Consider the following 57,671-nt stretch of genomic DNA (forward strand, 5'->3'; position numbering starts at 1 on the left):
TCGACCTGATCGACGACCGACAATTTAAAGGTCAGCGTGTAATCACGCTGACTGCGCCTTTCTCCCGTATTCATTACTCCCTCCTGAGAATGGGTCAGAAGGTGTAAACCTTATTCAGGACGGGACATAACAAACAAAAAAGGGCAACCCGAGGGTTGCCCTTCTTATAGGGGTGAAACCTACGCCGCACTAAACAACTTGTGCGGATCAATCACAAACTTCTTCGGCACACCCGCATCGAACTCGCCGTACCCTTCCGGCGCCTGATCAAGGCTGATGACCTGCACGCCCACTACTTCGGCGATGTTGATGCGATCCCACATGATCGCCTGCATCAGCTGGCGGTTGTACTTCATCACTGGCGTTTGCCCAGTGTGGAAGCTGTGGGATTTGGCCCAGCCCAGACCGAAGCGGATGCTCAGGCTGCCCATTTTCGCGGCGGCGTCGACGGCGCCCGGGTCTTCGGTGACGTACAGGCCCGGAATACCGATCTTGCCGGCGACCCGCACCACGCCCATCAGCGAGTTGAGTACGGTGGCCGGCGCTTCGGATTTCACCCCGTCATGGCCGTGGCCACGGGCTTCGAAGCCCACGCAGTCCACCGCGCAATCGACTTCCGGCTCGCCCAGCAGTGCGGCGATCTGTTCGTGCAGCGGGGTGTCTTTGGACAGGTCGACAATTTCGAAACCCTGCGCCTTGGCGTGGGCCAGGCGGATGGTGTTGACGTCGCCGACGATCACCACCGCAGCGCCCAACAGACGCGCCGAAGCGGCGGCGGCCAGACCGACCGGACCGGCGCCGGCAATGTAAACGGTGCTGCCCGGGCCAACGCCCGCAGTCACCGCGCCGTGGTAACCGGTCGGCAGGATGTCGGAGAGGCAAGTCAGGTCGCGAATTTTCTCCATGGCCTTGTCGCGGTCCGGCAGTTTCAGCAGGTTGAAATCGGCGTACGGCACCAGCACGTATTCGGCCTGGCCACCGGTCCAGTCGCCCATGTCGACGTAACCGTAAGCGCCACCGGCGCGGGCCGGGTTGACGGTCAGGCAGACGCCGGTGTGTTGCTCCTTGCAGGAACGGCAGCGCCCGCAAGCCACGTTGAACGGTACGGAGACCAGATCGCCGATTTTCAGGTTTTCGACGTCGGAGCCTTTTTCGATCACCTCGCCGGTGATCTCGTGACCCAGTACCAGACCGGTCTGCGCCGTGGTACGGCCGCGCACCATGTGTTGGTCGGAGCCGCAGATGTTGGTGGAAACCACTTTGAGAATGACCCCGTGCTCGATCTTGCGACCGCGCGGGTCCTGCATTTTCGGATAGTCGATTTTCTGTACTTCGACCTTGCCAGCGCCGAGATACACCACACCACGATTGCCAGACATGCTTTCACCTCGCTGTTGTTTTTATGGAACCGCGTTGCCCAGGCAGCGCGTTAAGTGCTCGGTAAATCAAAAGATCGCAGCCTTCGGCAGCTCCTACATGAATCGCATCCCCCTGTAGGAGCTGCCGAAGGCTGCGATCTTTTAGCTATCTAAAGAACGACGGTGCGATTGGCGTTGAGAAACACCCTGCGCTCAATGTGATAGCCAACGGCGCGGGCCAAGGTCAGACCTTCGATATCCCGCCCCTTGGCAATCAAATCTTCCGGGTAATGACTGTGATCCACCGCCTCGACACCTTGGGCAATGATCGGCCCTTCATCGAGGTCGTTGTTGATGTAATGCGCGGTCGCGCCGACCAGTTTCACGCCCTTGTTATAGGCCTGGTGATACGGCTTGGCACCCTTGAAGCCCGGCAACAGAGAGTGATGAATGTTGATCGCCTTGCCATCGAGCTTGCGGCACAGCTCCGGCGACAGCACCTGCATGTAGCGAGCGAGAATCACCAGTTCGGCGCCAGACTCTTCGATCACCTGCAAGACCCGACGCTCCTGCGACGGTTTGTCGTTGGGATCGAGGGGGAAATGGTAGTAGGGAATCTGGTGCCAGTCGGCCAACGGCTTGAGATCCGGGTGATTGGAGACCACCGCCGCCACGTCCATCGACAACTGGCCGATGCGCTGGCGGTAGAGCAAGTCGTTGAGGCAGTGATCGGCCTTGGAGACCATGATCACCACTTTTGGCCGGTAGTTCGGCGCGGTCAGCTCGAAGATCATGCCGAAGGCCTGGCCACGTTCGGCGAGGCCGGCACGGAAGGATTGTTCGTCGAAACCGTCGGGCTGGCGGAATTCCACACGAATGAAAAAACGCCCGGAGAGGCGATCATCGAAGGAATGGTGCTCGGTGACGTAGCAACCCTGCTCGAACAGAAAACGCGTCACCGCGTCCACGGTGCCGAGAACGCTGGGGCAGTCGGCGGTCAGAATCCATGTGTCTGGGGCGCGGCTCATGGTGCGGTGACTCCTGTTCTTTGTGCGGGGTGTCAGGTTTTTCCCTCACCCTGGCCCTCTCCCAGAGGGAGAGGGGACTGACCGAAGTGTTCTTTCGAGCTACGCCGACCTGAAATTCCGAATGTGAATGCAGATCGTAAACACACCCGAGATCGGCTCCCTTTCCCCCTCTCCCCCCTGGGGGAGAGGGCTGGGGTGAGGGGGTAGCGATCTCAAGCCTGAACACTAAGCCCGTATTCAGCCGAAGCATCCTGCAACCACAACCACCAGTAATCCGAGAAGCTGCGACGGATCAGCAGTTCCCAGGTGTCTTCAGCGGTGTGACGAATCATCAGCTGCGACTTGGCGAACACCGTGCCCACGGCTTTACCAACCGGGAAGTTGTTCGGGTGCACGTCGTAGCTGGTGGACTTCATCAATACCTGACGCACATTCGGTCCGCTCAGTTCGAGCACTTGCTGGCCGCCGCTGACGTTGACGATTGCAATGTGCAGATCACCCAGCGCTTCACGCAGCTTCTGCTCGGCGGCAAGTTCTTCGCCGCTCGGCACGATCAGCAGCCACTCATCCGGGCCCATCCATTGCAGGCTGGTTTCGCCTTTGACGATGACGCTCAGGGCGCCCGGCAGTTCAATGCCCAGGGCCTTGTGTACGCCAGCAGCGAACGCTGCATCGTGACCATCGCCACGGATGGTCAGGTGACCCAGTATTTTTTTCTCACGCACGATCACGCCGGCATTCTTGCGGCCCTTGCCGACCAGACTGGCGAGGTCGGCATGGTGCAGCGACGACTCGGCACGGGCACCGGTGGTCGGGCGTTGTTGGTACACGTTGGCTGTGGTCATAAAGCACCTTTGCTGAATTCTTGATCGTTCCCACGCTCTGCGTGGGAACGATTAGTGTCAGATGTTCTGGCGATCACCCTTCGGATCGAAGAACACCGAAGAAACAATCTCTGCCTCGATCACGCTGCCATCGGCCAGCGGTGCAAACACCCGCTCACCGAGGCGTTTCAGACCGCCCTTGACCACGCCCATGGCAAACGAATAGCCAAGGGAGTTGTGCGCATAACTGGAGGTCACGTGGCCGACCATCGTCATCGGGATCGCCTGTTTGGTGTTGAACACCAACTGCGCACCTTCCGGTAGCCATTTAGTCGGATCGATCGGCTTCAGGCCTACCAACTGTTTGCGCTGATCACGCACACAATCTTCACGGTTCATGCCGCGCTGGCCGATCCACGAGAACGGTTTGGTGCGACCGACGCACCAGCCCATGTTCAGGTCGTCCGGGGTCATTGAGCCGTCAGTGTCCTGGCCGACGATGATGAAACCTTTCTCGGCGCGCAGAACGTGCATGGTTTCAGTGCCGTACGGGGTCAGGTTGTACTGCTTGCCGGCCTCGACGATTTTCTCCAGCACGCCCATCGCATAGTCGGCCTGCACGTTGACTTCGTACGACAGCTCACCGGTAAACGAGATACGGAACACCCGCGCCGGCACACCGCCAACCAGACCTTCTTTCCAGGTCATGAACGGGAAGGCTTCGTTGCTCAGGTCGATGTCGGTCACGGCGCTGAGCAGCTTGCGGCTGTTCGGGCCGGACAGGGTCATGGTCGCCCAGTGGTCGGTCACGGAAGTGAAGTACACCTTCATGTCCGGCCATTCGGTCTGGTGGTACAGCTCCAGCCATTGCAGGACGCGCGCGGCGCCGCCGGTGGTGGTGGTCATGACGAAATGGTTGTCCGCCAGGCAAGCCGTCACACCGTCGTCGAAGACCATGCCGTCTTCTTTGCACATCAAACCGTAACGGGCCTTGCCCACGTCGAGCTTGGTCCAGGCGTTGGTGTACACGCGGTTGAGAAACTCGCGGGCATCCGGGCCTTGAATGTCGATCTTGCCCAGGGTCGAGGCGTCGAGCAGGCCGACGCTGTCGCGCACGGCTTTGCATTCGCGCTTCACGGCAGCGTGCAGGTCTTCACCGTTTTTCGGGAAGTACCATGGACGTTTCCACTGGCCGACGTCTTCAAATTCGGCGCCGTTTTTCAGGTGCCATTGATGCAGCGCGGTGTAACGAACCGGCTCAAAGATGTGTCCACAGTGACGGCCGGCCACGGCGCCGAACGTCACCGGCGTGTAGTTCGGACGGAACATCGTGGTGCCCATCTGCGGGATGGTCACGTTCAGCGAACGGGCAGCGATGGCCAGACCGTTAACGTTGCCGAGCTTGCCCTGATCGGTGCCGAAGCCCAGCGCGGTGTATCGTTTGACGTGCTCGACCGACTCGAAACCTTCGCGGGTCGCCAGTTCGATGGCGGCGGCGGTGACGTCGTTTTGCAGGTCGACGAATTGCTTCGGCGCGCGGGCAGTGCCCTTCTCGTGCGGCACCTGGAACAGCGCCAGCGTCGGCTCTTCGAGACGGCTCAGGGCTTTCGGCAGCGTGCCTTCGACCGCCGCGAAACCGGCTTCACTGGCAGCGCGCACGCCACCTTCAAAACCATCGGCCAGCGAATCGCCGAGACCGTAAACGCCGTTGATGCCACCGACGCACACGCGTTTCTGCGGAGCTTCGCCCGGGATGAAACCGAGGATGTCTTCGCGCCAGGTCGGCTTGCCGCCCAAGTGCGAGGCCAGGTGAACCACCGGGCTGTAACCGCCGGAAGTCGCGACCACATCGCAGTCGAGCCATTCGCCCGGGCTGGTCACGGCGTGCGCCTTCACATCAATCGCGGCGACGCGGGCAGCGGTAACGCGCTTGCTGCCACGGGCCTCGATCACGGCACTGCCGGTGAGGATGCGAATGCCTTTGGCGCGGGCTTCTTCGACCAATGCACCGCGCGGATTGCTGCGCGCATCGGCGATGGCCACCACTTGCAGACTGGCGTCGAGCCAATCCAGAGCCACGCGATAGGCGTGATCGTTGTTGGTCGACAGCACCAGTTTTTTACCCGGTGCCACGCCGTAACGGCGCACGTAAGTCGAGACCGCACCGGCGAGCATGTTGCCCGGCACGTCGTTGTTGCCGTAGACCAGCGGACGCTCGCAAGCGCCGGTGGCCAGCACCACACGCTTGGCGCGGACACGGTGAATGCGCTGACGTACCTGACCGATCGGTGCGCGGTCGCCGAGGTGATCGGTGAGGCGTTCGTGAATGGTCAGGAAGTTGTGGTCGTGGTAGCCGTTGACCGTGGCGCGCGGCAACAGCAGCACGTCCGGCGTGTCCTTCAATTCAGCGATGACACTGGCAACCCAATCCATCGCCGGTTTGCCGTCGAGGCTTTCGCGGGAATCAAGCAGGCTGCCGCCGAACTCTTCCTGTTCATCAGCCAGAATCACCCGGGCACCGCTGCGCGCGGCCGCCAGTGCAGCCGCCAGACCGGCAGGGCCGGCGCCGACGATCAGCACGTCGCAGTGCTGGTTCATGTAGTCGTAGGTGTCCGGATCGACTTCGGTCGGCGAACGGCCCAAACCGGCAGCCTTACGAATGTATTTCTCGTAAGTCATCCAGAACGATTGCGGGTACATGAAGGTTTTGTAGTAGAAACCCGGCGGCATCAGCTTGCCGCCGACCTTGCCGAGAATCCCCATCATGTCGTTGTTGACGTTCGGCCAGCCGTTGGTGCTGGTGGCGACCAGGCCTTGGTACAGCGCCTGTTGCGTGGCGCGCACGTTAGGGATCTGCGTGGCTTCAGTCGCACCGATCTGCAGCACGGCGTTCGGCTCTTCGGCGCCAGCGGCGAAGATGCCGCGTGGACGCGAATACTTGAAGCTGCGGCCGATGATGTCGACGCCGTTGGCGATCAGCGCAGCGGCCAGCGAGTCACCCTCGAAGCCTTTGTAGGTCTGACCGTTGAAGGTGAAGCTCAGCACTTTGTTGCGGTCGATCCGTCCACCGTTGGACAGGCGATTGGTCTGGCTCATACCTTCTCTCCCAGCGCCGTCGTGGCTGTTTTCGCAGCATCAGCCTTGTCGGTGAATTGCGGCTTGGTGCCGATCTTGTAGGTTTCGAGAATCTCGTAGGTCACGGTGTCGCGGGTGACGTTGAAATACTGGCGGCAACCGGCGACGTGATCCCACAGCTCGTGGTGCAGACCGCGCGGGTTGTCACGGAAGAACATGTAGTCGCCCCACTCCTCGTCGGAACAGCTTGCAGGGTCCAGTGGGCGCGGAATGTGCGCCTGACCGGATGCGTGGAATTCCTCTTCGGAGCGCAACTCGCCGCAGTGAGGACAGAAGATATGCAACATGGGGATTTCTCCTGTTAGTGGGCAACCGCAGCAGCGCCGTGTTCATCGATCAACGCACCGTTGTGGAAACGGTCGATGGAGAAAGGTGCAGCCAATGGGTGCATTTCACCCTTGGCCAGACTCGCGGCAAACACGTTGCCCGAGCCAGGAGTTGCCTTGAAGCCGCCGGTGCCCCAACCGCAGTTGAAGAACATGTTCGGTACCGGCGTTTTCGAAATGATCGGGCAGGCGTCCGGCGTGGTGTCGACGATGCCGCCCCACTGACGGTTCATGCGTACTCGCGACAGCACCGGGAACATCTCGACGATGGCCTGGATGGTGTGCTCGATCACCGGGTACGAACCGCGCTGGCCGTAGCCGTTGTAGCCGTCGATACCGGCGCCGATCACCAGGTCGCCCTTGTCGGACTGGCTGATGTAACCGTGCACGGCGTTGGACATGATCACGCTGTCGATAATCGGTTTGATCGGCTCGGACACCAGCGCTTGCAGCGGGTGGGATTCGATCGGCAGACGGAAACCGGCGAGTTTGGCCATGTGCCCGGAATTGCCGGCCGTGACCACACCGACGCGTTTGGCGCCGATGAAGCCCTTGTTGGTTTCAACGCCAATGCACACGCCGTTTTCCTTGCGGAAACCGATCACTTCGGTCTGCTGGATCAAGTCCACACCGAGGGCATCAGCGGCACGGGCAAAGCCCCACGCCACGGCATCGTGACGGGCCACGCCGCCACGACGCTGGACGGTTGCGCCCAGCACCGGGTAACGGGTGTTTTTCGAGCAGTCGAGGTACGGGATCTCGTCAGCGACTTGCTGGGCGTTGAGCAGTTCGCCATCGACGCCGTTGAGGCGGTTGGCGCTGACCCGACGCTCGGAATCACGGATGTCCTGCAGGGTGTGGCAGAGGTTGTAGACGCCACGCTGGGAGAACATCACGTTGTAGTTCAGATCCTGCGACAGGCCTTCCCACAATTTCATCGCGTGTTCGTACAGGTGCGCCGACTCGTCCCACAGGTAGTTGGAGCGGACGATGGTGGTGTTGCGCGCGGTGTTACCGCCGCCCAGCCAGCCTTTCTCGACCACGGCGACATTGGTGATGCCGTGCTCTTTCGCCAGATAGTAGGCCGTCGCCAGACCGTGCCCGCCACCGCCGACGATGACCACGTCGTAGACTTTCTTCGGCGTCGGCGTGCGCCACATGCGCTGCCAGTTTTCGTGGTGGCTGAGGGAGTGTTTGAAGAGGCCGAAGCCCGAATAGCGTTGCATAGTCATTTACTCCAGAACGCTCAGCGATAAACCGGGAAGTCTGCGCACAGGGCCGAAACCTGCTGGGCAACATTGGCCTCGACATCGGCATCGCCGAGGTTATCGAGGATGTCGCAGATCCAGCCGGCCAACGTCACGCACTGGGTCACTTTGAAACCGCGCGTAGTCACCGCCGGGGTGCCGATGCGCAGGCCGGACGTCACGAACGGCGACTGCGGATCGTTCGGCACGGCGTTCTTGTTGACGGTGATGTGCGCGCGGCCGAGGGCGGCGTCGGCGTCTTTGCCGGTCAGGCCCTGACGGATCAGGCTGACCAGGAACAGGTGATTGTCGGTACCGCCGGACACTACATCGTAGCCACGTTTGATAAATACGCTCGCCATGGCCTGGGCGTTGTCGATCACTTGCTGCTGATAAGCCTTGAAGCCCGGCTCCAGCGCTTCCTTGAAGCACACGGCTTTACCGGCGATGACGTGCATCAGCGGGCCGCCCTGAGCGCCGGGGAATACGGCAGAGTTGAGTTTCTTCTCGATCTCTTCGTTGGACTTGGCCAGGATCAACCCGCCACGTGGGCCGCGCAGGGTTTTGTGCGTGGTGGTGGTGACTACGTCAGCGTAAGGCAGCGGGTTCGGATAGAGACCGGCAGCAACCAGACCCGCGACGTGGGCCATGTCGACGAACAACAGCGCACCGACCTTGTCGGCGATCTGGCGGAAGCGTGGGAAATCCAGGGTTTTCGAGTAAGCCGAGAAACCGGCGACGATCATTTTCGGTTTGCACTCGACGGCCAGACGCTCGACTTCGTCGTAATCGATCAGCCCGGTCTTGGTGTCGATGCCGTACTGCACGGCGTTGTAGAGCTTGCCCGAGGACGACACTTTGGCGCCGTGGGTCAAGTGACCGCCGTGGGCCAGGCTCATGCCAAGGATGGTGTCGCCCGGCTGGATCAGCGCCAGATACACGGCACTGTTGGCCGAAGAACCGGAGTGCGGCTGGACGTTGGCGTAATCGGCGCCGAACAGTTGCTTGGCGCGTTCGATGGCCAGCGCTTCGACTTTATCCACATGCTCGCAGCCACCGTAGTAGCGCTTGCCCGGATAACCTTCGGCGTATTTGTTGGTGAGGCCGCTGCCCTGCGCTTGCATCACGCGTTTGCTGGTGTAGTTCTCCGACGCGATCAGCTCGATGTGATCTTCCTGACGTTGCTCCTCGGCATTCATCGCCGCCAGCAGTGCATCGTCGTAACCCTGGATCTGGTCTTGCTTGCTGAACATCGCGTCTCTCCCAGCGGCGGCGGTGCGCCATTCGTCTCGGTCAGGCACCTGCGTGCCCTTTGATGCGATGGTATGACCGGTGCAGACAGCTCAAATGCCTACGGACGCCACGCAAAGGTGCGTTTACGACATGGCGGGAAATGGCTTGGAGAATGCAGTCCACTGTAGGAGCTGCCGCAGGCTGCGATCTTTTGATCTTGCTTTTGATTCTAAAAAGCCAAAGTCAAAAGATCGCAGCCTGCGGCAGGGCGTACAGGGGTTATGCAATTACCTGGCGGAGGGCGAGCAGTACGAGGAAATGCGCGGGATAGAGGGCGTAGGCCCAGCGCCTCATCGGTGTCGGCTGGAAGGTTTGGGCATGTCGCAACAGGAGCATCCCAAGCAATGGCGCAATCAGGCAAATGATGAGGCCGAAGATCGCCAACTCATTGCCGAACCGCGCCGATTTGAGCAACACCCGCCATTGATTCGCCGCCAGGCACACCAGCCCCGGCAACACAGCGAAATACCACGGACGACGAATCACCAACAACGTCGCCAGCGGCAGTAAAACACCAAAGAAACCGAACATCAGCCGTTCCGAGAACAACGCAGAAAGCAGCAACGCGCCAGCGCCGAGCAGTCGCGAAACCAGCGCTCCATCCTGCCAGCCCCGCGCCACCAGCAAACCCAGCGCCAGCGTCGGCATCACGTTCAACGTATCGGGATCAGGAATGTACATCCGATAGGGAATTTCGCTGACGGCGCTGAAAACCACCAACCACCCCAAATAGCGCCACTCAGTCTGGCGCGCTCCATCACGGGCAAGATTCGCCGCCATCGCCAGACAGAACCACGGAAACGCCAACCGCCCCGGCACATACAACCAATCGGCGGAGTAGCCGACATATCGCAGGTGATCGAGCAACATGCTCAGCAGCGCCAGCCACTTGAGCAGATCCAGCGCGCCGTCGCGTTTTCTCAGGTGCATAATCGGCCCGTGTCCTTGTAGAGTTCTGCCAGCGACATCCCGTGTGCTCCCCGGATGATCTTCGGTAAAGTGCGCACCATCATTGACCAACGAGTCGCCACAAGCGCCTCGACCACGGAAGCCGGCCATGACCGACAAGAGCCAACAATTCGCCAGCGACAACTACTCCGGTATCTGCCCTGAAGCCTGGGCCGCCATGGAACAGGCCAATCACGGGCACCAACGCGCTTACGGCGACGATGAATGGACAGCGCGCGCCGCTGATCATTTCCGCAACCTGTTCGAAACCGACTGTGAAGTGTTCTTCGCCTTCAACGGCACCGCCGCCAACTCGCTGGCGCTGTCGTCGCTGTGCCAGAGTTACCACAGCGTGATCTGCTCGGAAACCGCCCACGTCGAAACCGACGAATGCGGCGCGCCGGAATTCTTCTCCAACGGCTCGAAACTGCTGATCGCCCGTACCGAAAACGGCAAGATCACACCGGAATCGATCCGCGAAGTCGCGCTCAAGCGCCAGGACATTCACTACCCTAAACCGCGCGTGGTCACCCTGACCCAAGCCACCGAAGTCGGCAGCGTTTATACCCCGGAAGAAGTCCGCGCCATCAGCGCCACCTGCAAGGAGCTGGGCCTGCACCTGCACATGGACGGCGCGCGTTTCTCCAATGCCTGCGCGTTCCTCGGCTGCTCGCCGGCCGACCTGACCTGGAAGGCCGGCGTCGACGTGCTGTGCTTCGGCGGTACAAAAAACGGCATGGCGGTGGGTGAAGCGATCCTGTTCTTCAACCACAAACTGGCCGAAGACTTCGACTACCGCTGCAAACAGGCCGGGCAACTGGCGTCGAAAATGCGCTTTCTGTCGGCGCCGTGGGTCGGCATCCTCGAAAACGACGCCTGGCTCAAATACGCCCGCCACGCCAACCACTGCGCGCAGTTGCTGGCGGAACTGGTCAGCGACATTCCCGGCGTTGAGCTGATGTTCCCGGTGCAGGCCAACGGCGTGTTCCTGCAACTCTCGGAACCGGCCATCGCGGCCCTGACCGCGAAAAACTGGCGTTTCTACACCTTCATCGGCAAGGGCGGCGCACGCTTCATGTGCTCGTGGGACACCGAAGAAGAACGCGTACGCGAACTGGCGCGCGATATCCGCGAAGTCATGTTGGCCTGACCTCTGCCGCACGATCGTTCCCACGCAGAGCGTGGGAACGATCTTTGATCGGGAATGACTTTTCCCACCGTAATACCAGACTCCTCTTCTAGCGCGATCTCTTCGCCCGCCTCACCCTGATCGTTCCCACGCTCCGCGTGGTAACGCATCCCGGGACGCTCCGCGTTCCATTCCCATCGCACCGCAAGATTCAAGGAAGAATCCCATGGGCCGCAGCCGCTACACCATTATCGAAACCGACAAACCGCATTTTCTGACCTGCACGGTCATGGAATGGTTACCCCTGTTCATCCGCCCTTACATCGTCGACCACCTGCTTAATTGCTGGCGCTATCAGCAGGCCAATCAGGATTTGAAGCTCTACGGCTACGTGATCCTGGAAAACCATCTTCACTTCGTCGCCCAAGCACCCGACCTGAGCAAATGCCTGAGTCAGTTCAAGTCATTCACAGCTCGAAAGATTATTGATGATCTGCAAAGCAAAGGCGCCGACAAAGCCCTGCAACGTCTGCGCTTTAGCAAACGCGCGCACAAGCAGGATCGGGTGTACCAGTTGTGGCAGGAAGGGTCTCACGCAGAAATGGTTTATAGCGAATCGGTGATGCGCCAGAAGCTTGAATACATCCACAACAATCCAGTGAAACGCGGATATGTGGACTTGCCGGAGCATTGGCGTTATTCGAGTGCCAGGAACTACGCGGGAATGCCGGAGCTGATTGAGGTTCAGTGCTGGTATTAAAATGGGACGCGGAGCGTCCCGAGCTGCATTCCCACGCGGAGCGTGGGAACGATCAACGGTGTTACCTGATCTGCTTGGTCTACATTGGTTGTCGAGCCTCCGCTCACATAACAACAAGCAGGAGCATCGGCATGTCGTTACAAGGAAAAACCCTGTTCATCACTGGCGCCAGCCGTGGCATCGGCCGTGAGATTGCGCTGCGCGCCGCCAGGGATGGGGCCAACATCGTGATTGCGGCGAAGAGCGCCGAACCTCACGCCAAATTACCCGGGACCATTCACAGCGTCGCGGCGGAAGTCGAGGCGGCGGGCGGAAAGGCTCTGGCCCTGCAAGTGGATGTGCGTGATGAAGACGCCGTACGCCAGGCGCTGGCTCAGGCCAACGAGCACTTCGGCGGTATCGATGCCTTGGTGAACAACGCCGGGGCGATCAAACTTACCGGCGTGCAACACATCGAACTCAAGCGTTTCGACCTGATGCACCAGATCAACACCCGCGCCGTGCTGCTGTGCAGTCAGGCTGCCCTGCCCTATCTGAAGAAATCCGCCGGGCACATTCTCAACCTGTCACCGCCACTGAATCTGGCGACCAAGTGGTTCGCCCAGTACAGCCCTTACACCGTGACCAAGTACGGCATGAGCATGCTGACGCTGGGGATGAGTGAGGAATTTGCCAATTTCGGCATCAGCGTCAATTCGCTGTGGCCGCAGACGATGATTGCCACGGCAGCCATCGAGTTTCAGCTGGGTAATCGCGAGTCGTTCAAGCATGCGCGTACGCCTTCGATCATGGCGGATGCGGCGCATGTGATTTTGAGCAGTAGCGGACGGCAGATTACTGGGCGGTTACTGATTGATGAGGAGATTTTGCGTGAACAGGGCGTGACTGAATTCGATCATTACCGCTACGAGCCGGACAGCGACGCAACCCTGATGCCCGACCTGTTTGTAGATTGAAATACACAACCTCTGTGGGAGCGAGCCTGCTCGCGAATAGGCCGTGTCAGACAACGCAGATGCTGAATGACACACCGCATTCGCGAGCAGGCTCGCTCCCACATTGGAGTTGCGCCAATCTTTAGAACTCGATGCGCACGTCGCCTTTGGGCACGCTGCAGCACGACAGGATGAAACCCTCCGCCTCGTCGTCCTCGGTAATCCCGCCGTTGTGGTCCATCTCCACTTCGCCCCCCAGCTTGAGCACCTTGCACGTTCCGCAAATCCCCATGCCGCAGGCTTTCGGGATCATCAACCCAAGCTTGGCCGCCGCCGCATGCACGGTCTCGCCCGGTGCCACACGAATGCTCTTGCCGGACGAGGTGAATTCCACCTGATGCAGGTCTGCCGCATCGATTTCCGGTGCGTCGGCGGCCTGTTCGGCTTGCTCGACTGCATCAGCCCGCGCTTCGGGTGGCGTCGCACCGAACGACTCTTCGTGATAACGCGACATGTCGTAGCCAGCGTTTTCCAGCAAGCGCTTGACCGCCGTCATGTACGGCGTCGGCCCGCAGCAGAACACTTCGCGCTCCAGAAAATCCGGAACCATCAGTTCCAGCATCTTGTGGTTCAGATAGCCGCGATACCCGGCCCACGGCTCGCCCAGACCATGCTTCTCGCAGATCAGGTGCAGGCTGAAGTTATCGATCCGCGACGCCATGTGTTCCAGCTCGCGGTGGTAAATGATGTCTTTCGGCGAACGGGCGCTGTGGATAAACGTCATGTCGACGTTAGCGTTGGTGTCGTAGAACCAGCGCGCCATCGACATGCACGGGGTGATGCCTACGCCGCCGCTGAGGTAGAGGACTTTCGGGCTCGGAAAGTCGATACCGTTAAACAGCCCGACCGGCCCGTGCACGGCCAATTCCTGGCCTTCATGCAGCGTGTCGTGCAACCAGTTGGACACCTTGCCGCCCGGCACCCGCTTGATCGTCACCGAAAAGCTGTACGGCACCGACGGCGAACTGGAGATCGTGTAGGAGCGCATGATCGGCTGGCCTTCGATCTCCAGCTCCAGTGTCACGAATTGCCCGGGCTTGAAGAAGAACAGGATCGGCTGGTCGGCCATAAAGCAGAAGGTGCGCACGTCCCAGGTTTCCTGGATGACTTTGACGCAACGGACGATGTGTCGGCCATTGGCCCAGGTCTGGGTGGTGACCGGATTCAGGAAGCTGTTGGACATGCTGTTCTCCACGGCCGACTGTCGGCCTCATGTCGGCGATTCTGCGTATAGCGCGAACCGCCCGTTTACCTATCCGCGACATTGACATACTTATCGCGACCAGCCCCCAACCGCCGGGGGTTGCGCGTCGGGAACAGATTGCATCATGTCGCCCATGGATAAGGTTCCCGCCTGCGCCGGCCCCACACTCGCCTCACACCAAGACGAATTCTTTACACCTTGCGTAGCAACCGTTTACAGCACACCTGATTAGCCACTTTCGCCGGCCACGCAGATGGCCATGAGGATCACATCGATGGACGTCACCGCAAAAATCAGCCTGGGCGATCCGCTGGAACCCGCACGCAAGGCCACCGCACAGATGCTGCAGGAGCGTGAGCGCACTTTCTCGCTGCCGCAACCGTTCTACAGCGACGAGCGGCTGTTCGATATCGACATGCAGGAGATCTTCCAGAAAGAGTGGTTGATCGCCGGCATGACCTGCGAGATCCCGGCCAAGGGCAACTACATCACCCTGCAGATCGGCAAGAACCCGATCATCGTCATTCGTGGCGCTGACGGCGTCGTCCATGCCTTCCACAACGTCTGCCGCCACCGTGGCTCGCGCCTGTGCACCAGCGACAAGGGCAAGGTCGCCAAACTGGTCTGCCACTACCACCAGTGGACGTATGAGCTGGACGGTCGCCTGTTGTTCGCCGGCACCGAAATGGGCGCCGACTTCGACATGAAGGAGTACGGCCTCAAACCGGTGAACGTGAAAACCGCCGGCGGCTACATCTTTATCAGCCTGGCGGAGAACCCGCCGGCCATTGATGACTTCCTGTCGACGCTGAACCACTACATGGAACCGTACGACATGGAGAACACCAAGGTGGCGATCACCACCACCTTGATGGAAAAGGCCAACTGGAAACTGGTGCTGGAAAACAACCGCGAGTGCTACCACTGCAACGCCTCGCACCCGGAACTGCTGAAAACCCTGCTGGAATGGGACGACGTTACCGACCCGCGCGCCGATCAGGCGTTCAAGGATCACGTCGCCGCCTCCGCCGCTGCCTGGGAAGCCGAGAAGATTCCTTACGCCCACGCCAGTTTCGGCCTGCGTAACCGCATCGTGCGCATGCCATTGCTCAAGGGCACCGTGTCGATGACCCTCGACGGCAAACAGGGCTGCGCCAAACTGATGGGCCGGATCAAGAACCCGGACCTGGGTTCGATGCGCATCCTGCACCTGCCGCACTCATGGAACCACTGCATGGGCGACCACATCATCGTCTTCACCGTGTGGCCGATCAGCGCGCAGGAAACCATGGTCACCACCAAGTGGCTGGTGCACAAGGATGCAGTGGAAGGCGTGGATTACGACGTCGAGCGTATGCGCCAGGTGTGGGACGCGACCAACGATCAGGATCGTCGTCTGGCCGAAGAGAACCAGCGTGGGATCAACTCCACGGCATACCAGCCTGGGCCGTACTCGAAGACTTATGAGTTCGGTGTGGTGAACTTTGTGGATTGGTACAGCGAGCGCCTGCTGAACAACCTCGGCGCCGAGCCTGCGCCTTACCTCAAGGGTGTTCCTGTCCAAGGTTGAGAACCGACGGGAAGGTGAATAAAAAACCGCGAGCATGCTCGCGGTTTTTTTTGCTATAGCGCAACGGTTACCAGTTCCAGTTTTTGATAATGCTTTGCGCCGCCTCAAAGATACTATTTATATCGGAGGCACTCGGTGGCCGTTTATAGTCCGGATCGACTTTTCGCTGCAGCTCATCGTACAAACTATCAATCTTCTCCTCGGTTCGTTTCTTATCGCGCTGACGAAGAACTTCGAGCTTTGCTTTATTATCGTCAAGCGCTCTATTTTCTTCGATATTGAAAGCACGACACCACTCACCTTCGATTGGATCAATAAACGGTGGAGGTCCGATCGGTTTGACAGGCTTGATCATTAGTCACCTCACATCCCTCAAACAGATCAGGAAAACCAACCACTGATCCAGTTGATGACCGAGTTGAATGTACTGGTGATCTTCTCCCAGACATTTTTTAACCAGCTCAGGATTTTCTGGCCAATTTCGGTAAAAAACGCACCGATCTTATCGAGCACGCTATTGAACAGACCGCCGAAAAGATCCATAAACCCAACAACCGCGTCCGCGCTGCCAGGGAACTTGTCGATCTCACCAATGGCAGCGTCGTACATCTTATCGATGCGTTCCGCCGCTGACTTAAGATCGCGGTTACGCAACTCCTCAAGTTTGTCCTTATAGGATTTGGTATCGGTCGAGCCTGAGTTCTGGAACGTCTCAGTCGCTTTGGTCAGCTCCTGCTCCGACTGGTTCGACTGCCCATCACCAGCCTCCTTGGCCAGCGGCTCCAGCCTTTTTACGGCTGGATCATTGGAACTGGTGTTCAGATATAGACTGCGCAGGTGAAGATGCTGCAGGTGAGGTGAAGCCATCAATACACCTCGGGCCGCCCCCGTGGAGAGTTGCTTCGCATGCACGCGCATTTCGTTCAGCAGTTCGACATAAGCCTCTTTCGACGGAGCAACAGCGGCGTCGGCGACTGATTTGATTTTGGACTTGGCAGCTTCAGACATTTTAGAACTCCTTGTAGTGTCGTATGAATTGCACTTCTATCGTGCTCAGGCTGACAAGTGCCGCCTCACACGCCGGCAACACTTATCAAAAACGTGAATAAAGTCCACCCGCGCACTTGCTCCATTCGAACACGTCGAAAGTGCGCAGAGAAAAATTTATTTAAAACGAAGCGAACATATAAGCGCGAACGCCTTCCATAGCCAAACTCCTGTACTGGGACAAGAATAAAACAATGAACAACCTTGTTCATTTACTCGCGTGAGGCCAATTAAAGCTGCGGCAATCAACCCTGTCAAACCGCCCGATAGAACTATCGGAACCAGAGCATCGTTAAATTAAATATATGCAAAAACTTATTAAAAACGCTCGCGCATAGCAGCGCCTGCACTTGATCGACAAGCGCAAGCATTCGCGGATCGGCGAGTTACGGAATCACTTGGATGACCACCTCACACTGCCTCTCTCAGAACCTGATGTGGATAAGTGACGGCTGTCCTTGCGCCATTGCAGTGAAGTCAGCTGCGTATTCGACTCCAAGGCAACGCTCTAGAAATGTATGAAATCTGATCAATCGCCGTTAGGACTATGCGTGGCGGGGCTTGCAGGGTTTGGCGAACAAGTTATCCACATAGCCACCCACAGCAATTGGGGACAACTGTGGATGAGTTGGAAAAACATCGGTGAATAAGTGAAGAAAAAACGTGACTTATCCAGAAGCATGGTTTGGGATAAGCACTGGATGTTTTTTGATCAATTATCTACAAGCCACGTATTAATTGGCCTGTAGCGGATAGCGAACACGTTATCCACAGAAGCGCCAACAGAGTTCGGGGGTAACTTTGCGGGTGCTGTGGAAAAGCATCCAAGACTGTGAAAAACCGGGCGCTATAGAGAGGCGATCGGGTGAGAATCCGCGATTTGATCAGTTTTTGACCAATCTCTTGAAAGCCACGTTCTATAAGGCGCTCAGCAGATAGCGAACATCTTATCCACAGAAGCGCCAACAGAGATTGAGGGCAACTTGCGCAGTTTTCCAGCGAAAAAAGCGTGGAAAAACCGTTAGTTAGGCTGGTTGTTTTTTGATCTGAGCCTTGCAGGGCTTGATTGGCGTGGGGTGCAGGGATGGGCGAACACGTTATCCACAGATTGGCCAACAGGGATTGTGGGTAAACAGCACGATCTCGCGATACGCTCGGTTTATAGGTAGGAGCTGCGGCACGCTGCGATCTTTTGACCTTGATTTTGAAGATCAAAAGATCGCAGCCTCGTTTCAATCGACAGCTCCTACAGGGGCTTTGCAGGGTGTCAGCGGACGACGCCTTCTTCGATCAGCAACTTGAGAATCGCCTCAGCCCCGGCCTGGGCAGTCACCCCTTTCAACACCTGCCCACCGCCGCCACTGGCCTTGGCCGTAGCAGCCTTCATCCGATCAGCGCCACTCTTGGCCTTGATCACTTTCAAGCGTTTCGGCCGAGGCTTGGCCGGTTGCAGTGTCGCTACCACGAGCAATTCGTCGTCCAGCACTTCCACGTCTTCGGCATTCAACTCACCGCGACGTGCCGGCCCATATGCACTCTGCCGAGGCTTCGGTGCGGCGTTATCCACAGTCGCCAGAAACGGCAGCCGCACCTTCAACCGCCGCCGCTGCCCGCGCGGCAACGCTTGCAGCACCAGCGCCGAACCGTCATTGATCGACTCAACCTGCGCCAACCCCACCACCAGCGGCCAGCCCAGGCCTTCGGCCAGCAGAAAAGGCAGCATCCCCGAGCCTTCACCGGTTTCAGCCTGGCTACCGGTCAGCACGACCTGCGCACCGGCATCACGTAGATACGCGGTCAGTGCCGGCAATGCATCGGCGCCTGCCGGTTGTTCCAGCACATGCATCTGCTCAAGGCCCATGCCCAGATAGGCGCGCAATGCGGGTTCCGCAACATCGCCGGCATGCAGCACTTGCAGGTTATCCCCAGCCAGTTGCAGGCCCAGCTCCACGGCACGGGCATCCTGTTCGGCGCGGCGTGGCCGGCCGGAGGTCGGGTGGGCGCCGATTGAAACCAAACTGATGATTTTTGTGTTCATAGCCGTTCCTTAAGCCGCATCGCGCTTGGCATCGTTGCGGTAAGCCTCAACCGCCGCAATCAAGGCCTGAAGAATCTCCGCGCTCTCGCCAATCACCGACAGGTCCGCGCGTTTGATCATGTCGCAACCCGGATCGAGGTTGATCGCCACGACTTTGTCGCAGGCACCGATGCCTTGCAGGTGCTGGATCGCCCCGGAAATCCCCACGGCGACATACACCCGCGCCGTAACCCAGGTGCCGGACGCGCCGACCTGCCGGTCGCGCGCCATGAAGCCGTCGTCCACCGCCACCCGCGAGGCGCCTTCAGTAGCGCCCAGTGCAGCGGCGGTCTGGTGGAATAGCGCCCAGTCCTTGACCCCGTTACCGCCGGAGAAAATGAACTCGGCTTCGGCCATTGGAATCGCCGCCGGATCGACTGCCACCGCGCCTAGATCTTCAATGCGCGACAGACTGCGCGCGACGCTTGTGGATAACTCCACGGGCAGCGCTTCGTGACGGGTTTCGCTGACAGGTTCGGCACATTCGGCCGAGGCCAGAATCAACCGCGCAACGGGACGCGCCAAATCCTGCAGGCCAGCGCCAGCGCGGCCGATGCATTCCTGATCCTTGACCTGCCACACACGTGTCGCCGGGCGTTCGCCCAATGCCGCAGCAAAGCGTCGACCGAGTTCACCGCCACCGCTGCGGCTGTCCGGCAGCAGCCAGTGACGCGGGTTGAACTGGTTATCCACAGCGCGCAAACCTTGCACACGCTGCTCCGGTGCGTAACCGCTGAATTCCTCGCCCTCCAGCACCAGCAAGCGATCGACGCCTGCGGTGGCGAAAGCGTTTTCCTTGTGCTCGCCGAAGACCACGGCCAACACCGCGCCGTCGTTGCCTGCCAGTTGATGGGCGAGGCCGAGCAAATCGCGATCATGGCTGCTCAAGCGGCCGCCGACCATGTCCGGCACCACGCTGATGTAGAACGCCGGGGCCGGCACTTGATGCAGCGGCAGTTGCACCTCAACCGTGGCCGAGCGTTTGACCGCCCCGCCCTGCTGCGCGCCGCTGCGGTCGATGCGTTTGAGGCCGTTCGGGCCGATAAAACCAATGCCATGCAGATTCTTACGGATGACGCCATTGGGGCCCATCCAGCTGTGCTGCGCCGGTTGCATGGCCGCGTGCAATGGATGCAGACGGTTACGGGCAATCCATTCGGCGCGCGGGTCGCGGCGGATAATGTCGCTCATCAGTGGGCCTCCGCGGGTTCACGTTTGGCCGGCGCAGTCGGCTTGCCTGGCGCGGCGTCTTCAAGCAGGGCGTCGGCCACCAGTTCAGCGATGTCCTTGATCAGCGGACGCGGTTCAACCACGCCTTCGAGCATCGCCGTGCACTGTGGACAACCCACGGCCACCAGCTCGGCGCCGGTCTCGCGGATGTCGTCCATGCGCATGTCGGGGATGCGTTGCTTGCCCGGAATGTCGGTGATCGGCGCACCGCCACCGCCGCCGCAGCAGCGCGAACGGAAGCCGGAACGTTGCATCTCTTTCACTTCGATACCCAGCGCGCGCAGCACTTCACGCGGCGCTTCGTACTCGCCGTTGTAGCGGCCGAGGTAGCACGGATCGTGATAGGTCACGCTGTTGCCTTTGTGCTGACCGAGGTTAAGCGCGCCGGCCTCAATGATCTCCGCCATGTACGTGCTGTGATGCTGCACCAGGTAGTTGCCATCAAAGGCGCCGTATTCGTTTTTCAGCACATGGAAACTGTGCGGATCGCAGGTAACGATGCGGTTGAAGCTGTATTTGGCCAAGGTCTGAATGTTGCGTTTGGCCAACAACTGGAAGGTTGCTTCGTCGCCCAGACGGCGGGCGACGTCGCCACTGTCTCGCTCTTCGAGCCCCAGTACTGCGAAGTCGACCTTGGCCGCTTTCAGCACTTTGACGAAAGCACGCAGGGTGCGCTGGTTGCGCATGTCGAAAGCGCCGTCGCCAACCCAGAACAGCACGTCGGTGGATTTCTTTTCGCTCAGCAAATTGAGGTTCAGATCCGCCGCCCAGTTCATCCGCCCGCCCGGAGCGAAACCGCCCGGGTTGTCGGTGGCGATCAGGTTTTCCAGGACTTCGGCGCCCTTGTTCGGCGTCGCGCCTTTTTCCAGCGTGAGGTGACGACGCATGTCGACGATGGCGTCGACGTGCTCGATCATCATCGGGCATTCCTCGACGCAAGCGCGGCACGTGGTGCACGACCACAGGGTTTCGGCATCGACCAGACCGTTAACGATTGGTTGATGTGGATTACCTGAATGCTCGCCAATCGGTTTGCCCGGATACGGACTGCCAGCGAAGTTGGCGTCAGTGCCGCCAGCGAGGCCGACGACCATGTCCTGAATCAGCTTTTTCGGGTTCAGCGGCTGGCCGGCAGCGAAGGCCGGGCACGCCGCTTCGCACTTGCCGCACTGCACGCAGGCGTCGAAGCCGAGCAACTGGTTCCAGGTGAAATCCTTGGGTTTTTCCACGCCCAGCGGCGCGGAGGGATCGTTGAGGTCCAGCGGCTTCAAACCGGTCGACCGGCCGCCGCCAAAACGCTCGGCGCGACGGTGCCACGCCAGGTGCAGGGCACCGGCGAAGGCGTGTTTCATCGGCCCGCCCCAGGTCATGCCGAAGAACAATTCCGACACGCCCCACAGCACACCGACGCCGAGAATTACCGCCAATATCCAGCCGCCGAAGTTTTCCGGGAGGATCCCGGCCACCGGCAAGGTCACCAGAAAGAACGACGCCGAGAACGCCAGCAGGCTTTTCGGCAAGCGCATCCACGGGCCTTTCGACAACCGTGCCGGCGGGTTACGTCGACGCAGGTAAACGAAGATCGCGCCGACGAACATCACCGCCGTCATCAGCAGCAACGCGTAGCCGAGGATGCGGTTATGCAGGCCGAAACCGTGCACCAGAATCGCCAGCACAATCGACGCCACCGCGCCGCCGGCCGTGGCCACGTGGGTGTTGGCGATGTATTTGTCCCGCGCCACCACATGGTGCAAGTCGACCATGTAACGCTTGGGCATGGCGAACAGGCCACCGATCAGGTCGACCTTCGAGGCTCGGCCCCGACGCCACATGGCCACCCGCCGCAACGCGCCGAGGACACCAAGGCCCAGGGCTGCGAACAACAGGATTGGAAGAAGGGTGTTCAACATAGGTGAAGCTCCCACCAGTACAGCCTGGAGAAACACGGGCGTTCGATGATCGTTCCCACGCTCTGCGTGGGAATGCATCCCGGGACGCTTCGCGTCCCAAAGCGGACGCGGAGCGTCCATTGCGGCATTCCCACGCAGAGCGTGGGAACGATCAGTTCAGCGGCTTAGAAATCCTTGCAGAGGCGCAGTGCGTCGTAGATCGCAGCGTGGGTATTACGCTGCGCCACGCAATCGCCGATGCGGAACAACAAGTAGCCGTCACCCGTGGTACTCAGCGATGGCTGCGGCTTGATTGCGAACAGTGCGTCGATGTCGATCTGGCCCTTGTTGCGCGAACCGTCCTTGAGCCCGTAATACAGCTCTTCGTCCGGACGCACGCCGTTTTCCACCACCACCTGATCGACCACCCGCTCCTCTTTGGCGCCGGTGTATTCGTTCTCCAGCACGGCGACCAGTTTGTCGCCTTCGCGGTAGACCTTCTCCAGCATCATGTCGCCGGTCATGATCACTTCTTTCGGGTACATGCTGCGGTAGTAGGTCGGGAACGACGTACCGCCAATGGCCACGCCCGGTTTGATGTCGTCGGTGACGATCTCGACCTGGCTGCCCTTGTCAGCGAGGAAGTCGGCAACCGACATCCCGGTGAACTCGCAAATGGTGTCGTAGACCAGCACGTTCTTGCCCGGCGCGACCTTGCCGTCGAGCACGTCCCAACTGCTGACCACCAGCCCTTCGGCGGCGCCCCAGTGTTCGTTCTGCTCAAGGAACGGATGCCCGCCGACCGCCAGCACCACCACGTCCGGACGCAGATCGAGGATGGTCGCCGCGTCGGCAGCCGTCCCCAGACGCAGATCGACTTTCAAGCGCGCCAATTCCAGCTGGAACCAGCGGGTGATGCCGGCAATCTGGTCGCGCTGTGGTGCTTTCGAAGCCGTGGTGATCTGCCCGCCGATGAATTCCTTCTTCTCGAACAGGGTCACGTCGTGGCCTCGTTCGGCAGACACGCGCGCCGCTTCCATTCCGGCAGGACCGGCACCGACCACCACCACTTTGCGTTTGACGCCCGTGGACTTCTCGATGATGTGCGGCACGCCCATATATTCACGGGAGGTCGCGGCGTTCTGGATGCACAGCACATCCAGCCCTTGGTACTGGCGGTCGATGCAATAGTTGGCGCCGACGCACTGTTTGATCTGGTCGATCTGGCCCATCTTGATCTTGGCGATCAGGTGCGGGTCGGCAATATGCGCGCGGGTCATGCCGACCATGTCGACGTAACCGCCTTCCAGAATGCGCGTAGCCTGGTTCGGGTCCTTGATGTTCTGCGCGTGCAGCACCGGCGCTTTCACCACTTCCTTGATCCCGGCGGCCAGATGCAGGAACGGCTCCGGTGGATAACTCATGTTGGGGATTACGTTGGCCAGGGTGTTGTGGGTGTCGCAACCCGAACCGACCACGCCGATGAAGTCGATCATGCCGGTGTCGTCGTAATACTTGGCGATCTGCTTCATGTCTTCGTGGGACAAGCCGTCCGGGTGGAACTCGTCACCGCACAGACGGATGCCGACACAGAAATCGTCGCCGACTTCCTTACGCACAGCCTTGAGCACTTCCAGACCAAAACGCATGCGGTTCTCGAAGCTGCCGCCCCATTCGTCGGTGCGTTTGTTGACGCGCGGGCTCCAGAACTGGTCGATCATGTGCTGGTGCACAGCCGACAGTTCAACGCCGTCCAGCCCGCCAGCCTTGGCCCGCGCGGCAGCGGTGGCGTAGTTGCCGATCACCCGCCAGATTTCTTCCGGCTCGATGGTTTTGCAGGTCGCGCGGTGTACCGGTTCACGGATGCCCGACGGCGACAGCAGGGTCGGCCAGTGCTCGCCGTCCCAACGCGAGCGGCGGCCCATGTGGGTAATCTGGATCATGATCTTGGCGCCATGCTTGTGCATGGCATCGGCCAGATTCTGGAAGTGCGGGATGATCCGGTCGTCTGCCAGGTTGACCGATTTCCACCAGCCTTGCGGGCTGTCGATGGCCACGCTGGAGGAGCCACCGCAAATCGCCAGGCCGATGCCGCCCTTGGCTTTCTCTTCGTAGTATTTGACGTAGCGATCGGTGGTCATGCCGCCGTCGGTCGCGTAGACCTCGGCGTGCGCGGTACTGAGCACGCGGTTGCGGATTGTCAGTTTGCCGATCGGGATCGGCTGGAACATTGCTTCGAAAGCCATGGCGGGTTCCTCGACTTACAACGGCTTGACGGTGAACAGGCCGTCGTCGTGGCCTTCTTCGGAGCCACCGTAGACTTGCTCGGCAACGGTGCGAATCTTGCTGCCGCGAGCCTCAAGAATCTGATCCATGGCACCGGCAAACCAACCGGTGAACATGTAGTCGACCTTGCGCCCGACCTTGCCGTACACGTAGACGAACGCCGAGTGTTCGAGCTTGACGCTGGCGGTGCCTTTGTCGAGGTCGATGTCCTGGATCTTGAACAGGCCCCAGCCGCGTTGCGACAGGCGCTTCATGTAATGCTCGAACACCGCAACGCCTTCCAGGCCGTGGCATTCGGCTTCTTTTTCACACCAGTGCCAGGCGGACTTGTAGCCGGCCTTGTAGAGAATTTCGGCGTAGGCGTCGGCGCCCAGCACTTCTTCGATGCCCATGTGGTTGTTGACGAAAAAGTGGCGCGGCACGTACAGCATCGGCAGGGCGTCGGAGGTCCAGACACCGGTTTCGCTGTCGACTTCGATTGGCAATTGCGGGGCGATCTTGGCCATGGAAACTTAACTCCAGAAAATTTGGTTTGTTGCCCCTGGCGCGGACGGCCGGAGGAAAGGATTCAGAAGTGCAGCGGCTTATTCGCCCCAGACGTCCTTTAGGACGTTCACCCAGTTCTCGCCCATGATCTTGCGCACCACGTGCTCGGAGTGGCCACGCTTGAGCAGGGTTTCAGTCAGGTTCGGGAACTCGCCGACGGTGCGGATGCCCAGCGGGTTGATGATCTTGCCGAAGCTGGTCAGACGGCGGGCGTAGCCCTTGTCGTGGGTCAGGTATTCGAAGAAGTCCTGGCCATGGCCCTGGGTGAAGTCGGTGCCGATGCCAATGGAATCTTCGCCAACGATGTTCATCACGTATTCGATGGCTTCGGCGTAGTCGTCGATGGTCGAATCGATGCCCTTGGCGAGGAACGGCGCGAACATGGTCACGCCGACAAAACCGCCGTGGTCGGCAATGAACTTGAGCTCTTCATCGGACTTGTTGCGCGGGTGCTCTTTAAGACCCGACGGCAGGCAGTGGGAATAGCAGACCGGTTTTTTCGATTCGAGGATGACTTCCTCGGAGGTCTTGGAGCCGACGTGGGACAGGTCGCACATCACGCCAACGCAGTTCATCTCGGCAACGATCTCGCGACCGAAGCCCGACAGGCCGCCGTCACGCTCGTAGCAACCGGTGCCGACCAGGTTCTGGGTGTTGTAGCACATCTGCACGATGCCGACGCCGAGCTGCTTGAACACCTCGACATAGCCGATCTGGTCTTCAAACGCGTGGGCATTCTGGAAGCCGAACAGGATGCCGGTCTTGCCTTGCTCTTTGGCACGACGAATGTCGGCGGTGGTGCGTACCGGCATCACCAGGTCGCTGTTTTCGCGGATCAGCTTCTGGCTGGCAGCGATGTTGTTCACGGTCGCCTGAAAGCCTTCCCACACTGACACGGTGCAGTTGGCCGCCGTCAGACCGCCCTTGCGCATGTCTTCGAACAGCTCACGGTTCCATTTGGCAATGATCAGACCGTCGATAACGATGCTGTCGGCGTGTAATTCGGCTGGGCTCATCAGGCGTCCCCTTATTGGCGATTCATGCGCCGAATCGTCTGCCGGCGCTTTGGGGCCAGCATATGCCTCGGTGCCGGGGCGACCGGGTGCAAAAACGACAGGGGAATTGCCGAAAGCGTCAATCCGCGACAAAGGGTCACCAAGCGGCCCGACCAGCCACCTGTTCAAGCCTGCAAGCTTGAGCCAGAATCTCCCGCATCTTGGAAACACCACTGGATTAGAGCGGCGACATCAATGAAATCGATCTTCCTGGCTTTGGCTTTGATTGCGACCGGCGTACACGCCGCTGAAGAGTCCGACAACAACCCGTGCGACGCAGTCGAAAGCGACGTCCAGACCCTGGAATGCTCGACCTACAGCCGCACCACCGCCGAAGACCTGCTCAAAGACAACTACGCCAGCCTCGCCGAACGCATGCAAACCGCGTACGGCAAGAACCCGGCGCAGCTGGCCGACATCACCACCAAACTCAAAACCGCCCAGCAGCAGTGGCTGAAGACGCGGGATGCAGATTGCGCGGTGGAAGCCTTCCCGGCCACCGAAGGCAGCAAGGCGTTCAAGATTGCGCAAAATGACTGTGTGGCGCGGATGAGCGATGAGCGGTCGGAGTTTTTGGAGTCGATTGGGCAGGAGTAATCCTGAAAGCTGGAACTGCCTCCGGCTTTCAACCCCACACTCCTCTCTTCCTACAAATTACTCCGACATCGCCTACACAAATTGCTTGAATGCCTAAAACGAAGGGCCTTCCACGCAACATGCGGTCAACGATTGTTGATTGGCCACCGGAAAAATATAAGTAAAGATTCGCGAATCTTATAAAAGACTTATATTCTTCCATGAACAGCATCCACTGGACTCGAAAGGCCGTTAAGCAACTCCTGAAATTGCACACCGCACATCAGGCGCAGGTTCGGGATGCCGTTACGGCGCTTGCCGACATGCCTGATGTTGGCAATGTCAAAGCACTGATAGGCCATGACTACGCCTACCGCCTGCGCGTCGGCAATTATCGAGTCATGTTCGATTGGGATGGCGCAATCAAAGTGGTCAGTATTCAAGAGGTCAAAAAACGCGATGAACGCACCTACTGACATCCAAATCATCAACGATGCCGAGGGTAACCCCGCCTTCGTAGTCATTCCCTACGCTCAATACGTCGCACAGAAGACGCAGCCCGATCTGATCCCGCATGAGGTGGTCAGTCGAATGGTCGACGGGGCGACACCGATCCGCGCCTGGCGCGAACACCTGAACCTAACTCAGGAAGAAGTGGCGAAACGTCTGGGAATTTCCCAGCCGGCGTTCGCTCAACAGGAAACGGTAGCGAAGCCACGCAGGACGACCCGCGAGAAAATTGCAGCAGCATTCGGCATCACGGCCAATCAACTTGAGTTGTAGGCTGCCCTCTTCATTCAAAGGAATTCCCATGAACATCTGCGGCATTGAAATCAAAGGCAGCGAAGCGATCATCGCCGTGGCCGCTCTCGACGGTTCGACCCTGAGTCACGTCGCCCTCAGCACCAAGAAAATCGCCCTCGACGATGACGACGAGGCGGCCAACGTCAAGCGCTTCGCCGCGCAGGTGGCGTCGTTTGTGCGGGAGAATTCGATTGACCGGATCGCGATCAAGAAGCGCAGCAAGAAGGGCGAGTTTGCCGGCGGGCCGACCACGTTCAAGATAGAGGGTGTGTTTCAGTTGCTTGATAGCTGCGAGGTGACGTTGTTGTCACCGCAGACGATCAATGCCCAGGCCAAGAAGCACAATTTTGAACTGCCGGGGACGCTGAACAAGTATCAGCATGAGGCTTACAAGGCGGCGTGTTCGGCGTTGGTGAAGAAGTAATCCGATTCCCGACATTACATTGGAACCTGTGGGAGCGGGCTTGCCCGCGATGGCGGTGTGTCAGGCAATAACAATGTTGGATGTGCTGGCCTCATCGCGGGCTAGCCCGCTCCCACAGGGTTCTATGGCGTTGCTGAAACCCCTCAGGCTTGGGCGGTACGTCGGTCTTCGCGGGGGCAGCGGGCGAATTTTGCTCGGTAACTTCTTGTGAAATACGACGGTGATTCAAAGCCGCAAGCGATGCTGACTTCCAGCACGCTCATGTCGGTCTGGCGCAACAACTGCCGTGCCTTTTCCAGCCTTAAGCGCAGATAAAAATTACTCGGCGTGTCGTTCAGATGCAGCCGAAACAAGCGCTCAAGTTGGCGCCGGGTCACTTTGATCGATTCCGCCAACGCCAACGTGGTCAGCGGCGGTTCGCTGTGTTGTTCCATCTCGCCAATCACCTGAACCAGCTTCTTGTTGCTGATGCCGTAGCGCGTGGCGACTTCCATGCGTTGATGGTCTTTGCGTGGACGAATTCGCCCCAACACAAACTGTTCGCTGACCTGAATCGCAAGTTGCGGGCCGTGGGCCTGGGCGATCAGGTCGAGCATCAAGTCGATGGAGGCGGTGCCGCCGGCCGAGGTGATCCGTCGACGGTCGATTTCGAACAGCTCCTGGGTCACGCTGAGCTGTGGATAAGATTCCTTGAAGGCGTCGATGGCTTCCCAGTGCAGGGTCAGGCGATGACCATCGAGCAGGCCAGCCTCGGCGAGGACGAAACTGCCGGTGTCGATGGCGCCGAGGGTCACGCCTTCGTTGTCCAGCCGTCGCAGCCAATGCTCCAGCGTCGGCGTGGCGAACTTCAGCGGTTCGAAGCCGGCCACCACCAACAACGTCGCGCCTTTCTTCAGCGGCTCCAACGCCGCGTCGGCGTTGACCGACATGCCGTTACTCGCCAGCACCGCCCCGCCGTCAGCGCTCAGCACATGCCAGCGGTACAACTCGCCACGAAAGCGGTTGGCCACGCGCAGCGGTTCGATCGCGGAAATAAAGCCAATGGCGGAGAACCCCGGCATCAGCAAAAAGTAGAAATCCTGGGACATGTGCGCACTCGGTCGGCGGGTAGCGTGGATCGTTGATACGCCGATTGTCGTCAGCGTTCAAGCGCACAGGTCGCTACAGTGCAAATGCCAGTCGCCGCAGTGCGCTTTCAAGGGCGTATAGCTGCGTAACTTTGCATCACCGGCACGCCAGATGCCGGAACTCACAATAAACGACCTGCCGAGGAACCCGACATGAAACGACTGATCAGCAGCTGTGTTCTTGCACTCAGCGGTACCGCTTTCTTGAGCGCCAGCGTCATGGCGGCCGAACCCGCGTCTTGCCAGAACGTGCGCATGGGCGTGGTCAACTGGACCGACGTGATCGCCACGAGTGCCATGACCCAGGTGCTGCTCGACGGCCTCGGCTACAGCACCAAACAAACCAGCGCGTCCCAGCAAATCATCTTCGCCGGGATCCGCGACCAGCGTCTGGACTTGTTCCTCGGCTACTGGAACCCGTTGATGACCCAGACCATCACCCCGTTCGTCGATGCCAATCAGGTCAAAGTCCTCGACGCACCGAGCCTCAAAGACGCCCGCGCCACCCTCGCTGTGCCGACTTATATGGCCGACAAGGGCCTGAAGACGTTCGCCGACATCGCCAAGTTCGAGAAAGAACTGGGCGGCAAGATCTACGGCATCGAGCCGGGTTCGGGCGCCAATACCCAAATCAAGGCAATGATCACCAAAAACCAGTTCGGCCTCGGCAAGTTCCAGTTGGTCGAGTCCAGCGAGGCCGGCATGCTTGCCGCCGTCGATCGCGCCGTGCGCCGCAAAGAGGCCGTGGTGTTCTTCGGCTGGGCGCCGCACCCGATGAACGTCAACGTCAAGATGACCTACCTCACCGGCAGCGACGACGCCCTCGGCCCGAACGAAGGCATGGCCACGGTGTGGACGGTCACCGCACCGAAATACGCCGAGCAATGTCCGAACATCGGTCGCCTGCTGAGCAACCTGACGTTCACCGCCGAAGACGAGAGCCGGATGATGCAGCCGCTGCTTGATCACAAGGACGCCTTTGAGTCGGCCAAGCAATGGCTCAAGGATCACCCGCAAGACAAACAGCGCTGGCTCGAAGGTGTGACCACTTTCGACGGCAAACCAGCCGCTGAAAACCTGCAACTGACCAGCCAATAACCCACCACTGAATCATCGCTTCGCAGCCCGGCAAGGGCTGCGAACAGACCCATCACGCCTGAAGGAAACTGCCTCATGAACCACGACGTCATCATCACCTGCGCACTTACCGGTGCTGGCGACACGACCGCCAAGAGCCCCCACGTGCCGGTCACCCCGAAACAGATCGCCGCAGCCGCCGTGGAAGCGGCCAAGGCCGGCGCCACCGTCGTGCACTGCCATGTACGCGATCCACAGACCGGCAAGTTCAGCCGTGACGTGGCGCTGTACCGCGAAGTGATGGAGCGCATCCGCGAGGCGGACGTCGACATCATCGTCAACCTCACCGCCGGCATGGGCGGCGACCTGGAGATCGGCGCTGGCGAGAATCCGATGGAGTTCGGCCCGAACACCGATCTGGTCGGCCCGCTGACTCGCCTGGCTCACGTCGAAGCGTTGCTGCCGGAAATCTGCACCCTCGATTGCGGCACCCTCAACTTCGGCGATGGCGACACCATTTACGTTTCGACCCCGGCGCAGCTGCGGGCAGGCGCCAAGCGCATCACCGAGATGGGCGTGAAAGCCGAACTGGAAATTTTCGACACCGGTCACCTGTGGTTCGCCAAGCAGATGATCAAGGAAGGCTTGCTCGACAACCCCTTGTTCCAGCTGTGCCTGGGCATCCCGTGGGGCGCGCCGGCCGATACCACCACCATGAAAGCCATGGTCGACAACCTGCCGGCGGATGCGGTGTGGGCCGGGTTCGGTATCGGCCGGATGCAGATGCCGATGGCCGCGCAAGCGGTGTTGCTCGGCGGCAACGTGCGGGTCGGTCTGGAAGACAACCTGTGGCTGGACAAAGGCGTGCTGGCGACCAACGGCCAATTGGTCGAACGCGCCACCGAGATCCTCAGCCGCCTCGGCGCCCGCGTGCTAACGCCAGCGGAAGGCCGCAAGAAGATGGGCCTGACCCAGCGCGGCTGACGGCCCACATGGGCTTTTAGAACTCTTAAGGACATGACCATGAGCTTTATCACCGAAATCAAAACCTTCGCCGCCCTCGGCAGCGGTGTCATCGGCAGCGGCTGGGTTGCCCGCGCCCTCGCCCACGGCCTCGATGTGGTGGCCTGGGACCCGGCGCCCGGGGCTGAAGCGGCACTGCGCAAACGCGTGGCCAATGCTTGGGGCGCACTGGAGAAAAGCGGCCTGGCGCCGGGCGCATCCCAAGATCGCCTGCGTTTTGTCGCGACCATCGAAGAATGCGTGCGCGATGCCGATTTCATTCAGGAAAGCGCCCCGGAACGCCTGGAGCTGAAACTGGAACTGCACAGCAAAATCAGCGCAGCGGCCAAGCCCAATGCTTTGATTGGATCGAGTACTTCGGGCCTGTTACCGAGTGAGTTTTACGAGAGTTCGACGCACCCGGAACGCTGTGTGGTCGGTCATCCGTTCAACCCGGTTTACCTCCTGCCGCTAGTCGAAGTGGTCGGCGGCAAAAACACCGCGCCCGAAGCCGTGCAAGCGGCGATGAAAGTCTACGAATCCCTCGGCATGCGTCCGCTGCATGTGCGCAAGGAAGTCCCGGGCTTCATCGCCGACCGCTTGCTCGAAGCGTTGTGGCGCGAGGCGCTACACCTGGTCAACGACGGTGTGGCGACTACCGGCGAGATCGACGATGCGATCCGTTTTGGCGCCGGTTTGCGCTGGTCGTTCATGGGCACTTTCCTGACTTACACGCTGGCGGGTGGCGATGCGGGCATGCGCCACTTCATGTCGCAATTCGGCCCGGCGTTGCAGTTGCCGTGGACGTATCTGCCGGCGCCGGAGTTGACCGACAAGTTGATCGATGACGTGGTGGATGGCACCAGTGAACAGCTTGGGGAGCGCAGCATTTCGGCGCTGGAGCGCTATCGTGATGATTGTTTGCTGGCGGTGCTTGAGGCGGTGAAAGCTACCAAGGAGAAGCATGGGATGAGTTTCAGCGAGTGATGCGTCCGCTTCAAACCGCGGCCCTCACCCTAGCCCTCTCCCGGGGGGAGAGGGGACTGACCGAGGTGAATGTTCGAGCTACGCCGACCTGAAAATACCGAGCCGAACTCAAGGTCTGAACAGCCCCCGATCAGCTCCCTTTCCCCCTCGCCCCCTTGGGGGCGGTCCGACGTTTCGGGAGGGCTGGGGTGAGGGGGTTGCTCTTGATCCTAACGACCCGCCAACTGCCGGAATCCAAACCATGCCCCACCTCACCACCTACCAAACCCGCATCATCCCCGACTGGGTCGACTACAACGGCCACCTGCGCGATGCCTTCTACCTGCTGATCTTCAGCTACGCCACCGACGCCCTGATGGACCGTCTCGGCATGGACAGCAACAACCGCGAAGCCAGCGGCAACTCGCTGTTCACCCTCGAACTGCACCTCAATTACCTGCATGAAGTGAAGCTCGACACCGACGTCGAAGTGCGCACGCAAATCATCGGCCACGACAGCAAGCGCCTGCACCTTTATCACAGCCTGCATAAGGTCGGAGAAGACCAGGAACTGGCCGGCAACGAACAAATGCTGCTCCACGTCGACCTTGCCGGCCCGCGTTCGGCGCCGTTCAGTGCCGACACCCTGAGCCGCCTGCAAGCCATCGTCGCCGAGCAGACCGACCTGCCCGCCCCCGCTTACATCGGCCGCGTCATCGCCCTGCCACCCGCCCGGTAAATCCCAATCGCAAGGAGCCGCCATGAACACCGCTGCCGCTGTTGCCGACTTCCGTACTTATCCGTTGATCAGCGCGCTGAGCGGCGTGCAGACCCTGGCGGATCGCGTTTCGATTGCCTGGGCCGATGGCCGCATCAGCCCGTTTCATCATGTCTGGTTGCGGGATAACTGCCCGTGTGAACAGTGCGTCTACAACGTCACTCGCGAACAGCTTTTCGAGATTGTCGATGCGGCACAGGATCTGGCCCCCGTTGCTGCGTATATCGATACCGGAGGCTGCCTGCGCATCGACTGGCAGGACGGCCATCTCAGCCGTTTCGATCCGGGCTGGCTGCGGGCGCATGCCTATGACGACGAATCCCGCGCCGAACGCCTGGCCGCCAAACCCAAGCCTTACCTCTGGCACAACGACTTGCAGTTGCCGGTCTTCGATTACTCGGCGCTGATGAACGACAACGCAGCTTTGCTGCAATGGCTGCTCGCCGTGCGTGATATTGGTCTGACTCAGGTGCGCGGCGTACCCACCGAAACCGGTTCGCTGAAACCCATTGCGCAACGCATTTCCTTCATCCGCGAAAGCAATTTCGGCGTGCTGTTCAACGTGCAATCCAAGGCCAACGCCGACAGCAACGCCTACACCGCTTTCAACCTGCCATTGCACACGGATCTGCCAACCCGAGAGCTGCAACCGGGGCTGCAATTTCTGCATTGTCTGGTGAATGACGCCGAGGGTGGCGAGAGCATTTTTGTTGACGGGTTTGCGATTGCCGATGCCTTGCGCCAGGAAGACTCTGCGTCATTTCAGGCGCTGTGCGAGATCCCGGTAGAGTTTCGCAACAAGGATCGTCATAGCGACTATCGCTATCTGGCGCCGATCATTGCACTGGATACGCTGGGCCGGGTCGCGGAGATTCGCATGGCAAATTTTCTGCGCGGCGCGTTCGAGACGTCGGTGGAGCAGATGCCGGTGTTGTATCGGGCTTATCGGCGGTTTATCGCGATGACGCGGGAGCCGCGTTTTCGCTTGATGCAGCGGCTCAACCCAGGTGAGTTGTGGTGCTTTGATAATCGCCGCACGTTGCACGCGCGCAATGCGTTTGACCCAAGCACCGGGGCGCGGCACTTTCAGGGCGGTTACATCGACCGGGATGAGTTGTTGTCGCGCATCCTGGTGTTGCAACGCTAGATCGCAAAAAAAGCCCCGATACCAGCCGTGACAGGATCGGGGCAGAGGGTACTGTTGAGGAGCTGCCGTGCGAGGGTGACCAAACCTTCGTGTTGCAAGCTGAGCTCAGTGTGCCCACTCCCCTTTACGACGAGTTAGCCGAAAACGACCTGTTCATAGCAGTCGCGGCCACTGCGACAAATCGCCCTTGCCGTCCCTCCCCTTGCCTACCAGAATCGAGCCACGACCTCCGTTGCCGAAGAAGGATTCGCCTCATGATGTATGCCGATTTGATCGATCAGGAAGACCTGTTGGGCCAGCTCAAGGCATTGGGATTTCAAGTGCCGAGCGGCTCCACGGCGGAGCAGGCTTGCGAGTGTGCGGTGCGTGGGCTGGATAACGTTCGCGCGTTTGAATTGCGCAAGATGGTCAAGGAAATGTACACCAGCGGCGCGAGCATTCAGCCGGCGGTGCGTCAGGCCATCGACAAGCAGTTGTTGCCGGCATTGGCGGATTACCAACAAAGCCATAGCGCCTGACACTGATCGCTTGATCGTTCCCATGCTCCGCGTGGGAATGCCTCAACGGACGCTCCGCGTTCGGCCTTTTGGGACGCGGAGCGTCCCGGGCTGCGTTCCCACGCAGAGCGTGGGAACGATCCTGATCAGAGCCTTACGCTGGCAAACGTCGACTCGTTCCGCGCCTGGCTCAACGCCGACATCGGCCCCGACAACGGCGACATCACGATCGCCTGCGGCAGCGGCAGCATCGCCACTTGCTGTGTCGTATTGGAACCCACGCGCTCGTCACGCGGCGGAATGCCGAAGTATTCGCGGTAGCACTTGGAGAAGTGCGGCGTCGACACGAAACCACACACCGAAGCCACTTCGATGATCGACATCGGCGTCTGCTTGAGCAGTTGCCGGGCGCGGATCAGACGCAGCTTGAGGTAGTAGCGTGACGGCGAGCAGTGCAGGTACTTCTGGAACAGGCGCTCAAGCTGTCGACGCGACACGGCGACGTACACCGCCAGTTCGTCCAGATCGATCGGCTCTTCCAGATTCGCTTCCATCAACGCGACGATTTCCTGCAACTTCGGCTGGTTGGTGCCGAGCATGTGCTTGAGCGGCACGCGCTGGTGATCCTGCTCGTTGCGGATGCGCTCGTAGACGAACATCTCCGAGATTGCGGCGGACAGTTCACGGCCGTGATCGCGGCTGATCAGGTGCAGCATCATGTCCAGCGGCGCGGTGCCGCCGGAGCTGGTGAACCGGTTACGGTCGAGGGTGAACAGGCGAGTGCTCATCGCCACGCGCGGGAAAGCTTCCTGCATCGCCGCCAGACATTCCCAGTGCACGCTGCAATCGAAACCGTCGAGCAGGCCGGCGCAGGCCAGCGCCCAACTGCCGGTGCACACGGCGCCGAGACGCTTCGACTGCCGCGCCTGGCTTTGCAGCCATGAGACGTGTTCACGGGTAACAGTGCGTTGAATGCCGATGCCGCCGCAGACGATCACGGTGTCCAGCGGCGGGGCTTTGTGCATGGAGGCGTCGGGGGTGATTTGCAGACCGTCACTGGCCCACACCTGGCCGCCATCGACGGTGAGGGTGCTCCAGCGATACAGCTCACGTCCGGACAATTGATTGGCCATGCGTAGCGGTTCTACCGCAGAGGCCAGGGAAATCAGCGTGAAATTGTCCAGCAGCAGAAAGCCGATGGATTGAGGCGCACGGTTCTGGGGTTGGGCCCCTGAGTTGAACGACGTCATCGCGGTATCTCCTCACACAAAGCGGGTGATGGCCTCAGGCGGAGGCTCTTGTTATCGCCGCGTACTCATGCGGGAGACGGGCTTTGTTATGACAGAGCAATTGCCATGCCTAAAATTGAATGAGCGTTCAATAACTCCTGAAAACGACGTCGCGACGTGTCTATTCGAGAGGTCCGACGAAAGGTATTTCGAAGTGCCATCAGCGATGGCGAAAGCCCTGCCCCGTAGCCTGTGAGCAAATCGGTAGCACTTGTGGGAACTGGCCTGCGCGCAGTTGGCGGGGAGTGTCACCCAAGGCACGGGTGACGGACGGTAGGAGGGGCGAATCAGGTGATGGAACTGGGAAATACTCTTATCTGATTGCGACGCGCTAAAAGGTGGCGTGTTTTGAATCGGGTGTTCAGTTAGCGAGCAGTTTTGACTGGTCTGGCCTCATCGCTGGCAAGCCAGCTCCCACAGGTTATGCGGTGTGGCAAATATCTTGATCACACCATAAATCTTTGTGGGAGCTGGCTTGCCAGCGATTGGGGCAACTCGGTCTCAGCACTCAACCGCGCTCACCGCCAACCCACCCCGCGACGTCTCTTTATATTTGTCATGCATGTCGGCGCCGGTATCACGCATGGTGCGGATGACTCTATCGAGCGAAATGAAATGCTGACCATCCCCGCGCAAGGCCATCTGCGCCGCGTTGATCGCTTTCACCGCCGCAATCGCGTTGCGCTCGATGCACGGCACTTGCACCAGCCCGCCCACCGGATCGCAGGTCAGGCCAAGGTTATGTTCCAGGCCGATTTCCGCTGCGTTGCATAATTGCTCGGGCGTGGCGCCAAGAATCTCCGCCAGCCCCGCCGCCGCCATCGCGCAGGCTGAGCCGACCTCGCCCTGACAACCGACTTCGGCGCCGGAGATCGAGGCGTTCTTCTTGCACAGAATCCCCACCGCCGCCGCGCCCAGCAAGTAATCGACCACGTTGGCGTCAGTCACCGCTTCGCTGAACTTCATAAAGTAGTGCAACACCGCCGGGATGATCCCCGCCGCACCATTGGTCGGTGCCGTGACCATGCGCCCACCGGCGGCGTTCTCTTCGTTGACGGCGAGGGCAAACAGGTTGACCCACTCCATCGCACTCAGGGTCGAGCCGATCACATTGGGCTTGTTCAACTCTTGCAGACTGCGATGCAACTTCGCTGCGCGCCGCCGCACATTCAAACCACCGGGCAGAATGCCCTCGTGTTTCAGGCCCTGCTCGACGCAATCCTGCATCGCCCGCCACAGCGTCATCAGTCCGGCGCGAATTTCTTCTTCACTGCGCCAGACCTTCTCGTTGGCCATCATCAATTCGGCAACGCGCAGGTTGTTCTTTTTGCACAGCTCCAGCAGCTCGACGGCGCTGGAAAAGTCATAAGGCAACTCGGTGCGATCCAGATCGACCACACCGCTGGACGCCTGCGCCTCATCCACCACGAAGCCGCCGCCGACTGAATAGTAGGTGTCGCGATGCAACTCACCATGATCACCCTCGGCAACCAGCGTCATGGCGTTGGGGTGGAACGGCAGGTTTTCGTCGATCAGGCGCATGTCGCGAGCCCAGACAAACGGCACTGACAGGCGACCATCCAAGAGAAGGGTGTGGGTTTCACGCAAAGCCTGGATGCGCGGGCCGATCTGCGACGGGTCGATTGCGTCCGGCCATTCGCCCATCAGGCCCATGATCACCGCGTTGTCGCTGCCGTGACCGATGCCGGTGGCCGACAGTGAACCGAACAACTGCACTTCTACCCGGCGCACCTGTTCCAACTGATGCTTGCTGCGCAGAGTCTCGACAAACAATGCCGCGGCGCGCATCGGCCCGACGGTGTGAGAACTGGAAGGGCCGATGCCGATTTTGAACAGGTCGAAAACGCTGATAGCCATTGCTGCAGAGCTCCTGAGGATGCCGGTCCGGGGCGTGAAGCGCCCACTGGCGGAGCTGCTACGCTCAAGCTGCGATCCGCCGGAATGCCGGCATCATCAGGCTTTTGTCGGGTCGCACGGCGTCTGACACCGACGCACTCATGCCCACTAACGCCGTAGCGCTTTCGTCCCCGGTTTTCGCCGTTTTTATGCGGTTCAGATGGCCAAACGGGGCTGAAAAAAGCTGTAAACGACGTCACTGACACTGGATGCGACCATCCCTGTACTGGATACGACGCCCCCTGTAGGCGTCAGATTTTCACTGGTACATGATCGTTATGACTCGATTGCAAGGCGCCGTGGTAGAGCTGTCTCCAGAACGCCATCCAACCGCAACCTATAAGTGCGGTGGTCCACAGTCGGAACACTGCCAAAAAAAACACCAAGGAGTCCATCCATGAAAGGTTCCCCGTCGTTGTTGTTGGCCGCCATGCTGAGTCTGCCGTTACTGGCTCAAGCCGCAGAACCGGCGCAGTGCAGTACCGTTAACTTCTCCGATGTCGGCTGGACCGACATCACCGCCACCACCGCAACCACCTCCGTTGTTCTCAACGCCCTCGGCTACAAGACCAAGACCACCATGATCTCCGTGCCGGTGACCTACAAGTCGCTGGCCGACGGCAAGAACATGGACGTGTTCCTCGGCAACTGGATGCCGACCATGGAAAACGACATCAAGGCCTACCGCGAAGCCGGCACCGTGGAAACCGTGCGCACCAACCTCACGGGCGCCAAGTACACGCTCGCCGTGCCGCAAGCCCTGTACGACAAAGGTCTGCATGACTTCGCCGACATCGCCAAATTCAAGAAAGAGCTCGACGGCAAGATCTACGGCATCGAGCCTGGCAACGACGGCAACCGTCTGATCCAGAGCATGATCGACAAGGACGCCTTCGGCCTGAAAACCGCCGGTTTCAAAGTCGTCGAATCCTCCGAAGCGGGCATGCTCTCGCAGGTTGACCGTGCTTCTCGGCGTGGCACCGAAGTGGTGTTCCTCGGCTGGGCGCCGCACCCGATGAACAAGCGCTTCAAGATCCAGTACCTGACCGGTGGTGACGAATTCTTCGGCCCGGATTTCGGTGCCGCAACTGTGGCGACCAACACCCGCAAGGGCTACGCCACCGAGTGCAGCAACGTCGGCCAGTTGCTGAAGAACCTGGAGTTCACCGTCGACATGGAAAGTGAACTGATGGGCAACATCCTCGACGACAAGATGAAGCCTGACGCGGCCGCCAAGGCCTGGCTGAAAAAGAATCCACAAGTGCTCGATACCTGGCTCGCTGGCGTGACCACCATTGACGGTAAACCTGGCCTGGAGGCCGTGAAAGCCAAGATTGCTCAGTAATCGCTTATGCCGGACGGCTCCGGCCGTCCGGGCTGTTTATTTCCTTGCATGCGGACGTTCACTACCATGCTGATTGATCAGAAAATACCTTTAGGCCAGTACATCGCGGGCTTCGTTGAATGGTTGACGCAACACGGCGCCAACACCTTCGACGCCATCGCCGTGACGCTGGAAACGATGATCCACGGCGTGACGTTTGCGCTCACCTGGTTCAACCCTTTCGTCTTGATCGGCCTCATTGCCCTCCTCGCCCATTTCATCCAGCGCAAATGGGGGCTGACTGTTTTTGTGATTGCGTCCTTTCTGCTGATCCTCAATCTGGGCTACTGGCAGGAAACCATGGAAACCCTCGCCCAGGTCATGTTCGCGACCCTGGTCTGCGTGGTCATCGGCGTGCCGTTGGGCATCGTCGCCGCGCACAAACCGATGTTCTACACAGTGATGCGTCCGGTACTCGATCTGATGCAGACCGTACCGACCTTCGTTTACCTCATTCCTACCCTGACCCTCTTCGGGCTGGGTGTGGTGCCAGGCCTGATCTCCACGGTGGTGTTCGCCATCGCTGCGCCGATCCGCCTGACCTACCTGGGCATCCGCGATGTCCCACAAGAACTGATGGACGCCGGCAAGGCCTTCGGCTGCTCGCGTCGCCAATTGCTCTCACGGATCGAACTGCCTCACGCCATGCCGAGCATCGCGGCCGGCATCACCCAGTGCATCATGCTGTCGCTGTCGATGGTGGTGATCGCGGCACTGGTGGGCGCCGACGGACTCGGCAAACCGGTGGTCAACGCACTGAACACTGCTGATATCGCCCTGGGCTTCGAAGCAGGCCTGGCGATCGTACTGCTGGCGATCATGCTCGACCGTATCTGCAAACAACCCGACGCTAAAGTAGGGGGTGACGCATGAGCATAATTCGCTTCGAAGACGTCGACGTAATCTTCTCCAAGGATCCACGCGAGGCACTCAAGCTGCTGGATCAGGGCATGACCCGTAACGAGATTCTGAAAAAGACAGGGCAAATTGTCGGCGTGGAAAAAGCCACGCTGGACATCAACAAAGGCGAAATCTGCGTATTGATGGGCTTGTCCGGTTCCGGCAAGTCGAGCCTGTTGCGCTGCATCAACGGCCTCAACACCGTGAGTCGCGGCAAGCTGTTCGTCGAGCATGAAAACCGTCAGATCGACATCGCCTCCTGCACCCCGGCCGAACTGAAAATGATGCGTACCAAACGCATCGCCATGGTGTTCCAGAAGTTCGCCCTGATGCCGTGGCTGACCGTGCGCGAGAACATCAGCTTCGGTCTGGAAATGCAGGGTCGACCGGAGAAGGAACGCAAGAAACTGGTCGATGAAAAACTCGAACTGGTGGGCCTGACCCAATGGCGTAACAAGAAGCCTGACGAACTCTCTGGCGGCATGCAGCAGCGCGTGGGCCTGGCCCGTGCGCTGGCGATGGATGCCGACATTCTGCTGATGGACGAACCGTTCTCGGCACTTGACCCGCTGATCCGTCAGGGTCTGCAGGATGAACTGCTGGAACTGCAACGCAAGCTGAGCAAGACCATCGTGTTTGTGAGCCACGACCTCGACGAGGCACTGAAACTCGGCAGCCGTATCGCGATCATGAAAGACGGCCGGATCATCCAGTACAGCGTGCCGGAAGAGATCGTGCTGAACCCGGCGGATGACTATGTGCGTACATTCGTGGCGCACACCAATCCGCTCAACGTGCTCTGCGGTCGCAGCCTGATGCGCACGCTGGACAAGTGCAAACGCATCAACGGTTCGGTATGCCTCGATCCGGGCGGCGACTCGTGGCTGGATCTGGCGGAAGGCAACACCATCAAGGGTGCACGGCAGAACGGTTCGGTGCTGAACCTGCAGAACTGGGCACCGGGGCAAGCGGTAGAAGGGCTGGAGCGCAAGCCGACGCTGGTGGATTCGAATATCGGCATGCGTGATGCATTGCAGATTCGTTATCAGACCGGCAACAAACTGGTGCTGCACGATAACAATCATGTGGTGGGGATTCTGGGCGACAGCGAGTTGTATCACGCGTTGCTGGGCAAGAACCTGGGCTAAACACCCCGCACACAAAAACGCCGCGAGAGGATCGCGGCGTGATCGTTCCCACGCTCTGCGTGGGAATGCAGCCCGGGACGCTCCGCGTCCCACAACAGCGGACGCGGAGCGTCCATTGATGCATTCCCACGCGGAGCGTGGGAACGATCATGCAAAAGGGGCTCAATAGAGCCCCTTTTGATTTAGCTGTTTAGCTGTACACCCGGCCAAGGAGTTGCCGATGGCTTTCAAACTGATCGAGCACATCCCGCGTGATTTGATCCTGCGTGAAGCCCATCAGGTCGTAATCCTGACTGCCGTTGTGCAGATACACCTCGGCGCGATAGAAACGCTGACGCGCCTCTTCAGACTCGATAGATTCAGTCGGGGTCGCCAGATAGCCATCCAGGCTCACTTCGTATACGAAAGGGTTGCCCTCTTCCATCTCGATGCGCACGCCCATGCAACGTTTGGATTTACCCAACAACGTTTGCACTTCCAGACCCTGCGCACGCATTTGCGCAGCCGCATCTTCCAGCGCCGGGCTGACCTGTTTGTCCATGAAACGCTGCACCACCGATTGGCTCGGTTGCAGATCCAGTTGCGTCAGACGCTCGCTGAAACCGCGACGACCGCGCTCAGCCAGTTGCGCTTGCTCCTGTTCGATCTGCACGTCCTGACGCATCGCCTTGTGCAGGCCAAACATGAAGAACACCAACACCACCGAGAACGGCAGACCGGCCAGCACCACCATGGTTTGCATGGCTTCGAAGTTACCGGCGAACAGCAGACCGATGGTCACCAGGGTGATCACCGCCGACCAGAAGATCCGCAGCCAGTGCGGCGCATCTTCGTCGACGTTGCCGCCCTTGCAAGAGAGGTTGGCCATCATCACCGCGCCAGAGTCAGCCGGTGTCAGGAACAGCACGAAACCCACGAAGATCGACACACCGATGACGATTTTCGACGCCGGGTAGTGCTCAAGCAACTGGTAGATCGCCATCGACGGCTGTTCCAGCGCCGTCTTGCCAAGCTCAACCGCCCCCTGGTTCATCACCAGATCCAGTGCCGAGTTACCGAAGATCGACAGCCACGCCAGAGTGAAGCCCAGCGGAATGAGCAGTACGCCGGCCACCAGTTCACGCACGGTACGACCACGGGAAATCCGCGCGATGAACATGCCTACGAATGGTGCCCAGGAAATCCACCACGCCCAGTAGAACAGAGTCCACAGGCCCATCCAGCGCTCGGATTTCTCGCCATTGCCTTCGTACACATAAAGGTCGAACGTTTTCAGGACGATGCCGTTGAGGTAATCGCCGATGTTCTGTACGAAGCCGTTGAGCAGGTGCAGCGTCGGGCCAAACAGCAGAACGAAAATCAGCAGACCGCTGAACAGCACGATGTTCAGGTTGGACAGACGACGGATGCCGTTTTCCACACCGGACACGGCAGCGATGGTCGCTACGGTGCTCATCACGATGATCACGATCAGCAAATTGGTGTTGCTGTGTTCCATGCCGAAGAGGTTTTCCAGGCCCGAGGACACTTGCAGCGAGCCGATCCCCAGGTTGGTCACCAGACCCAGCAGGGTCACGAACATGCCGAAGCCGTCTACAGCGTGACCGGCCGCGCCTTTGACCCAACGCTCACCAACCAGCGGATACAGCGCCGAACGCAGGGCCAGCGGCTGGTTATGACGATAGGCAAAGTAAGCAACAGCCAGACCGACCAGTGCGTAGATCGCCCAGCCGTGCAGGCCCCAGTGCAGGAAAGTCAGCTGCACCGCCTGACGCGCAGCCATGTTCGTGGCCGATGCGCCTTCCGGCGGATTGAAGTAGTGATCCAGTGGCTCGGATGCGCCGAAGTACAGCAGCGAAATACCGATACCCGACGAGAACAGCATCCCCGCCCAGGCGCCGTAACTGAAATCCGGGGTGTCGTCCTTGCTGCCCAGTTTGAGTTTGCCGTAGGAGGAAAACGCCAGGCCCACCACAAACACCAGGTAAGCGGCGATCACCACCATGTAGTACCAGCCGAAGCTGCGCGACAACCAGGCCTGAGCGATACCCAACAATCTGCCGGCCTCTTGCGGGGCGATGATCAGAATGGCGGTCAACAACAGAATCAGCGCGGTAGAGGTGTAAAACACCCAACCGTTGACCGTCACCTTCTCGGGCGGGGTCTTTATAAGCGAGGCAGAACTCATGGCACAAATGCTCCAGGCAGTGCGAGAGAAGAACACAAGGCAACACGGAACCCGACCAATCGGTTAGTTGGCAGCCGACCGGCGGGTGATATAAAGACACCCCGAAAAAAGCCCGAACCTGCCGAAATGGCGCTGCGAATCGCTTTCGTGGCCAAAGCAGTGCGGACGTTCATCCGAAACCTGGCCCTGAGCGTCTTGCCCATTCAACACGTCCATCGAACAGCGAACCGCGCCATGCCCCACGCAGGTTTCAAGCATTTTCGGATGTCGGTTTATCGCCATTTACAAGCAGAAAAAATCTGTAGGCAGCGACGATTTGTCGCAGATCTTATTCTTTGTTGATTGAACGTTCAATCAAAACAAAATAGACTGGCCCTCAATCCGATAAGCGTTATTCGCCCGTCGGAAGGCCTAAGGAGATGTGCAAGATGCCCAAGGTCGGTATGCAACCCATCCGCCGCCAACAACTGATCGAAGCCACGTTGCAAGCGGTCGATCAGGTCGGAATGGGGGACGCCAGCATTGCGCTGATCGCCCGTTTGGCCGGTGTCTCGAATGGCATCATCAGTCATTACTTTCAGGACAAGAACGGCCTGATTGCCGCCACGATGCGGTATCTGATGAATGTCCTTAGCGAGAACGTCACCGCGCGCCGTCAGGCGCTGGCAGACAGCAGCCCACGGGCGCATCTGCAGGTGATCATCGAAGGCAACTTCGACGCCAGCCAGGTCAATGGCCCGGCAATGAAAACCTGGCTGGCCTTCTGGGCCACCAGCATGCACCAGTCGTCTTTGCACAGGTTGCAGCGGATCAACGATCACCGTCTGTATTCCAACCTGTGCTGCGAGTTCCGCCGTGTGTTGCCGCTCGAAGATGCGCGCAGCGCCGCCCGAGGTCTCGCAGCCCTCATCGACGGTTTGTGGTTGCGCGGTGCACTGTCGGGAGACGCTTTCGACACGGCGCAGGCGCAACAGATCGCTTACGAATACATGGATTTCCAATTGGCCAAGCAGGTGAGCTAGAGCACAGAGAAAACGCTCGGCCCCTGAACCGCCACCGCAGCGTCATCGCGATGGTCAACGCCAACCACTAATGCACTTGCGAGGACACTATGGCCCGTTTCGAACTGCAAAAACTCTACATCGATGGCGCGTACTCCGACGCTGGCAGCGATGCCACCTTCGAAGCCATCAACCCGGCGAACGGTGAAGTCCTCGCCAAAGTGCAACGTGCGACCAAGGAAGACGTCGAGCGTGCTGTAGTCAGCGCCGAAAAGGGCCAGAAAATCTGGGCCGCGATGACCGCCATGGAGCGTTCGCGCATCCTGCGTCGCGCCGTCGACATCCTGCGCGAGCGCAACGATGAACTGGCTGCTCTGGAAACTCTGGACACCGGTAAAGCCTTCTCCGAAACCAAGTACGTCGACATCGTCACCGGCGCTGACGTGCTGGAATACTACGCAGGCCTGGTACCCGCCATCGAAGGCGAGCAGATCCCGCTGCGTGACACCGCTTTCGTCTACACCCGTCGCGAGCCGTTGGGCGTGGTTGCCGGTATCGGCGCGTGGAACTACCCGATCCAGATCGCGCTGTGGAAATCCGCTCCAGCCCTGGCGGCCGGTAACGCGATGATCTTCAAGCCAAGCGAAGTCACCTCGCTGACCACCCTGAAACTGGCCGAGATCTACACCGAAGCCGGCGTACCGAATGGCGTGTTCAACGTTCTGACCGGCAGCGGCCGTGAAGTCGGCACCTGGCTGACCGAGCACCCGCGCATCGAGAAGATCTCGTTCACTGGCGGCACCGACACCGGCAAGAAAGTAATGGCCAGCGCTTCGGCTTCGTCGCTCAAAGACGTGACCATGGAACTGGGCGGCAAATCCCCGCTGATCATCTTCGACGACGCCGACCTCGATCGCGCTGCCGACACCGCGATGATGGCCAACTTCTACAGCTCCGGTCAGGTCTGCACCAACGGCACTCGCGTATTCGTGCCTAGCCACCTGAAAGCTGCTTTCGAAGCCAAGATCGTTGAGCGCGTTGCACGCATCCGCGTCGGCAACCCGGAAGACGAAAACACCAACTTCGGCCCACTGGTCAGCTTCCCGCACATGGAAAGCGTGCTGGGTTACATCGCCAAGGGTAAAGAAGAAGGTGCCCGCGTCCTGTGTGGCGGCGAGCGTCTGACCGACGGCGAGTTCGCCAAAGGCGCATTCGTTGCTCCGACCGTGTTCACCGATTGCACCGACGACATGACCATCGTCCGTGAAGAAATCTTTGGCCCGGTCATGGCGATCCTCTCCTACGAAACCGAAGAAGAAGTGATCCGCCGCGCCAACGACACCGACTTCGGCCTGGCCGCCGGTATCGTCACCAAAGACCTGAACCGCGCTCACCGCGTGATTCATCAACTGGAAGCCGGCATCTGCTGGATCAACGCCTGGGGCGAGTCCGACGCAAAAATGCCGGTGGGCGGTTACAAGCAGTCGGGCGTTGGTCGTGAGAACGGCATCAGCTCGCTGAACAACTTCACTCGCATCAAATCGGTACAGGTCGAGCTGGGCGATTACGTCTCGGTGTTCTAAGACCCGAGCCCTGTATTGCCTGCGAGGGCCTCTTCGCGGGCAAGCCCGCTCCCACAGGAAACCCCATTCCAATGTGGGGGCGAGCCTGCTCGCGATTCGAGTGCGCAGCACTCGCCGAGGCCCGACCTGACCAACTTCAAAGAGGGTGCATTCAATGTCCCAAGAATTCGATTACATCATCATCGGTGCCGGCTCGGCCGGTAACACCCTGGCGACCCGTCTGACTGAAGACGAAGGCGTCACCGTTCTGCTGCTCGAAGCAGGCGGCCCGGACTACCGTTTAGACTTCCGCACGCAAATGCCGGCTGCCCTGGCGTTCCCGCTGCAAGGCCGTCGCTACAACTGGGCCTACGAAACCGATCCAGAGCCACACATGGATGGTCGCCGGATGGAATGCGGTCGCGGCAAAGGCCTCGGCGGTTCCTCGCTGATCAACGGCATGTGCTACATCCGCGGCAACGCGATGGACTACGACGGTTGGGCGAAACTGCCAGGCTTGGAAAACTGGTCGTACCTCGACTGCCTGCCGTACTTCCGCAAAGCCGAAACCCGCGACATCGGCCCGAACGACTACCACGGTGGCGAAGGCCCGGTCAGCGTGACCACGCCGAAGGCGGGTAACAACCCGCTGTTCCACGCCATGGTTGAAGCTGGCGTACAAGCCGGCTACCCGCGCACCGAAGACCTGAACGGTTACCAGCAGGAAGGTTTCGGCCCGATGGACCGCACCGTGACGCCGAATGGCCGTCGTGCTTCCACCGCCCGTGGTTACCTCGACACCGCTAAAAAGCGTTCGACTCTGACCATCGTCACCCACGCCCTGACCGACAAGATCCTGTTCGAAGGCAAGCGTGCGGTCGGCGTGCGCTACCTGGTCGGCGACGCTGAAGAGCGCGTTGAAGTCAAAGCGCGCAAAGAAGTGTTGCTGTGCTCCGGCGCCATCGCTTCGCCGCAGGTTCTGCAGCGTTCCGGCGTAGGCCCGGCGAAACTGCTGGAAAGCCTCGACATTCCGGTCGTCCACGATCTGCCGGGCGTCGGTGAAAACCTGCAGGATCACCTTGAGCTGTACCTGCAATACGCTTGCACCCAACCGGTTTCGCTGTACCCGTCGCTGCTCTGGTACAACCAGCCAGCCATCGGTGCCGAATGGCTGTTCAACGGCACCGGCATCGGCGCCAGCAACCAGTTCGAGGCCGGCGGTTTCATCCGTTCGCGTCCGGAATTCGAATGGCCGAACATCCAGTACCACTTCCTGCCGGTGGCGATTAACTACAACGGCAGCAACGGGGTGAAAGAGCACGGCTTCCAGGCGCACATGGGTTCCATGCGTTCGCCAAGCCGTGGTCGCATCCAGGTCAAATCCAAGGATCCGCGTCAGCATCCGAGCATCCTGTTCAACTACATGGCCACCGAGCAGGACTGGCAGGAATTCCGCGACGGCATCCGCCTGACCCGTGAAATCATGCAACAGCCTGCACTGGACGCCTTCCGTGGCCGCGAAATCAGCCCGGGCATCGACGTGCAAACTGATGAACAGCTGGACAAGTTCATTCGTGAGCACGCCGAAACCGCGTTTCACCCGTCCTGCTCGTGCAAGATGGGCACCGACGAGATGGCTGTGGTCGATGGCGAAGGTCGTGTGCACGGCATGCAAGGCCTGCGTGTGGTCGATGCGTCGATCATGCCGATCATCACCACCGGCAACCTGAACGCGCCGACGATCATGATGGCGGAGAAAATCGCCGACAAGATCCGTGGCCGCCAGCCGCTGCCGCGTAGCACCGCTGCTTACTACGTTGCGGGCGATGCGCCAGTGAAGGGCAAACCGATGCGTGATATCACGCCTGTTGCTCAGTAAGACGTAATACCGAGGCGCGGCCTTCGCGAGCAGGCTCGCTCCCACATTGGAATGCATTTCAAATGTGGGAGCGAGCCTGCTCGCGAAGGGGCCCTCACATTCAGCACAAATCCCTCTGCTTCAAGTAAATCCTCCTACACCCCCTCTTCACTTGATCCTACCCCCACGCAGGCCTACTCTAGACCTCGCGCGACCGCTTCACCCCTCCCCGCCGAATCGCAATGCCCCGCTACTCCATAACAAGGAGGTTCCCGAATGTTCGATTTCCACCCCCAGCTCAAGCAGCGCTTCGCTGCCTTGCGCACGGGCGCTGAATTCTTTTCCCTGCGGTATGTACGCGAGTCCGGCCAGTACCTGTCGGTGCGCAAGAACGTTGCCGAACCGCCGAGCCTGAGCCGCGACGAAGGGGCGATGCTCACGGTGCGGGTCAACGGTGTCGAGGCCTACGCGGCCACCAACGACCTCTCGCAACAAGGCCTGCAAGCCGCCCTCGAGCGCGCCGAACAGCAGGCCCGGGCGCTCAAGCCCCACGCCTTGCTCGACCTGCGCGATCAGCCGGTTTCGAGCGACCGCGCCGATTACTTTTCACCCAATCTTGACCAACCCTTCCCGTCCCTGAGCGAATGCTTTGAGCTGCTCGGCGCCGAATCCGCCTCGGTGCCAAAGGATGAGCGCCTGGTGAATTGGGAAGTGAGCATCGGCATCACCCACGTCGAGCAGATCTACCTGAGCAGCGCCGGCGCCGAACTGCGCCAGGCCCAGCGCTTCGTCTACCCGGGCCTCGACGTCACCGCCTACGACGGCAACGACAGCCAGACCCGCAGCCTCGGCCGTGAGAACTTCGGCCAGCAGGGCGGCGCGGATGTGATCAGCCGCTGCGGCCTGATCGGCGCCGGCCCGCAAGTCGCCGATCAGGCCTTGCAACTGCTGCTCGCACCGAACACCCCGCAAGGCCCGCGCGACCTGCTGCTGATGCCCGACCAGATGATGCTGCAGATCCACGAGTCCATCGGCCACCCGCTGGAACTCGACCGCATCCTCGGCGATGAACGTAATTACGCAGGCACCAGTTTCGTCAAAGCCAGCGACTTCGGCAGCCTGCAATACGGCTCGAAGCTGCTCAACGTGACGTTCGATCCGGGTATTCCCGAAGAACTCGCCAGCTACGGCCATGACGACGACGGCACCAAGGCCAGCAAACAATTCCTGATTCGCGAAGGCCTGTTACTCCGGCCACTGGGCGGTGCACTGTCGCAGTTCCGTGCAGGGCTCGACGGCGTCGCCAACAGCCGCGCCTGCGGCTGGAACCGCCCGCCGATCGACCGCATGGCCAACCTCAACATCGAGCCGGGCGACCAGCCACTTGAGCAGATGATCAAGGGCATCGAGCACGGCATTTTGATGAGCACCAACCGATCGTGGTCGATTGACGATGCGCGCAACAAATTCCAGTTCGGCTGCGAATGGGGTCAGTTGATCGAAAACGGCGAACTCAAAGGCGTGGTGAAAAACCCCAACTACCGGGCGATTTCCGCGCACTTCTGGAAGAGCCTGCGCGCTGTCGGCGATGCCAACACCGTCAAGGTGCTGGGCACGCCAAACTGCGGCAAAGGCGAACCGAACCAGGTAATCCGCGTCGGCCACGCTTCACCGGCCTGCGTATTCAGCAACGTTGATGTATTTGGGGGAGACGCCTGATGAGTATTTCGAAGAGTCAGTCCGACGCCTTCAAGGTCATGGTCAATTGGCTGCGCGACAGCGTGCGCGAGCCCGAGCAGTTCACCCTCAGCTACGCCGCCGAATCCTCGGCATTCGTGCGTTTCAACCACGCCAAGGTGCGGCAGGCCGGGCAAGTGCAGCAAGCCGAGGTTGGCCTGAAACTGATCAACGACGGCCGCCACGCCGACCTGCACATCACCCTGTCCGGTGATCAGGAAGCCGACCTGCAACGCCTTGCCGAAGGCCTGCATCAACTGCGCGAAACCCTGCCGCTGCTGCCGCAGGATCCGTATCTGTTGCTCAACCACAACGGCTGGCAGAGCAAGAACATCCAGGAACATCCGCTGCCTGACACCGAGCAGGTCGTGGCAGAAATCTGCGCTGCTGCTGAAGGTCTGGATCTGGTCGGTTTCTATGCGGCCGGCCCGATCAGCCGTGGCTTCGCCAGCTCTGCGGGTGCATTTGGCTGGCATCAGGCCAACAGCTTCAATTTCGACTTCAGCCTGTTCCATGAAAATGGCGAAGCGGTGAAGGCGAGCTACGCCGGGCACGAATGGAGCAGCGAAGGCTTCGCCAAGCGTTTCCAGCAGGCCCGCGAGCAGCTTGAGTTTCTCGGTCGCCCGCTGCGCACACTGGCACCGGGGCAGTACCGCGCTTACCTGGCACCCGCTGCACTGGAAGAAATCATGGGCATGTTGTGCTGGGGTGGTTTCTCGGCACAGTCGATTGCCAGCAAAAGCAGCCCGCTGCAAAAGCTGTATGCCGGCGATCAGACATTCAGCCCACTGGTGTCGCTGGATGAGAAAGTCAGCGGTTCACTGAGCCCGGCGTTTTCCGGGGAGGGTTATCCGCGCAGCGATCTGCGGCTGATCATCGAAGGCAAGGCCGGCGAGCAACTGGTCGGGTCGCGCAGTGCCGCCGAATACGGCTTGACCGCCAACGGCGCCAGCGGCGGTGAAGCACCGAGTGCGTTGAACATGGCGGCCGGTGATCTGTCGCAAGCGGAGATACTCAAGCAATTGGGCACCGGGCTGTACATCAGCAATTTGTGGTACCTGAACTTCTCGGATCAACCGGCGGCGCGCCTCACCGGCATGACTCGCTTCGCAACCTTCTGGGTCGAGAACGGCGAGATTCAGGCGCCGGTCAGCACCATGCGTTTTGATGACAGCGCTTACAACCTGCTCGGTTCGCAGCTGGAAGCGCTGACCGCCGAGCGCGAGATGTTGCTGTCGGCGAGCACGTATAGCCAGCGCAATACTTCGTCGGCGCTATTGCCGGGCGCGCTGGTGAGCCGATTGACCTTGACCCTCTGACGGCGATCGTTCCCACGCTACGCGTGGGAATGCAGCCCGGGACGCTCCGCGTCCCCGCCAAAGCGGACGCAGAGCGTCCGTTGCGGCATTCCCACGCAGAGCGTGGGAACGATCATCAAACAGACCACAAGAGGTTCCATGCCCAACCGCCCGCCTCTCGACGCCATCACCGCACGCTGGTTGCCGTGGGTCGTCGCCATCGCGTTCTTCATGCAGTCCCTCGACGGGACCATCCTCAACACCGCCCTGCCGGCCATGGCCCGGGATCTGGCCGAAGACCCGTTACGCATGCAAGGCGTGATCATCGCCTACATGCTCACCGTGGCGTTGCTGATTCCCGCTTCCGGCTGGATCGCCGACCGCTTCGGCACCAAGAAAATCTTCTTCGGCGCGATCCTGCTGTTCAGCCTCGGCTCGCTGCTCTGCGCGCTGTCGAGCAGCTTGAGCATGCTGGTAGGGGCCCGGGTGATTCAGGGCCTTGGCGGTGCGCTGATGCTGCCGGTCGGGCGACTGGTGGTGCTGCGTGCCTATCCGCGATCCGAACTGGTGCGGATCATGGGCTTCATCACCATTCCCGGCCTGCTCGGCCCACTGATCGGCCCGACCATGGGCGGCTGGATGGTGGAGTACCTGACGTGGCACTGGATCTTCCTGATCAACCTGCCGGTCGGCGTCATCGGTTGTTACGCGGTATGGAAATTCATTCCCGATCTGCGCGGCACTGAGCGCACGCGTTTCGACAGTCTCGGCTTCCTGCTGTTTGGTGCGGCGATGATCCTCATCACCATCGCCATGGAAGGCCTCGGCGAACTGCACCTGCCGCACTTGCGGGTGATGTTGCTGCTGTTCGGCGGCATGGCGTGTCTCGCGGCGTACTGGCTGCGCGCCGGGCATATCGAAAATCCATTGTTCGCGCCATCGCTGTTCAAGACCCGCACCTTTGCCGTCGGCATTCTCGGCAACCTGTTCGCCCGTCTGGGCAGCGGCGCCCTGCCGTTTCTGGTGCCGTTGCTGCTGCAAGTGGCGCTGGGTTATTCACCGTCGCAAGCCGGGATGAGCATGCTGCCGCTGGCCGCTGCGGCGATGGTCGCCAAGTGGGTGGCGCGGCCGCTGATTGAACGCCTCGGTTATCGCATCGTTCTCACCGGCAACACGCTGGCGCTGGGGATCATGCTGGCGAGCATGGGCCTGGTCAGCGAGCAGACGCCGTACTGGTTGCTCTTGTGCCTGCTGGCGGTGCTCGGCGCGATCAACTCGCTGCAATTCACCGCGATGAACACCGTGACCCTGATCGACCTCGATGACGCCAGCGCCAGTAGCGGCAACAGTCTGCTGTCGGTGGTCGCGCAGTTGTCGTTGAGTCTCGGTGTGGCGTGCGCCGGTGCATTGCTCGGCGGTTTTACGGCGGAGATCGGCAACGATGGCGTGGAAACCGTGCTGGGTGCCTTCCAGTTGACCTTTGTGACGGTCGGAATCATGGCGATGCTCGCCGCGACGATCTTCTCGCAACTGTCGAAAGAAGATGGCCGGCGCGCCAAACGTCCGGAAGAACACATCGAACATTAATCACTGTTCGTCCAGAACTTTCGAGAAAAGTGGCACGGGGCTGCTACACTGCGCGACATTTTGTTTTGCAGGCCAGTCCCGTGACCACCATCGCCACCGCTTTTAATACTCTGCCGCTGTCCGCCGCCATGCTGGCTAACCTCGAATCCCTCGGTTATGCCCAAATGACGCCGATCCAGGCGCAGAGCTTGCCGGTGATCCTCAAGGGGATGGACCTGATCGCCCAGGCCAAAACCGGTAGCGGCAAAACCGCTGCATTCGGCATCGGCCTGCTCAACCCGATCAACCCGCGCTACTTCGGTTGCCAGGCGCTGGTGATCTGCCCGACCCGTGAGCTGGCCGACCAGGTCGCCAAGGAAGTCCGTCGTCTGGCCCGTGCCGAAGACAACATCAAAGTCCTGACCCTGTGCGGCGGCGTGTCGTTCGGCCCGCAGATCGCTTCGCTGGAACACGGCGCACACATCATCGTCGGCACCCCGGGACGCATTCAGCAGCATCTGCGCAAGGGTTCGCTGGTACTTGATGGCCTGAACACGCTGATCCTCGACGAAGCCGACCGCATGCTCGACATGGGTTTCTACGACGCTATCGAAGACATCATCGTCAAAACCCCAGAGCGTCGTCAGACCCTGCTGTTCTCCGCGACGTATCCTGTGGGCATCAAGCAACTGGCCTCGAAATTCATGCGTGATCCGCAAACGGTCAAGGCCGAAGCGTTCCACGATGACACCCAGATTGAGCAGCGCTTCTACGAGATTTCCCCGGAAGACCGTATGAGCGTGGTGACCAAAGTCCTGCACCACTTCCGTCCGGCTTCCTGCGTGGCGTTCTGTTTCACCAAGCAGCAGGTGCAGGAAACCGTCGACCACCTGACCGCCAAGGGCATTTCCGCCGTCGGCTTGCACGGCGATCTGGAACAGCGTGACCGCGATCAGGTGCTGGCAATGTTCGCCAACCGCAGCACTTCAGTGCTGGTCGCCACCGACGTTGCCGCCCGTGGTCTGGACATCGATGCACTGGACATGGTGATCAACGTCGAACTGGCCCGCGACTCGGAAATCCACATTCACCGCGTTGGCCGTACCGGTCGTGCCGGCGAGAAAGGCATTGCGATCAGCCTCGTTGCACCGGGCGAAGCGCACCGCGCGCAGGCCATCGAGCAACTGCAGAAATCCCCGCTGAACTGGGATCAGGTCGACAACCTCAAGTCCCAGGGCCTCGCCCCGTTGCAGCCGCCGATGACCACCCTGTGCATCGGCGCTGGCCGTAAAGACAAAGTGCGTCCGGGCGACATCCTCGGTGCTCTGACTGGCGACGCCGGCATTCCCGGCGCTCAGGTCGGCAAGATCGCGATCTTCGACTTCCAGGCCTACGTGGCCGTTGAACGCACCGTGGCCATGCAAGCCTTGCAGCGTTTGAACGACGGCAAGATCAAGGGCCGTTCGTTGCGCGTGCGTATCCTCTGACCCGGTCGTTCCCACGCTCTGCGTGGGAACGCATCCTGTGACGCTCCGCGTCACGATTCAACAGCGGGCGCAGAGCGTCCATGGCGGCATTCCCACGCAGAGCGTGGGAACGATCATTGTGTGAGGACACCGTTTTGCGCTCTACCGAAGTCGTGATCATTGGCGCTGGCGCCGCTGGATTGATGTGTGCACTGACCGCCGCCGGGCGTGGCCGTCAGGTACTGCTGCTCGACCATGCGAACAAGGCCGGCAAGAAAATCCTGATGTCGGGCGGTGGTCGCTGCAATTTCACCAACATGTACACCGAACCAAGCAATTTCCTTTCGCAAAACCCGCACTTCTGCAAATCCGCACTGGCGCGCTACACCCAGTGGGATTTCATCGGCATGGTCGGCAAGCACGCCGTGCCGTATCACGAGAAAAAACTCGGCCAGTTGTTTTGCGATAACAAGTCCAGCGACATCCTCGGCATGCTGCTGGACGAGTGCGATCAGGTCGGCGTCGAGTTGCACCTCGATACCTCGATCCAGACCATCGAAAAAATCGAGAGCGGTTACCTGCTCGACACCACTCTCGGCCAGATCCAGTGCCAGTCGCTGGTAATCGCCACCGGCGGTCTGTCGATCCCCACGCTAGGCGCCACCGGTTTCGGTTATCAGGTGGCCAAACAGTTCGGCCACGAACTGCTGCCGACCCGCGCCGGCCTGGTGCCGTTCACCATCACCGATCAGCTCAAGGACTTGTGCACGGAGCTGTCCGGCACTTCCGTGGATTGTCTGGTGAGCTGCAACGACCAGAGTTTTCGCGAGAACATCCTGTTCACCCATCGCGGGCTCAGCGGTCCGGCGATTCTGCAGATCTCTTCGTTCTGGGAATCCGGCGACACGGTGGAGATCAATCTGCTGCCGGATCACGACGCGGCTACATGGCTGCAACAGCAAGTCGCCGAACGCCCGAACAGCGAACTGAAAACCCTGCTCGGTGAAATCTTCACCAAGAAGATGGCCAATCTGCTGGCGGACAACTGGTTCGTCTCCAAACCGATGAAGCAATACACCCATGCCGAGCTGGCGGAAATCGCCGACAAGCTGGGGAGCTGGAAAGTCGTTCCGGCCGGCACCGAAGGTTATCGCACCGCCGAAGTTACGCTGGGTGGTGTCGATACTCGCGAAGTCTCCTCCAAGACCATGGAATCGCTGAAAAGCCCTGGCCTGTACTTCATCGGCGAGGTGCTCGACGTCACCGGCCATCTGGGTGGCTTCAACTTCCAGTGGGCCTGGGCCTCGGGTTACGCTGCTGCGCAATACGTTTAATTCAAAGCTAAATACAAAAACCTGTGGGAGCTGGCTTGCCAGCGATGAGGCCGGCAGATTCAACATCATTGTTGACTGTCAGGCAGCCATCGCTGGCAAGCCAGCTCCCACAGGGTTATGTGCCCCATTCAAGATTTAATCCGGCACAAGATCTCAAAGGAACACTTTTTGCTGTCAGATGTGATCGGCGCCATTGCGTCGGCGTCATTACTGGCTCAATTTAGCGGCATCGCCTCGGAAGGCCTTCGCACTTCATGTCCTCGACCTCGTTTCGTCAGTCTTTGCGGCGCCTGTGGGCGCTGGATAAATTCAGCTATAGCGTGCGGGTGTTCATCGCCCTGACCGGCAGCATGGCGCTGTGTTGGTATCAGGATGAAATGGGGCTGCTGATCCCGTTGTTCCTGGGGATTATCGCCAGCGCCCTGGCCGAGACCGACGACAGTTGGCAGGGCCGCCTCAACGCACTCGCCGTGACGCTGGTGTGTTTCAGCATCGCCGCGCTTTCGGTGGAATTACTTTTCCCCTACCCCATCGTGTTTGCCGTCGCTCTGGCACTGGCCAGTTTCGGCCTGACCATGCTCGGTGCGCTCGGTGAGCGTTATGGTGCGATCGCGTCGGCGACCTTGATTCTCTCCGTGTACACGATGATCGGCGTCGATCAGCGCGGTGGCGCGGTGATCGATTTCTGGCATGAACCGATGCTGCTGGTGGCGGGCGCCGCTTGGTACGGCTTGCTCTCGGTGCTGTGGCAGGCGATGTTTTCCAATCAGCCGGTGCAGCAGAGTCTGGCGCGGTTATTCCGTGAACTCGGGTTCTACCTGAAGCTGAAATCCTCGCTGTTCGAGCCGGTCCGGCAGATGGACGTCGAAGCCCGGCGCCTGGAACTGGCCCAGCAAAATGGCCGCGTGGTCGCTGCACTGAACAGCGCCAAGGAAATCATCCTGCACCGGGTCGGCAACGGTCGCCCCGGCTCGAAAGTCAGCCGTTACCTGAAGCTGTACTTCCTCGCCCAGGACATTCACGAACGCGCCAGCTCTTCGCACTATCCGTACAACGCGCTGGCCGAAGCGTTCTTCCACAGCGACGTGCTGTTCCGCTGCCAGCGCCTGCTGCGCCAGCAAGGCAAGGCCTGCCGGGCGCTGGCCGAATCGATCCAGATGCGCCAGCCGTTCGTCTACGACGCCAGTTTCGCCGAAGCCCTGAGCGACCTCGACGCCTCCCTCGAACACCTGCGCATCCAGAGCAATCCGGCCTGGCGCGGCCTGCTGCGGTCACTGCGCGCACTGGCGGCCAACCTCGGCACCCTCGACCGTCTGCTCAGCGACGCCAGCAACCCCGACGCCTTGGCCGACGCCACCGACAGCAGCCTGCTCGACCGCTCGCCACGCAATCTGAAAGACGTGTGGATTCGCCTGCGCACACAACTGACGCCGACTTCGCTGCTGTTCCGCCACGCCCTGCGTTTGCCGCTGGCATTGAGCATCGGCTACGGCATGGTGCATTTGATTCACCCGTCGCAAGGCTACTGGATCATCCTCACCACGCTGTTCGTCTGCCAGCCGAACTACGGCGCCACGCGACGCAAACTCGGTCAGCGGATTCTCGGTACGGCCATCGGCCTGACCGTGGCATGGGCACTGTTCGATCTGTTCCCGAGCCCGTTGGTGCAGTCGTGCTTCGCCATCGCTGCCGGGGTGGTGTTCTTTACCAACCGCACCACCCGCTACACCCTGGCGACGGCAGCGATCACCATCATGGTGTTGTTCTGCTTCAATCAGGTCGGCGATGGTTACGGACTGTTCCTGCCACGGCTGTTCGATACCCTGCTCGGCAGCCTGATCGCCGGCCTGACGGTGTTCCTGTTCCTGCCGGACTGGCAGGGTCGACGCCTGAACAAAGTGCTGGCCAACACCCTGACCTGCAACAGCATCTACCTGCGCCAGATCATGCAGCAATACGCCGCCGGCAAGAGCGACGACCTCGCTTATCGCCTGGCCCGGCGCAACGCGCACAACGCCGATGCGGCGCTGTCGACGACGCTGGCGAACATGCTGATGGAACCGGGGCATTTCCGGAAGGAAGCGGATGTCGGTTTCCGCTTTCTGGTGCTGTCGCACACCTTGCTCAGTTATCTGTCAGGGCTGGGCGCGCATCGCGAGACTCAGTTGCCGGCCGATGTGCGCGAACATTTGATTGACGGTGCCGGCGTGAAACTGGCGGCGAGCATCGATGAAATCGCCCAAGGGCTGGCGAGCAAGCAGCCAGTGGCGATTCAGAGTGATGAAGAAGAAGCGCTGGCCAATGAGCTGGAGCAGATGCCGGATGAGATTGATGAGGGGCAGCGGTTGGTACAGACGCAACTGGCGCTGATCTGCCGGCAGCTTGGGCCGTTGCGCACGCTGGCGGCGCACCTTATCAAAGACACTGCCGAGGTTTGAGGTGGCCGGACTGGCCTCACATCCCATGCTGCCTCAGCAATTTGTCATAACTGCCATCCGCCTTCATCGCCTCAATCGCCTTATCAAACCCCGCGACAATCTGCTCATGCTGCGGATTCTTCAGGCTCACCAAGATATGCAGGCTGTTCTCGCTCAACGGCTTGGGCAAAAACTCCACGGCACTGCGCACTTTCGGTGATTCCCGTGCCAGGTAATGCCGCGCGACATATTCATCTTCCA

General features: G+C 60.1%; 48 protein-coding genes (1 of these 48 running past the window's edge). 26 read left to right on the top strand and 22 right to left on the bottom strand.

The genetic code is table 11. The features are described from left to right. Positions 1–179 precede the first annotated feature (179 nt). The 8 genes from fdhA to IAI51_RS17690 form a co-directional block, all read right to left on the bottom strand. The gene (fdhA, locus tag IAI51_RS17655; RefSeq protein ID WP_042561444.1) at positions 180–1,379 is read right to left on the bottom strand and encodes a formaldehyde dehydrogenase, glutathione-independent; all 1,200 of its coding nucleotides are present in this window, start codon (positions 1,377–1,379) and stop codon (positions 180–182) included. A 149-nt stretch (positions 1,380–1,528) separates the two neighbouring features. Further along, positions 1,529–2,386 (bottom strand): formyltetrahydrofolate deformylase, encoded by an 858-nt coding sequence (gene purU, locus IAI51_RS17660; protein ID WP_187679646.1) that lies wholly within the window; start codon positions 2,384–2,386, stop codon positions 1,529–1,531. A gap of 212 nt (positions 2,387–2,598) precedes the next feature. Continuing rightward, positions 2,599–3,231 (bottom strand): sarcosine oxidase subunit gamma, encoded by a 633-nt coding sequence (locus IAI51_RS17665; protein ID WP_187679647.1) that lies wholly within the window; start codon positions 3,229–3,231, stop codon positions 2,599–2,601. Between the two features lie 57 nt (positions 3,232–3,288). Beyond that, a complete protein-coding gene (locus IAI51_RS17670) occupies positions 3,289–6,306 on the bottom strand; it encodes a sarcosine oxidase subunit alpha (protein WP_187679648.1) in 3,018 nt (1,005 codons plus the stop codon). Continuing rightward, positions 6,303–6,632 (bottom strand): sarcosine oxidase subunit delta, encoded by a 330-nt coding sequence (locus IAI51_RS17675; RefSeq protein ID WP_187679649.1) that lies wholly within the window; start codon positions 6,630–6,632, stop codon positions 6,303–6,305. Before IAI51_RS17675 ends, IAI51_RS17670 begins: the two co-directional genes overlap by 4 nt. Positions 6,633–6,646: 14 nt before the next feature. Then, positions 6,647–7,897 carry a sarcosine oxidase subunit beta gene (locus IAI51_RS17680; protein ID WP_095187127.1) on the bottom strand — a complete coding sequence of 417 codons (1,251 nt, stop codon included), beginning with the start codon at positions 7,895–7,897 and terminating at the stop codon, positions 6,647–6,649. 20 nt (positions 7,898–7,917) lie between these two features. Next, on the bottom strand, positions 7,918–9,171 hold the full coding sequence (gene glyA / locus IAI51_RS17685) for a serine hydroxymethyltransferase (RefSeq protein ID WP_187679650.1): 1,254 nt from the start codon (positions 9,169–9,171) through the stop codon (positions 7,918–7,920). A gap of 259 nt (positions 9,172–9,430) precedes the next feature. Then, complete coding sequence (locus tag IAI51_RS17690) at positions 9,431–10,141, bottom strand: TraX family protein (protein WP_187679651.1); 711 nt, start codon at positions 10,139–10,141, stop codon at positions 9,431–9,433. Positions 10,142–10,268: 127 nt separating this feature from the next. On the opposite strand from IAI51_RS17690, the gene IAI51_RS17695 reads away from it, so the two are divergent. The 3 genes from IAI51_RS17695 to IAI51_RS17705 all read left to right on the top strand — a co-directional run bounded on the left by IAI51_RS17695 (position 10,269) and on the right by IAI51_RS17705 (position 13,004). Beyond that, the gene (locus IAI51_RS17695; protein ID WP_187679652.1) at positions 10,269–11,309 is read left to right on the top strand and encodes a low specificity L-threonine aldolase; all 1,041 of its coding nucleotides are present in this window, start codon (positions 10,269–10,271) and stop codon (positions 11,307–11,309) included. Positions 11,310–11,514: 205 nt separating this feature from the next. Further along, complete coding sequence (locus IAI51_RS17700) at positions 11,515–12,048, top strand: REP-associated tyrosine transposase (RefSeq protein ID WP_187679653.1); 534 nt, start codon at positions 11,515–11,517, stop codon at positions 12,046–12,048. 131 nt (positions 12,049–12,179) lie between these two features. Next, on the top strand, positions 12,180–13,004 hold the full coding sequence (locus tag IAI51_RS17705) for an SDR family oxidoreductase (RefSeq protein WP_187679654.1): 825 nt from the start codon (positions 12,180–12,182) through the stop codon (positions 13,002–13,004). A gap of 121 nt (positions 13,005–13,125) precedes the next feature. On the opposite strand, the gene gbcB is transcribed toward IAI51_RS17705, so the two are convergent. Further along, a complete protein-coding gene (gene gbcB / locus IAI51_RS17710) occupies positions 13,126–14,226 on the bottom strand; it encodes a glycine-betaine demethylase subunit GbcB (RefSeq protein WP_187679655.1) in 1,101 nt (366 codons plus the stop codon). Positions 14,227–14,521: 295 nt separating this feature from the next. Here gbcB and gbcA point away from each other — a divergent pair, with 295 nt between their 5' ends. Then, complete coding sequence (gene gbcA, locus IAI51_RS17715) at positions 14,522–15,817, top strand: glycine-betaine demethylase subunit GbcA (protein WP_187679656.1); 1,296 nt, start codon at positions 14,522–14,524, stop codon at positions 15,815–15,817. Positions 15,818–15,884: 67 nt separating this feature from the next. On the opposite strand, the gene IAI51_RS17720 is transcribed toward gbcA, so the two are convergent. The 8 genes from IAI51_RS17720 to IAI51_RS17755 all read right to left on the bottom strand — a co-directional run bounded on the left by IAI51_RS17720 (position 15,885) and on the right by IAI51_RS17755 (position 25,908). Further along, positions 15,885–16,172 carry a hypothetical protein gene (locus IAI51_RS17720; RefSeq protein ID WP_187679657.1) on the bottom strand — a complete coding sequence of 96 codons (288 nt, stop codon included), beginning with the start codon at positions 16,170–16,172 and terminating at the stop codon, positions 15,885–15,887. A 26-nt stretch (positions 16,173–16,198) separates the two neighbouring features. Continuing rightward, a complete protein-coding gene (locus IAI51_RS17725) occupies positions 16,199–16,825 on the bottom strand; it encodes a hypothetical protein (RefSeq protein ID WP_187679658.1) in 627 nt (208 codons plus the stop codon). A gap of 1,306 nt (positions 16,826–18,131) precedes the next feature. Further along, positions 18,132–18,902 carry an electron transfer flavoprotein subunit beta gene (locus IAI51_RS17730; RefSeq protein WP_187679659.1) on the bottom strand — a complete coding sequence of 257 codons (771 nt, stop codon included), beginning with the start codon at positions 18,900–18,902 and terminating at the stop codon, positions 18,132–18,134. Positions 18,903–18,911: 9 nt separating this feature from the next. Continuing rightward, a complete protein-coding gene (locus IAI51_RS17735; protein ID WP_187679660.1) occupies positions 18,912–20,132 on the bottom strand; it encodes an electron transfer flavoprotein subunit alpha/FixB family protein in 1,221 nt (406 codons plus the stop codon). Next, positions 20,132–22,081, bottom strand: a complete 1,950-nt coding sequence (gene dgcB, locus IAI51_RS17740) for a dimethylglycine demethylation protein DgcB (RefSeq protein ID WP_187679661.1) — start codon at positions 22,079–22,081, stop codon at positions 20,132–20,134. The genes IAI51_RS17735 and dgcB overlap by 1 nt, the downstream gene beginning before the upstream one ends. Positions 22,082–22,245: 164 nt before the next feature. Further along, positions 22,246–24,306, bottom strand: a complete 2,061-nt coding sequence (gene dgcA / locus IAI51_RS17745) for a dimethylglycine demethylation protein DgcA (RefSeq protein ID WP_187679662.1) — start codon at positions 24,304–24,306, stop codon at positions 22,246–22,248. A gap of 15 nt (positions 24,307–24,321) precedes the next feature. Next, the gene (locus IAI51_RS17750; protein ID WP_005792152.1) at positions 24,322–24,852 is read right to left on the bottom strand and encodes a DUF5943 domain-containing protein; all 531 of its coding nucleotides are present in this window, start codon (positions 24,850–24,852) and stop codon (positions 24,322–24,324) included. Between the two features lie 78 nt (positions 24,853–24,930). Beyond that, positions 24,931–25,908: a dipeptidase gene (locus IAI51_RS17755; protein ID WP_187679663.1), complete on the bottom strand. Its 978-nt coding sequence runs from the start codon at positions 25,906–25,908 to the stop codon at positions 24,931–24,933. Between the two features lie 234 nt (positions 25,909–26,142). On the opposite strand from IAI51_RS17755, the gene IAI51_RS17760 reads away from it, so the two are divergent. The 4 genes from IAI51_RS17760 to IAI51_RS17775 all read left to right on the top strand — a co-directional run bounded on the left by IAI51_RS17760 (position 26,143) and on the right by IAI51_RS17775 (position 27,751). Then, a complete protein-coding gene (locus IAI51_RS17760; RefSeq protein WP_187679664.1) occupies positions 26,143–26,544 on the top strand; it encodes a lysozyme inhibitor LprI family protein in 402 nt (133 codons plus the stop codon). A 200-nt stretch (positions 26,545–26,744) separates the two neighbouring features. Beyond that, positions 26,745–26,999, top strand: a complete 255-nt coding sequence (locus IAI51_RS17765) for a type II toxin-antitoxin system RelE family toxin (protein ID WP_187679665.1) — start codon at positions 26,745–26,747, stop codon at positions 26,997–26,999. Beyond that, positions 26,983–27,306, top strand: a complete 324-nt coding sequence (locus IAI51_RS17770) for a helix-turn-helix domain-containing protein (RefSeq protein WP_187679666.1) — start codon at positions 26,983–26,985, stop codon at positions 27,304–27,306. Before IAI51_RS17765 ends, IAI51_RS17770 begins: the two co-directional genes overlap by 17 nt. Before the next feature lie 28 nt (positions 27,307–27,334). Next, positions 27,335–27,751, top strand: a complete 417-nt coding sequence (locus IAI51_RS17775) for a DUF3010 family protein (protein ID WP_187679667.1) — start codon at positions 27,335–27,337, stop codon at positions 27,749–27,751. Positions 27,752–27,894: 143 nt separating this feature from the next. On the opposite strand, the gene IAI51_RS17780 is transcribed toward IAI51_RS17775, so the two are convergent. Next, a complete protein-coding gene (locus IAI51_RS17780; protein ID WP_187679668.1) occupies positions 27,895–28,839 on the bottom strand; it encodes a GlxA family transcriptional regulator in 945 nt (314 codons plus the stop codon). Positions 28,840–29,031: 192 nt separating this feature from the next. Here IAI51_RS17780 and IAI51_RS17785 point away from each other — a divergent pair, with 192 nt between their 5' ends. The 6 genes from IAI51_RS17785 (at position 29,032) to IAI51_RS17810 (ending at position 34,366) form a co-directional block, all read left to right on the top strand. After that, positions 29,032–29,976, top strand: a complete 945-nt coding sequence (locus tag IAI51_RS17785; protein WP_187679669.1) for a choline ABC transporter substrate-binding protein — start codon at positions 29,032–29,034, stop codon at positions 29,974–29,976. A gap of 75 nt (positions 29,977–30,051) precedes the next feature. Further along, positions 30,052–30,939: a 3-keto-5-aminohexanoate cleavage protein gene (locus IAI51_RS17790; RefSeq protein WP_187679670.1), complete on the top strand. Its 888-nt coding sequence runs from the start codon at positions 30,052–30,054 to the stop codon at positions 30,937–30,939. A 39-nt stretch (positions 30,940–30,978) separates the two neighbouring features. After that, entirely contained in the window at positions 30,979–31,944 is a 966-nt protein-coding gene (locus tag IAI51_RS17795; protein WP_187679671.1) for an L-carnitine dehydrogenase, read from the top strand. 241 nt (positions 31,945–32,185) lie between these two features. Next, positions 32,186–32,662: a thioesterase family protein gene (locus IAI51_RS17800; RefSeq protein WP_187679672.1), complete on the top strand. Its 477-nt coding sequence runs from the start codon at positions 32,186–32,188 to the stop codon at positions 32,660–32,662. A 22-nt stretch (positions 32,663–32,684) separates the two neighbouring features. Next, on the top strand, positions 32,685–33,848 hold the full coding sequence (locus tag IAI51_RS17805; protein ID WP_187679673.1) for a gamma-butyrobetaine dioxygenase: 1,164 nt from the start codon (positions 32,685–32,687) through the stop codon (positions 33,846–33,848). Between the two features lie 254 nt (positions 33,849–34,102). Then, positions 34,103–34,366, top strand: coding sequence for a hypothetical protein (locus tag IAI51_RS17810; protein ID WP_187679674.1), 264 nt, complete (start codon positions 34,103–34,105; stop codon positions 34,364–34,366). 125 nt (positions 34,367–34,491) lie between these two features. Here IAI51_RS17810 and IAI51_RS17815 read toward each other — a convergent pair whose 3' ends face one another. Together IAI51_RS17815 and IAI51_RS17820 are read right to left on the bottom strand one after the other, a co-directional pair. Next, complete coding sequence (locus tag IAI51_RS17815; protein WP_007949927.1) at positions 34,492–35,595, bottom strand: GlxA family transcriptional regulator; 1,104 nt, start codon at positions 35,593–35,595, stop codon at positions 34,492–34,494. 540 nt (positions 35,596–36,135) lie between these two features. Next, positions 36,136–37,512 (bottom strand): L-serine ammonia-lyase, encoded by a 1,377-nt coding sequence (locus tag IAI51_RS17820; RefSeq protein WP_187679675.1) that lies wholly within the window; start codon positions 37,510–37,512, stop codon positions 36,136–36,138. A 436-nt stretch (positions 37,513–37,948) separates the two neighbouring features. Here IAI51_RS17820 and IAI51_RS17825 point away from each other — a divergent pair, with 436 nt between their 5' ends. The 3 genes from IAI51_RS17825 (at position 37,949) to choV (ending at position 40,983) form a co-directional block, all read left to right on the top strand. Continuing rightward, complete coding sequence (locus IAI51_RS17825; RefSeq protein WP_187679676.1) at positions 37,949–38,896, top strand: choline ABC transporter substrate-binding protein; 948 nt, start codon at positions 37,949–37,951, stop codon at positions 38,894–38,896. A 66-nt stretch (positions 38,897–38,962) separates the two neighbouring features. Further along, positions 38,963–39,808 (top strand): choline ABC transporter permease subunit, encoded by an 846-nt coding sequence (gene choW / locus IAI51_RS17830; RefSeq protein WP_187679677.1) that lies wholly within the window; start codon positions 38,963–38,965, stop codon positions 39,806–39,808. Then, positions 39,805–40,983, top strand: a complete 1,179-nt coding sequence (gene choV, locus IAI51_RS17835; protein WP_016772804.1) for a choline ABC transporter ATP-binding protein — start codon at positions 39,805–39,807, stop codon at positions 40,981–40,983. The genes choW and choV overlap by 4 nt, the downstream gene beginning before the upstream one ends. 190 nt (positions 40,984–41,173) lie before the next feature. On the opposite strand, the gene betT is transcribed toward choV, so the two are convergent. Further along, complete coding sequence (betT, locus tag IAI51_RS17840) at positions 41,174–43,171, bottom strand: choline BCCT transporter BetT (RefSeq protein ID WP_187679678.1); 1,998 nt, start codon at positions 43,169–43,171, stop codon at positions 41,174–41,176. A 428-nt stretch (positions 43,172–43,599) separates the two neighbouring features. Between betT and betI the strand changes: the two genes are divergently transcribed. From betI to yccS, 9 genes are all read left to right on the top strand, one after another. After that, positions 43,600–44,193 (top strand): transcriptional regulator BetI, encoded by a 594-nt coding sequence (betI, locus tag IAI51_RS17845; RefSeq protein WP_187679679.1) that lies wholly within the window; start codon positions 43,600–43,602, stop codon positions 44,191–44,193. Between the two features lie 89 nt (positions 44,194–44,282). Next, the gene (gene betB / locus IAI51_RS17850) at positions 44,283–45,755 is read left to right on the top strand and encodes a betaine-aldehyde dehydrogenase (RefSeq protein ID WP_187679680.1); all 1,473 of its coding nucleotides are present in this window, start codon (positions 44,283–44,285) and stop codon (positions 45,753–45,755) included. Between the two features lie 154 nt (positions 45,756–45,909). After that, positions 45,910–47,613 carry a choline dehydrogenase gene (gene betA, locus IAI51_RS17855; protein WP_187679681.1) on the top strand — a complete coding sequence of 568 codons (1,704 nt, stop codon included), beginning with the start codon at positions 45,910–45,912 and terminating at the stop codon, positions 47,611–47,613. A gap of 255 nt (positions 47,614–47,868) precedes the next feature. After that, positions 47,869–49,311 carry a TldD/PmbA family protein gene (locus IAI51_RS17860; RefSeq protein ID WP_187679682.1) on the top strand — a complete coding sequence of 481 codons (1,443 nt, stop codon included), beginning with the start codon at positions 47,869–47,871 and terminating at the stop codon, positions 49,309–49,311. Next, on the top strand, positions 49,311–50,648 hold the full coding sequence (locus IAI51_RS17865) for a TldD/PmbA family protein (protein ID WP_187679683.1): 1,338 nt from the start codon (positions 49,311–49,313) through the stop codon (positions 50,646–50,648). The genes IAI51_RS17860 and IAI51_RS17865 overlap by 1 nt, the downstream gene beginning before the upstream one ends. A 138-nt stretch (positions 50,649–50,786) precedes the next feature. Further along, positions 50,787–52,214 (top strand): multidrug transporter subunit MdtD, encoded by a 1,428-nt coding sequence (gene mdtD, locus IAI51_RS17870; RefSeq protein WP_187679684.1) that lies wholly within the window; start codon positions 50,787–50,789, stop codon positions 52,212–52,214. An 80-nt stretch (positions 52,215–52,294) separates the two neighbouring features. Beyond that, complete coding sequence (gene dbpA, locus IAI51_RS17875) at positions 52,295–53,680, top strand: ATP-dependent RNA helicase DbpA (RefSeq protein WP_187679685.1); 1,386 nt, start codon at positions 52,295–52,297, stop codon at positions 53,678–53,680. Positions 53,681–53,814: 134 nt separating this feature from the next. Continuing rightward, the gene (locus IAI51_RS17880) at positions 53,815–54,993 is read left to right on the top strand and encodes an NAD(P)/FAD-dependent oxidoreductase (RefSeq protein WP_187679686.1); all 1,179 of its coding nucleotides are present in this window, start codon (positions 53,815–53,817) and stop codon (positions 54,991–54,993) included. A gap of 254 nt (positions 54,994–55,247) precedes the next feature. Further along, the gene (gene yccS / locus IAI51_RS17885) at positions 55,248–57,431 is read left to right on the top strand and encodes a YccS family putative transporter (RefSeq protein ID WP_187679687.1); all 2,184 of its coding nucleotides are present in this window, start codon (positions 55,248–55,250) and stop codon (positions 57,429–57,431) included. A gap of 16 nt (positions 57,432–57,447) precedes the next feature. Here yccS and IAI51_RS17890 read toward each other — a convergent pair whose 3' ends face one another. Next, on the bottom strand, positions 57,448–57,671 hold the 3' end of the coding sequence (locus tag IAI51_RS17890; RefSeq protein WP_187679688.1) for a substrate-binding periplasmic protein. 514 nt of this gene lie beyond the right edge of the window; only the last 224 of its 738 coding nucleotides appear in the window; its start codon lies beyond the right edge, outside the window — the gene reads right to left on this strand; its stop codon occupies positions 57,448–57,450.

The sequence above is a fragment of the Pseudomonas sp. N40(2020) genome (assembly GCF_014472415.1).
Lineage (GTDB): Bacteria > Pseudomonadota > Gammaproteobacteria > Pseudomonadales > Pseudomonadaceae > Aquipseudomonas.

Coding starts and splice junctions, on each gene's coding strand:
- fdhA (WP_042561444.1), bottom strand. CDS start 1,379: ATGTCTGGCAATCGTGGTGTGGTGTATCTCGGCGCTGGCAAGGTCGAA.
- purU (WP_187679646.1), bottom strand. CDS start 2,386: ATGAGCCGCGCCCCAGACACATGGATTCTGACCGCCGACTGCCCCAGC.
- IAI51_RS17665 (WP_187679647.1), bottom strand. CDS start 3,231: ATGACCACAGCCAACGTGTACCAACAACGCCCGACCACCGGTGCCCGT.
- IAI51_RS17670 (WP_187679648.1), bottom strand. CDS start 6,306: ATGAGCCAGACCAATCGCCTGTCCAACGGTGGACGGATCGACCGCAAC.
- IAI51_RS17675 (WP_187679649.1), bottom strand. CDS start 6,632: ATGTTGCATATCTTCTGTCCTCACTGCGGCGAGTTGCGCTCCGAAGAG.
- IAI51_RS17680 (WP_095187127.1), bottom strand. CDS start 7,897: ATGCAACGCTATTCGGGCTTCGGCCTCTTCAAACACTCCCTCAGCCAC.
- glyA (WP_187679650.1), bottom strand. CDS start 9,171: ATGTTCAGCAAGCAAGACCAGATCCAGGGTTACGACGATGCACTGCTG.
- IAI51_RS17690 (WP_187679651.1), bottom strand. CDS start 10,141: ATGCACCTGAGAAAACGCGACGGCGCGCTGGATCTGCTCAAGTGGCTG.
- IAI51_RS17695 (WP_187679652.1), top strand. CDS start 10,269: ATGACCGACAAGAGCCAACAATTCGCCAGCGACAACTACTCCGGTATC.
- IAI51_RS17700 (WP_187679653.1), top strand. CDS start 11,515: ATGGGCCGCAGCCGCTACACCATTATCGAAACCGACAAACCGCATTTT.
- IAI51_RS17705 (WP_187679654.1), top strand. CDS start 12,180: ATGTCGTTACAAGGAAAAACCCTGTTCATCACTGGCGCCAGCCGTGGC.
- gbcB (WP_187679655.1), bottom strand. CDS start 14,226: ATGTCCAACAGCTTCCTGAATCCGGTCACCACCCAGACCTGGGCCAAT.
- gbcA (WP_187679656.1), top strand. CDS start 14,522: ATGGACGTCACCGCAAAAATCAGCCTGGGCGATCCGCTGGAACCCGCA.
- IAI51_RS17720 (WP_187679657.1), bottom strand. CDS start 16,172: ATGATCAAGCCTGTCAAACCGATCGGACCTCCACCGTTTATTGATCCA.
- IAI51_RS17725 (WP_187679658.1), bottom strand. CDS start 16,825: ATGTCTGAAGCTGCCAAGTCCAAAATCAAATCAGTCGCCGACGCCGCT.
- IAI51_RS17730 (WP_187679659.1), bottom strand. CDS start 18,902: ATGAACACAAAAATCATCAGTTTGGTTTCAATCGGCGCCCACCCGACC.
- IAI51_RS17735 (WP_187679660.1), bottom strand. CDS start 20,132: ATGAGCGACATTATCCGCCGCGACCCGCGCGCCGAATGGATTGCCCGT.
- dgcB (WP_187679661.1), bottom strand. CDS start 22,081: ATGTTGAACACCCTTCTTCCAATCCTGTTGTTCGCAGCCCTGGGCCTT.
- dgcA (WP_187679662.1), bottom strand. CDS start 24,306: ATGGCTTTCGAAGCAATGTTCCAGCCGATCCCGATCGGCAAACTGACA.
- IAI51_RS17750 (WP_005792152.1), bottom strand. CDS start 24,852: ATGGCCAAGATCGCCCCGCAATTGCCAATCGAAGTCGACAGCGAAACC.
- IAI51_RS17755 (WP_187679663.1), bottom strand. CDS start 25,908: ATGAGCCCAGCCGAATTACACGCCGACAGCATCGTTATCGACGGTCTG.
- IAI51_RS17760 (WP_187679664.1), top strand. CDS start 26,143: ATGAAATCGATCTTCCTGGCTTTGGCTTTGATTGCGACCGGCGTACAC.
- IAI51_RS17765 (WP_187679665.1), top strand. CDS start 26,745: ATGAACAGCATCCACTGGACTCGAAAGGCCGTTAAGCAACTCCTGAAA.
- IAI51_RS17770 (WP_187679666.1), top strand. CDS start 26,983: ATGAACGCACCTACTGACATCCAAATCATCAACGATGCCGAGGGTAAC.
- IAI51_RS17775 (WP_187679667.1), top strand. CDS start 27,335: ATGAACATCTGCGGCATTGAAATCAAAGGCAGCGAAGCGATCATCGCC.
- IAI51_RS17780 (WP_187679668.1), bottom strand. CDS start 28,839: ATGTCCCAGGATTTCTACTTTTTGCTGATGCCGGGGTTCTCCGCCATT.
- IAI51_RS17785 (WP_187679669.1), top strand. CDS start 29,032: ATGAAACGACTGATCAGCAGCTGTGTTCTTGCACTCAGCGGTACCGCT.
- IAI51_RS17790 (WP_187679670.1), top strand. CDS start 30,052: ATGAACCACGACGTCATCATCACCTGCGCACTTACCGGTGCTGGCGAC.
- IAI51_RS17795 (WP_187679671.1), top strand. CDS start 30,979: ATGAGCTTTATCACCGAAATCAAAACCTTCGCCGCCCTCGGCAGCGGT.
- IAI51_RS17800 (WP_187679672.1), top strand. CDS start 32,186: ATGCCCCACCTCACCACCTACCAAACCCGCATCATCCCCGACTGGGTC.
- IAI51_RS17805 (WP_187679673.1), top strand. CDS start 32,685: ATGAACACCGCTGCCGCTGTTGCCGACTTCCGTACTTATCCGTTGATC.
- IAI51_RS17810 (WP_187679674.1), top strand. CDS start 34,103: ATGATGTATGCCGATTTGATCGATCAGGAAGACCTGTTGGGCCAGCTC.
- IAI51_RS17815 (WP_007949927.1), bottom strand. CDS start 35,595: ATGACGTCGTTCAACTCAGGGGCCCAACCCCAGAACCGTGCGCCTCAA.
- IAI51_RS17820 (WP_187679675.1), bottom strand. CDS start 37,512: ATGGCTATCAGCGTTTTCGACCTGTTCAAAATCGGCATCGGCCCTTCC.
- IAI51_RS17825 (WP_187679676.1), top strand. CDS start 37,949: ATGAAAGGTTCCCCGTCGTTGTTGTTGGCCGCCATGCTGAGTCTGCCG.
- choW (WP_187679677.1), top strand. CDS start 38,963: ATGCTGATTGATCAGAAAATACCTTTAGGCCAGTACATCGCGGGCTTC.
- choV (WP_016772804.1), top strand. CDS start 39,805: ATGAGCATAATTCGCTTCGAAGACGTCGACGTAATCTTCTCCAAGGAT.
- betT (WP_187679678.1), bottom strand. CDS start 43,171: ATGAGTTCTGCCTCGCTTATAAAGACCCCGCCCGAGAAGGTGACGGTC.
- betI (WP_187679679.1), top strand. CDS start 43,600: ATGCCCAAGGTCGGTATGCAACCCATCCGCCGCCAACAACTGATCGAA.
- betB (WP_187679680.1), top strand. CDS start 44,283: ATGGCCCGTTTCGAACTGCAAAAACTCTACATCGATGGCGCGTACTCC.
- betA (WP_187679681.1), top strand. CDS start 45,910: ATGTCCCAAGAATTCGATTACATCATCATCGGTGCCGGCTCGGCCGGT.
- IAI51_RS17860 (WP_187679682.1), top strand. CDS start 47,869: ATGTTCGATTTCCACCCCCAGCTCAAGCAGCGCTTCGCTGCCTTGCGC.
- IAI51_RS17865 (WP_187679683.1), top strand. CDS start 49,311: ATGAGTATTTCGAAGAGTCAGTCCGACGCCTTCAAGGTCATGGTCAAT.
- mdtD (WP_187679684.1), top strand. CDS start 50,787: ATGCCCAACCGCCCGCCTCTCGACGCCATCACCGCACGCTGGTTGCCG.
- yccS (WP_187679687.1), top strand. CDS start 55,248: ATGTCCTCGACCTCGTTTCGTCAGTCTTTGCGGCGCCTGTGGGCGCTG.